The sequence below is a fragment of the Haloarcula nitratireducens genome, assembly GCF_019599505.1.
The window spans coordinates 224,665-279,005 of record NZ_RKLT01000004.1 but is presented as its reverse complement, the minus strand read 5'-3'; the positions used below and the strand labels follow the sequence as shown (position 1 = coordinate 279,005).

The window sequence follows — 54,341 nt, the reverse complement described above, 5'->3', positions numbered from 1 at the left end:
GTCGGAGAGCGGGAGTGTCATATAGGCGTCGTCCCGCGAGATGTCTGCGATGACGAGCGTTTCAGTCTGACCTTCCTCGACGGAAGCCATGACTTCTGCGTCTTCGGCGACCTCCGCTGGGGCGACCGTGTCCGGCTCCATGCATGATAATATGTAACACCCACATATAAACGTAGCGGAATCACCGTCCGAAGCGGGAGTACGTACTACAATTCTGAACAATAGGATTGTCAGCAAATGAGATTGTTTTCCGTTCGAAGCGCGAACGTATGGCCCCGAAGTCGCTCGCTTTGAGACGGAAGAAGTCTCAGACTGCAGGAGTATGCCATACTTAGCCGACTACTTTGATACTCGATATGAACATACCAGCCGAGAGAGGAATCCCCCTCGTACCCTACCGCGTCGGCGCGCTCGCCTCCGCTCATCAGTTCCGAGCCCCGACGGTCGGCGGCGACATCGAAAAACGGCTTCGACGCCCGATAACTCCCGGACGAGACTAACGGATGTTAAGGACTTAGTAGATGCGGAGAGGAAGGTACGGCAGTATGAACGTTGCAGACGCGATGACGCCGCGCTCGGAAGTCGTCACGGTCGAGATTCCGGGCACCCGTGACGACGTGCTGGAGTATCTCCAAGAGCGGGCGTTCTCGTCCGTCCCCGTCATCAAAGAGACAGACGACGGCGAGGAGTTCCGCGGACTCGTCTCTCGCGAGACGCTCATCAACAACCCCGACGAGGACCAGCTCGCGATCCTGGTCGAGGAGACGCCGACGATCACGGCCGACGCGAGTATCGAGGAGGCCGCGCGGCTGATGGTCACCGAAGCGGCGCGTCGAGTCCCCGTCGTCGACGGCGAGTTAGAGGGCATCGTCACGATCACCGACGTCGTCCACGCCATCGCCAACGGCGACGTCGACGGAGACGCCGAAGTCGGCGGACTCGCCCGGAGCGACATCAACTGCATCTACGTCGAGACGCCCCTGACCGTCGCCGAACGGGAGCTCTCCCACGCGGAGGTCCCCTACGGCGTCGTCTTAGACGACGGCGGCGAGATGGCCGGAGTGCTGACCGAAGTCGACATCATCGACGTGGCCCGCGTCGTCGAGGGCGAAGACGACACCGGGGACTCCATCGCCAATCAGGACGACGAGTGGGCCTGGGAGGGAATCAAGGCCGTCGGCGGTCGCTACATGCCGACCCGCAACGTCGAGTTGCCGACCGAACCCGTTCGGGAGTTCATGACCGCCGACGTGATCACCGTGAGCAAGCGCCGGACCGCGCGGGAGACCGCTCAGCAGATGATCGAACACGACATCGAACAGATTCCGCTGATGGCCGGTAACGAACTCGTCGGCATCGTCCGCGACGTCGACCTCCTGGAGGCGCTATGAGCGAGGGCGAACGACTGACCGAACTGGCAAAGCGGCGCGGCTTTTACTTCCCATCGGCGGGCGCGTACGGCGGCGCTTCGGGCTTCTGGACTTACGGCCCGCAGGGCGCGGCGCTCAAATCGAACGTCGAGGACGCGTGGCGCGACCGCTTCGTCGTCCGCGAGGGCCACCAGGAGATCTCCGCGCCGGACGTGATGCCCGAAGCCGTCTTCGAGGCGTCGGGTCATCTCGACGGGTTCGACGACATGATCATCGAGTGTCCCGGCTGTGGTGCGACCCACCGCGCCGACCATCTCGTCGAGGACGAGACCGACATCGAGGAGGCCGAGTCCCTGCCGAACGAGGAGGTCATGGAGATCATTTCCGACCACGGCATCGAGTGCCCCTCCTGTGGCGAGTCCCTCGGCGGCGTCTCGGTCGACAACTTCAACCTGATGTTCGAGACGAACATCGGCCCCGGCAGTTCCTCGCCGGGCTACCTCCGCCCGGAGACCGCACAGGGCATCTTCGTCGAGTTCCCGCAGCTCTCGGAGTACGCCCGTAACCAGTTGCCCTTCGGCGTCGCCCAGATCGGGAAGGCCTACCGCAACGAGATCTCGCCGCGGAAGTCCCTCGTGCGCGTGCGCGAGTTCACGCAAGCCGAACTCGAACACTTCGTCGACCCCGAGGAGGACGAACCGCCGCTCGAAGACGTCGAGGACGTGACGCTGCCGCTCTACTCCGGCGAGAGCCAGCAGGCCGACGACGGCGGCGTCGAGGGGCTGACCGTCGGCGAGGCCGTCGAGGAAGGGGTCATCGCCAGCGACTGGGTGGCCTACTACCTCGGCGTCGCCCGCGACTGGTACGAACGCATCGGCGTGGACATGGACCGCTTCCGGTTCCGCCAGCACCTCCCCGGCGAACTCGCCCACTACGCGTCGGACTGCTGGGACGCCGAGACCGAGATCGACGGCGACTGGATCGAGGTCACCGGCTTCGCCTACCGGGGCGACTACGACCTGCGGAAACACGCCGACCACTCCGGCGAGGACTTCACCGTCTTCAAGCAGTACGACGAACCCGTCACCGTCGAGCGGCCGACCGTCGACCCCGACATGAGCTACCTCGGTCCCGAGTTCGGCGGCGACGCACAAACCGTCGCGGACGCGCTCGAAGCGCTGGCCGAGCGCGATCCGGATGCCTTCGAGGGCGAGGAAGTGACCGTCGAGGCCGACGGCCAGTCGTATACCGTCCCGGTCGAGGAGACGAACTTCAGCGTCGAGGAGGTGACCGAGAACGGCGAGCACGTCCGCCCGCACGTCGTCGAACCCTCCTTCGGCGTCGGTCGTCTCATCTACACCGTCCTCGCACACGCCTACACCGAGGACGAGGTCGACGGCGAGGAGCGCACCTACCTCGACCTCCCGCCCGAACAGGCCCCGACCACCGTCGGCGTCTTCCCGCTGATGGACAAGGACGGCATGGCCGAGTACGCGGGCGACATCGCGGACGCGCTCCGAGAGGCCGGCCACTCGGTCACCTACGACGACTCGGGCGCGATCGGCCGGCGCTACCGCCGGCAGGACGAGGTCGGCACGCCCTACTGCGTCACCGTCGACTACGAGAGCTTAGAGGAAGACACCGTCACCCTCCGCGAACGCGACTCCACCGAGCAGACGCGGGTCTCCATCGACGGCCTCGCCGAGACGCTCGACCGCCTCGCCGACGGGGAGACGACCTTCGACGCCCTGTAAGATGGCCGACGAGGTCGCCCGGCGGCTCGTCCACGTCACCGGCGCGACGGTGCCGCTCGCGCACGTTCTCGCCCCCGACGTCGTCACCTGGCGGGTCGTCCAGGCGTTCCTCGCGCTCGCCCTCGCTATCGTCGTCGTCCTGGAGTTCCTCCGCCTCTCCGTCGGCCTGGACTGGGCCATCTACGACCGCCTGACGCGGCCCTACGAGCAGGAGAACCCGGCGGGCTACGCGCTGTACATCGTCGGGATGGCGCTCGTCGCGGGGTCGGTCGGCGTCCTCGGCATGCCCGTCGCCGTCGCCGTCTCGGCGATGTTGATGCTGGCCATCGGCGACCCCATCAGCGGTCTCCTCGGTTCCAACGACGCCAGCACCGTCAAGCAAGTCTGGGTGTTACTGGCGATGTTCGGCGTCTGCACGCTTCTGGCCTCGCCGTTCGTCTCGCCCGCGGCGGCGGTTCTGGGCGGCTTGGCCGCGACGTTCGCCGACGGCGTCAAACCCACCGTCGCCGGCTACGTCGTCGACGACAACTTCTCGATCCCCGTCCTCGCCGCCGCGGCGATGTGGGCCGGTGTCGCGTACCTCGGTAGCTTCTGAGCGGCAGTGCTCTCCGCCCGTCCCGCCAAACGTCCCGCTCGTTTCACTTTCACCGCGCTACCTGAATCCTTAACCGGCATCGGGACGAACGCCACCCCAATGGCGACCGCCGACGCCGACGCAGACGCCGGTGGGGAGTACGTCGAGCACCCGCTGGTCACCGACGAGCTGCTGGAGAACCGTCGGTATCAGGTCGAACTCGCCGACGTGGCCGAACACGGCGACACGCTCGTCTGTCTGCCGACCGGCCTCGGCAAGACGACCGTCTCCCTGCTGGTGACCGCCCGACGCCTCGCCACCGTCGGCGGGAAATCCCTCCTGCTGGCCCCGACGAAACCGCTCGTCCAGCAACACGCCGAGTTCTACCGCGAGGCGCTTTCGATCCCCGACGACGATATCGTCGTCTTCACCGGCGAGGTGCGACCCGACGACCGCGCCGACCTCTTCACCGACGCCCGGATCGTCATCGCCACGCCGCAGGTCGTCGAGAACGACCTCGTCGGCAACCGCATCGACCTCGGGCCGGTCACCCACTGCACCTTCGACGAGTGCCACCGCGCCACCGGCGACTACGCCTACAACTACATCGCCGACCGCTACCACGCCGACGCCGGCAACCCGCTCGTCACCGGCATGAGCGCCTCGCCCGGCGACGACGAAGAGGCCATCTTAGACGTCTGTGAGAACCTCGGCCTCTCGGAGGTCGCGGTGATGACCGAGGACGACGCCGACGTGGCCGAGTACACCCACGACACGAGCGTCGAGTGGAAGCGCATCGAACTGCCGGAGGTGGTGATCGAGATACGGGACGCCATCAACGAGGTGGTCGCCGACCGCCTGGCGGAGCTGAAGGAACTCGGCATTACCAATAAATCTTCGCCGGACGTCTCCGAGCGGGAGATTCAGGGGATGCAGGCCGAGCTCCGGAAGCTGATGGACAACGACCAGAGCGAGGGGTATCAGGGGATGAGCTTCCTCGCGGAGATCCGGAAGCTCCGGACGGCGGTCACCTACGTCGAGACCCAGAGCGTCGAGTCCCTGCGCCGCTACTTCGAGCGCCTGAAGGAGGCCGCCCGGTCTTCCGGCGCGTCGAAGGCCGACCAGCGGCTCGTCAGCGAACCCAAGATCCGCGAGGCGATACGGAAGGCGCGCGACTACGACGACCTCCACCCGAAGTTCCGCCGCACCCGGATGTTGCTCGCGGAGACGCTCGGCATCGAGAACGGCGAGCGGGTCATCGTCTTCACCGAATCCCGCGACACAGCCGAGACCCTCGTGGACTTCCTCTCGGAGCACTTCCGGACCCAGAAGTTCGTCGGCCAGAGCGATACGGAGGGCAGCGAGGGGATGACCCAGACGGAGCAACAGGAGACGCTCGACCGCTTCCGGAGCGGGGAGTTCGAGGTGCTCGTCTCCACCTCCGTCGCCGAGGAGGGACTGGACGTCCCCGAGGTCGACCTCGTCCTCTTCTACGAACCGGTTCCCACCGCCATCCGCGCCATCCAGCGGAAGGGCCGGACCGGCCGGCAGGCCGAGGGCCGCGTCGTCGTCTTGCTCGCCGAGGACACCCGCGACGAGGCGTACTTCTGGAAGGCCAGGAACGACCAGAAGCGGATGAAACACGAGCTGGACGACCTCAAGAGCGCCGCGGGCGAACTCGAAGCCCGGCTCGATCAGACCGGGTTGGACGAGTACGAGGACGCCGGCGGGACCGGAGCGACTGACGGAGCGACCGACGGTTCCAGTGGAAGCGGTGAGGCGAGCGAGAGCGCCGAGTCGGCGGGTGCTCCAGCCGAAACGGGGGGGCAGCGCGATAGCGGGGGGAGCGGCGACGATGAGAGCGGAAGCGACGACGCGGCGGCTCCCGACGACGGGGGTGACGGCCAGACCGGCCTCGACGCCTTCGCCGGCGAGGACGTGGCCGCGACCGAAACCGACGCGAGCGAGGCGGAACTCGACGGCACCGTCGCGGCCGCCGACGGCGACGACGGGATCGAGATCGTCGCCGACCAGCGCGAGCTGGACTCGACGATCGCCCGCGACCTCTCGACGCGCGAGGGCATAGAGACGCGACTGGAAACGCTCGCCGTCGGCGACTACGTCCTCTCGGACCGCGTCGTCGTCGAGCGCAAGACGGTAGCGGACTTCCTCGATACCCTGACCGGCGGCGATCGCTCGATGTTCGAACAGGTCGGCAACGCCACCCGCCACTACGCCCGCCCCGTCGTCGTCATCGAGGGCGGGGACCTCTACGGGTCTCGGAACGTCCACCGGAAGGCCATCAACGGCGCGCTGGCGTCGCTGGCCGTGGACTTCGGCGCGAGCGTGATGCACACCGCGGACGAGGGAGAGACGGCCGACTTACTCGAAGTCATCGCCGGCCGCGAGCAGGACGACGGCGACCGCGAGGTGAGCGTCCACGGCGAGAAGCAATCGAAGACCCTGCCCGAACAACAGGAGTACGTCGTCGCCTCGGTCGCCGAGGTCGGCCCGGTCACCGCCCGCAGCCTCCTCGACCACTTCGGCAGCGTCGAAGCGGTGATGACCGCGACCCGCGATGATTTACTCGAGGTCGACGGCATCGGCGACGTGACCGCAGAGCGCATCCGCGACGTGGTCGGTGCCGACTACGAACCGTGAGCGCCGCGTCCGCGTCGATTTCACCCGCTCTCCCCGGACAGCAACGTTCATCCGGTTGTACATCAGAGTGGTTCCCGGGGGAGAGAACAGTGACGGAACCGGACGCGGATAGCGATCGGTATTTCGACTTCGAACTGCACAGCGTCGGTGCAGGCAGCGAGACGCTCCACTCGGCGGCGCTCGCCGCCGAACACGAGTGCTCCTCGCCGTCTTGCTCCGCAACCACTACTGTCCGCGCTGTCGGGAACTCGTCCGCGAACTCGCGGACCCGGCCGCCGACGTGGTCGCCGGCGACCGACGGGAGCCCGCACCGGACGAGTTCGAGACGTTCGCGGCGTTCCAACGGACGATTCCGCGTCTCCCGGGCGTCGCGCTCTTCGAGTGCGTAAACGACCGACTGAAAATCGTCTCCAGACACGGGGGCCGAATCCAGAGGACGTTCCCACGGTCGATTCCGTACTGCATAGTCTCGACGCGCGGCGTGACGACGACGCCGTCGGGGAAGCCGAGGAGATCCGCGCCGATACTTAACGTCTCGTCGCGTCGAGCGCCTCGGCCGCCTCGCGGGCCGCCGCGAGGTGGTCCTTCGCTTCTCTCGGGTTCTCGGTGGTCGCGGCGCGTTCCGCGAACCGCCTGACGGTCTCCGCGAGCAGCGTCTCCGCCTCGGCGAGGTCCGTCGCTACGTCGCCGCTCGACCCTCCGGAACGGGCGGTCGTTCGAGTGGAAACAGAGGGGGTCGGTCGGTCGTCGACGGATGGCCGACGGTGGCCCTCGTTCCGGCGTGTACCTGTTTCTCCGCGTTCTGCCCCGGGACGACCGGTTTCGTCGGTCGTCGTCGGCTGTTGACCCTCTCCTTCGACTGGAGTCCGATCCGGGTCGGCCGACGGGATTCCCCGCGGTTCGCCGCCCGCGCGGGCCGACTGCCCAGCGGCTGGCTCCTCGGCCGACTGCGGCGGTTCTTCGGCGGCGTCTCGGTCGTTCGCCCGCCGTTCGTCGGACGAGCGGGCCGCTTGCTGGTCGTCGGCCGTCCGTCCATCGTTCGTTTCGCCAGCGGTGGCTACGTCGTCGGACTCGCTCTCTCCGTCGCCCGCACCGAACTGGACGCGTGCGTCTTCGCTCGGATCGGCGACCTCGATGTGGTCGCCCGACTCCTCGTCGTCGGGCCGCGTTTCGGCGCTTTCCGCGTCCGTTGGTGTCGTGTCGCCTTCGGCGTCTTCGGCATCTTCGCCGTCCGCCGTTTCGCCCTGCCGTTGCTCCCGCGAGATCGGCTTCTGACAGGTGGGACAGAACTCCTGCCCGTCGTAGCGGAAGACCGGGTCACCGCAGTCCGAGCAGTGGGCGTTGGTCATCGTCGCGCCCTTCAGTAGGAGTTCGCTCATCTGTTCGGTCGCCTCGCGTTTCTCCTCCTCGGCCTCGAACTTCTCGCGTAACTTCTCGCGCTCGGCCTCTTTGTCGAAGTCGCTCATACCCGATGCAACGCCGCGGGGCTGAAAACCCTTTACGGGTAGAGACTGCCGAACGGGGGCTCCTTTCGGCTGGAGGGGCGCTGCGACGGGCCTCTCGTGGCGGGCTCGTCCATCGTCGTTCGTCCGGATGAAGGGGGTTTCGACACGTTTAACGTTCGCGCGGCAGGCGTTTCGAATGGTATGACAAAGGTAAGCGTAGTCGGCGCGGCCGGTACGGTCGGCGCTGCGGCAGGGTACAACATCGCGCTCCGCGACATCGCCGACGAGGTCGTCTTCGTCGACATCCCCGATAAGGAAGAGGACACCATCGGGCAGGCCGCCGACACCAACCACGGCATCGCCTACGACTCGAACACGACGGTCCGACAGGGCGGCTACGAGGACACCGCCGGCTCGGACGTCGTCGTCATCACGGCCGGTATCCCGCGCCAGCCGGGCCAGACCCGCATCGACCTCGCGGACGACAACGCGCCGATCATGGAGGACATCCAGTCCTCGCTGGACGAACACAGCGACGATTACGTTTCGCTGACCACGTCCAACCCCGTCGACCTCTTGAACCGCCACCTCTACGAGGCCGGCGACCGCTCGCGCGAGCAGGTCATCGGCTTCGGCGGTCGCCTCGACTCGGCGCGCTTCCGCTACGTGCTCTCGGAGCGCTTCGACTCGCCGGTCCAGAACGTCGAGGCGACCATCCTCGGCGAACACGGCGACGCGCAGGTGCCCGTCTTCTCGAAAGTCCGCGTCGACGGGGCCGACCCCGACTTCACCGGCGACGAGCGCGAGGAAATCCTGGGCGACCTCCAGGAGTCCGCGATGGACGTCATCGAGCGCAAGGGCGCGACCGAGTGGGGCCCGGCCCGCGGCGTCGCCCACATGGTCGAGGCCATCGTCCGCGACACTGGCGCAGTCCTGCCCGCGTCGGTCAAGCTACAGGGCGAGTTCGGTCACGAGGACACCGCCTTCGGCGTCCCCGTCCGACTCGGCAGTAACGGCGTCGAGGAGATCGTCGAGTGGGACCTCGACGACTACGAAGAGGAGCTGATGGCCGAAGCGGCCGAGAAGCTCTCCGACCAGTACGACGAAATCGAGTAACGTCGAGTGACGGCGGGCATCGCTCGTCCTTCCGCTGTCCGCTCTCTTTCGCTTCTTCTTAGGACTCTCGAATCGTCTCCGGAACCTGGATCGAGTAGCGCCCGTCTTCTTGCAGGGCGACGATGTACTCCTCGCGGTCGTAGAGCTCCATCAGATTGAGTTCGTACTGGCCGGGTTCGAGCACCTTGATCGACTCGAACTGGTCGTTGAGTTCCTCGCGCAGTTCCTGGAGGTCGGGCCGATCGGCCTCGTCGGGTTCCGCGGACTCGTCCTCGTCCGTCTCCACCGGTTGGAACCGGTGTTCCGTCTCGGAATCGCCCTGCGCCGCGGAGATCTCGTCGGGCGAGACCACGTCGCCGCGAGCGCTCGCCTGCGCGGCGTCTTCCGCGTCGGCCGCCTGTCCCCCGGCGGAGCCGCCGGTGTCCTCGGTCGCGCCGGCAGACGCCTCCGCGCTGGCGTCCGACTCGGTTTCTGCACCGATAGTCGGCTGCTCGTCTTCGCCCGACGGGCCGCCGACGAAATCTCGAACCGTCGCGGCGGTCTTCCCGACCGTGCGCGCGACCGTGCTGTCGCCGCCCGGTGGCTCCGGCGGTTCCGGCGGTTCCGCGTCGCTGTCGGGCGGCGTCCCGTCGACGCCGTCGGGGCGGAACTGGAACTTGTTGCCGCCGCAGTTCGGACAGCCCGAGAGCATCTCCTTCGAGCCGTCGTCGAACACGCGGCCACAGTTCGTACACTGGTGGGGCATTATTTCCGGGAGACGAGCGCGCTGATGAGGGTTTCGTCCTTGTGGAGCGTCTGGATCTGGTTGGCCGGCCCGATGACGGTCAGTTTCTTCGTCGACTCTTTGCCCATGATGCGGTCCAAGATGCTCGCGTCGGCGGTCTCGGATTTGGGGTAGGTCTCGATCTCGATACCGTTGAACTCGTCCGGGCTGATCTCGGTCATCGTCACCTCGATGAGTCGGGACTCCTCGTCCGGCGAGAGCCCCTCTTCGAGGATGACGATGTTGCCGTCGCGCACCCCGTCGAGAATCATCCGTATCTTCTCCATCGAGGCCATCCCGTCCATCCGTTCGCCGCTGATGAGGTCTATCTGGACGCCGTCGTCCTGTCCTTTGATTTCTGCCATACTAGTTCACCCGAAGTACTCCGCGATCTTGTCGTAGACCTCGTCCATGTTGTCCCCTTCCAGCGCCGAGAGCGGAATCGTCTCGTGCTGGGGGTAGGCGTTTCGAATCCGCTGGACCGACGAGTCCTCTAGGTCGATCTTGTTCGCGAGAATCAACACCGGGAGGTCCTGACTCTCGATGATACCGATGAGCATCGTGTTGACCTGCGTGAACGGGTCTGTCGAGGAGTCGAGCACGTAGATGACGCCGTCGACGTCCTCGCGAAGCCAGTGCATCGCCTCCGCGACCCCTTCCGTGGCTTCCCGAGAGCGACGAACGGCGTCGTCTTTCTCCATGTCGTGCTCGAGGAACTCGGTGTAGTCGACTTTCGTCGTGACACCGGGCGTGTCGACGATGTCGATGGTCACCTTCTTTCCGTCCCGCTCGATCTCGACGTTCTCCTTTCGCCGTGCGCGGCGCGTCTCGTGAGGGACGTGACTCTCCGGGCCGACGGCGTCGCCGGTCCAGTCACGCGCGATTCGATTCGCAAGCGTCGTCTTGCCCGCGTTCGGCGGGCCGTAGATACCGATCCGCTTCGGATCTTCTTCAGAGAACAGCGTCGATGCTGCCCGCGAAATGCTATCTTTGAGGTTTGTTAACAATCCCATCCTATCCTCCGGCCGCCCGGACGTGCCGAGATGGCGGCTTCTGCCCGTAGAAGATAGACGAATTCACTTAAGGCTACGTCAGACACATGAGTGAGTTCTGATATGATTGCGCGTAAATTCTCTGTGATGTCACCGGTCACCACTTTTCGGAGGGATCGGCTGGAGACCGTCGAGGTATCCGGAAGGGACGAAGATAGTTCCTTCTACCGATATCGACGCCTCTCGCGGCACAGCGGTCGTCCGATCGGTGTCGGAGGAGACAGGTAAGAGAGCGAGAGCGTAGCGGTCGAGAGCTTGTCAATATCGAGATGTGACGTGAGATAGCAGGCGCTGGGAGAACGAGAACGGGCTGATATTCCAGAGTCGGTCCGAAGCGGGTGGACGGGAACAACAGCAGGGGAGGGAACCCCCCCCACCCCTTCGTTTCAGGTGGAACCGCCGACAGGCCCGGTACCGAGACCGTGCGACAGCCCATTCGGCGGTGTTCGAGGAGGGATTGTCGCGACCTAGACTAGCGATGAGTGGCCTAACAGACACTAAAACGCTAGTCTAGCCGGACACCTCAACTACTAGCTATTTCTTCCTATCTAGTGCGGATTTGGTTTTTTAGACAACGTATTAAATCTTTCCTAGACTAGTTACTGGCTCCTGCTGGCTCACACCCCCACCCACCTTCTTGAGCCGCTCCACCCGAAACGAAGGGGTGGGGGGGTCAACCCGAAATCCGGGTCGGCTGTCTCTCTGTCACACGTCCCCGAAGCAGTAGCCGCTCCCTCCGACGGCGTTCGGGGTGATCACGATCGAGCAGCTACCAGGGATCGACCACCCCGTGGTTCGGTTGGAGTCGACTCACTACCCGCTCCTAAGGGAGCCAGCCGGTGGTACCACCGTCGTAACAGTTCGTTATCGGTCGTCTCCCGAAACCGAGATGTAGAGCGTTCCTTCCCGCCGACAGCAGCGTTTCAGGTCCGACCGAGAGCGGTATACGACCGAAATATTTAATACGCAATCAGCCACGGGTTCATGTGGTTCAACTGGACGCACCCGAGAGCGTCGAAACCCGCCAGCGATGGCAAAAACGCGCCTGTCGCGTCCGCTCTCCCTGTGCGTGCCCGTCTTTCCACTCGAAACGAAGGGGTAGCTCTCCGAGCATGACTGACTCAAGTGACGACCCGGACACGGAGCCTGAGACGCCGGAAGACGATTCGTACGACCTATCGACGGACGAACAGTCTGACGAGACGCGGTCGCGGACGCCGGACCTGGACGACGTCGTCCTCGACAACCTCGACACCGGCGACAGTGACGACTCCGACGAGGCCTCCCGCGGGCTGTTCGACGACTTACTGGAGGGCGAACCGATCTTCGAGAACAAAGAGGTGCTTCGCCCCTCCTACACGCCGCACAAACTACCCCATCGCGAGGAGCAGATCAACAACATGGCGACCATCCTCGTCACGGCGCTCCGCGGGGATACGCCCTCGAACATCCTCATCTACGGGAAGACGGGGACGGGCAAGACTGCCAGCGCCAAGTTCGTCAGCGAGGAACTGGAGACGACGTCACAGAAGTACGAAGTCCCCTGCGAGGTCGAGTACATCAACTGCGAGGTGACGGATACGCAGTACCGCGTCCTCGCGCAACTCGCTAACAAGTTCATCAACAAGAACGTCGAGGTGATCGACGACCAGATCGGGGAACTGGAAGACCTCGCTTCGCGCGCACGCGAAGACGACGCGGTACTCGGCGACGCCGCCTTCGGGAGCGTCGACGCGATCGAAGACGAGATCGACTCGTTGACCGCGGACAAGGCGGAGTTCGAGGAAGTGCCGATGACGGGATGGCCCACCGACCGGGTGTACTCCTCGTTTTTCGAGGCCGTCGATTACCACGAACGAGTGGTCGTCATCATGCTCGACGAGATCGACAAACTCGTCGAGAAGTCGGGCGACGACACGCTCTATAACCTCTCTCGGATGAACTCCGAGCTGGACAACTCCCGGGTCTCCATCATGGGGATCTCGAACGACCTGAAGTTCACCGACTTCCTGGACCCCCGCGTCAAGTCGAGTCTCGGCGAGGAGGAGATCGTCTTCCCGCCCTACGACGCGAACCAGCTGCGGGATATCTTGCAGGCGCGGGCCGACGTCGCGTTCAAGGGCGACGCCCTCTCCGAGGACGTCATCCCGCTGTGTGCGGCCTTCGCCGCGCAGGAACACGGCGACGCCCGGCGCGCGCTCGACCTCCTGCGTACCGCGGGCGAGCTCGCCGAGCGCGACCAGACCGACCACGTCGAGGAAGGCCACGTCCGGCAGGCCCAGGAGAAGATCGAACTCGACCGGGTCGTCGAGGTGGTCCGGACGCTCCCGACCCAGTCGAAGATCGTCCTCTTCGCCATCATCCTCTTGGAGAAGAACGGCGTTCGAAACATCAACACCGGTGAGGTGTTCAACATCTACAAGAACCTCTGTGAGGAGATCGACGCCGACGTCCTGACACAGCGCCGGGTCACCGATCTCATCTCGGAGTTGGACATGCTCGGCATCGTCAACGCCGTCGTCGTCTCGAAGGGCCGGTACGGCCGGACGAAGGAGATCTCGCTGTCGGTGCCGACCGAAGAGACCGAAGCGGTCCTGCTCTCGGACTCCCGGCTCGGCGACATCGACGACGTGCAACCGTTCGTACAGGCGCGATTCGACAACTGAAACGCTACGCGGCGGCAGTTCCGTTCTGCGGGCGTACCGGGTCGCTCGCCGAGGTGACCGGTTTCTCTCCGAGCGCTGCGGCCCGATTCCATCCGAGCCTGATCTCTCCTAACAGCGGGACGCGCCACTCGGCGGTCCCGACGACCCACGACGCCTCGACGGGTTCGCTGATGGGACTCATCCCGACCTGGTCGTAGCGGGCGTTGTTGTCGCCCTTGGTGATGAATCCGGCGTGGGGAGCGGGACAGTGAGTGAGCTCGGCGCAGTCGTCGGCCGCTCCGATGGCCGCGGGGTCGGCGCGGTCGTACCAGTTCTCGCCGCCCTCGACGTAGAACATCGCCCGGTGGATGATGGGCGTCGTTCTGGTATCACCATTGGGAGCGTAGACGATGACGTCGCCGGGCCGCTCGAAGCGGACGTAGCTCTCCCCTCGCTGGTAGGTCACGACGCCGTGCGTGGCGTTCGGTCCGGCGAACCGCTCCTCTTCCATGACGAAGACGAGGTCGCCCTTCTGGATGTGTGGATCCATGCTGGGACTCTCGATGGCGACCAGCGGCGGCCAGACGCCGCTGACCGAAAACAACAGGAGGCCGACCAGCAGGACGGCACCGGCGCTGCCGACGACGTCCTTCACGTAGACCAGTGCGCCGGGACCGCCGTCGTCACCGATCGCCGACAAACCCTCGTCGCTGGACATTCCTATGGGGGTACTGCCAGACGGGCAATCAACGTTCCGCTGTCGGAGCTACGTCGCGCGGTTCTGCGGCGGCGACTGCGCCGGCGGTGTCGGCTGCGTCTGGAGGCGGATCCAGCCTAATCCCGGGATCCGGAGTTCCGCCGTGCCGACGACCCACTCGGCGCGGACGACGCCGCTGGTGGTCGTCGCCTGATCGTACGCGTCGTTGTTGTCGCCTTTCGTGATGAAGCCGGCGTGGGGGGCGGGACAGTTCCGCAGTTCGGCGCAGTCGTCGGCCCCGCCGACGGCGTCGGGGTCGGCGCGGTCGTACCAGTTCTCGCCGTCCTCGACGTAGAACATCGCCCGATGGATGACGGCCGTCCGACGCTCGCTCCCGTCGGGTGCGAAGATGATGACGTCGCCGGGCCGTTCGAAGCGGACGTACCCCTCGGCGCTGCGAGCGGTGACGACGCCGTGCGTGGCGTTCGGTCCGGCGAACCGCTCTTCGTCCATCAGAAACACCATATCCCCGGTATCGATGTGCGGTTCCATGCTCCCGCTCTCGATGGCGACCAGCGGCGGCCAGATGCCGCTGACCGCGAACAGGAGCGCGCCGACGAGCAACACCGCGCCGACGCTCGACCCGATGTCCCGGACGTACACTCCGACCGGGACGCTGTCGTCGCTCGCATCGGCAGTTTCAGTCTCGCCCGCCCCGGACTCACCGGGAGGGCGCGACGTCTCGTCCACTGAATCGTCGGGGACCATCCGTACCCCGGATTGTCAGCACCCGTGCATCAATGTTGTGACGCCCGCCGAGTGGGCCAGCCGTCTCGCGGTCATTCGTTCTTTCGCGGTCGCCCGTCGTCTCGTGTTCGCCCGCCGTTTCGGGTCCGCTATATTTTTGCCCGCAGACGCGGAGTACCAGGACGTGCCGCTCTCGACGCCGGCCCGCATCGTCAGCGAACTCGCCAGTCGCGGCTACAACGCCGAACGCGAGGCCGTCACCCGACTGGCCGACGCGCCGGACTCCGAAGCCGCCCTCGAACGCGCACTGGAAACGGTGCCCGACGACGCCCTGAAGCTCACCGTCGCGCACGTCGATTCGGTCCTCGACCGCGAGGAATCGCGCGCCGACGCCACTACGCGGCCCGGCGACTCGCCGCAGCCGAGCGCGACGCCGACCGACGGGGGAGACCCCCCCGTTTCTACTGGAACCGACGCTCCACGATCGCCGGACAGTCGCGACCCGACTCCACCCGAAACGGGGGGGTCACGGGACGTCGACCTCTCGAAGCGAGCGATCGAAGTCGCCAACGACATGACCGGCAACTCGACGGGCACCGGCGAGTATCAGGACTTCGTCACGGTGTTTCGCGACCGCTACGAGAAACTCGCCGGCAACCTTCGGGGACGGGTGAACCACCGGCCGACGGACGCCATCCAGAACATGGCGGGCGGGAGCGAAGCCGCGCTCATCGGGATGGTCTCGGACATCCGCTCGACCGCCAGCGGGCACTGGTTGGTCGAACTCGAAGACACCAACGGGACCTTCCCCTGTCTCGTGATGAAAGATCGCCCCATCGCAGATCTGGTCCAGCAGCTCCTCTTGGACGAGGTCATCGCCGTCGACGGGACGCTCGCCGACGACGCGGGCATCCTCTTCGTCGATTCGCTGCACTTCCCCGACGTTCCCCGGACTCACAAACCCTCGACGGCCGACCGACACGTGCAGGCGGCGCTCATCTCCGACGTCCACGTCGGCAGTCAGGAGTTCATGGCCGACGCGTGGCACCGCTTCACCGACTGGTTGCACACGCCCGAGGCCGAACACGTCGAGTACCTCCTCATCGCCGGCGACATGGTCGAAGGCGTCGGCGTCTATCCCGAACAGGACGAGGAACTCGACATCGTCGACATCTACGAGCAGTACGAGGCGTTCTCGGAGTATCTCAAGGAAGTGCCCGGCGACATGGAGATCCGGATGATTCCGGGCAACCACGACGCGGTGCGACTGGCCGAACCCCAACCCGGCTTCGACGAGGAGCTGCGGGAGATCATGACGGCCCACGACGCGCAGGTCCACTCGAACCCGGCGCTGGTGACGGTGGAGGGGGTCACTATCCTCATGTACCACGGCGTCTCGCTGGACGAGGTCATCGCCGAACTCCCCGACGAGGAGGCCAACTACGACGAGCCGCACAAGGCGATGTACCAGCTCCTGAAGAAACGCCACGTCGCCCCGCAGTACGGCGGTCACACCCGCCTCGCGCCGGAGGACCGCGACTACCTCGTCATGGAGGAGGTCCCCGACGTGTTCCACACGGGCCACGTCCACAAGCTCGGCTGGGGGAAGTACCACAACGTCCTCGCGCTGAACTCGGGGTGCTGGCAGGCCCAGACGGAGTTCCAGAAGTCCGTCAACATCGACCCCGACGCCGGTTTCGCCCCCATCCTGGATCTTGATACGCTCGATATGACGGTCCGGAAGTTCACCTGACCACCTTTTTCACCCGGAGGTTCGCGCTCGCCAGCGGCGAGCGCTCAACCCCGGGCCAAAAACGTGGGCGAAAAAGGCCGAACTCGCGGCGACGCCGCGAGTTCGGGAAAACCGCTCGCCGTCGGCGAGCGGTATGCTCTGTCGTCAGCCTGCCCTTCCCCGGGTCGCTCGGGCGCGACAGCCGTCGCACCCCTCGCTCTCGGCCCGTTGCCGAACTGGCTTACCAGATACTCTCCACTTTGCCCCCTATTTCCACTCCAGCGACGTCGAGGAGTGACCGCCTCGCGCGTCGGCGATCGGCGAGAACCCTTTTCCACCTCCCGAGACAGGTTCGTCCATGTCGAGACGAAGTCGGTCCGATAGCGATCACGTCGAAACGCGTCGTCGAGTGCTCGCGCTCGCCGGGACAGGTATCGCGGCGTCGCTGGCCGGGTGCGACGGCGGTTCCGAGACGGCGACGCCAACGCCGACGCGCGAAGAGGTGTCCGTCACGCTGACCCTCGAAAACCGGGACGACGTCGCCCGGTCCTACGAGGTCGTCGTCAATCAGGGGTCCAGCGTGACCGACAGCTTCTCCGGAACGTTGCCCGCCGGCGAGTCCGTGAAGATGGTCGCGACGCTCCGGCGGAGCGACGAGCAGTACGATTTCAGTATCGACAGCGACGGCGGCCAGCGGGGTCGGACGTGGGACCCGGCGGAGTGTGCCGACTTCGTCGTCGACGCGACCATCGAGAACGGCGAACCCGCGTTCGACGTGCGGTGTCGGACTGAGAGCGAATCGTCGTCCGCTTCGCCCGCCTGAGGGCCGGGTGAGCGACCCGCGGCTCCGCTACTCTATTCCCCCGGGCGCTCCTCGTACCGCCATGGAGATCGTCGAGAACACGCTCGACACCCCGATAGACGACTTCCTCGCGCGTCCGTTGTTTTGCTTTCTCGCCCAATCGTCGGCGGCCGGGCCGCGGGTCTCGCCGCTGTGGTTCCGCTGGGAGGACGAGCAGGTGTGGCTCGTCGCGATGGAAGACGGGCGCTCGTACCCCGACCGGGTCCGGGAGTTCCCCGACTGCGCGCTCGCAGTCGTCGATTTCGACCCGAAATCGGGGGCCGTCGAACACGTCGGGATGCGCGGGACGGCGACGCTCGAACCCTACGACGCCGACCGAGCGGGGCGGTTGCTCCGGGAGTACCTCGGCCCCGATCGAGACGAATGGGACGAGCGGTTTCGCGGGCTCGACGGCGACGGCTACGGTCTCGTCCGCTTCGACCCCGAGACGGTGGTCGCGCGCGACCAGTCCTACGCCGGGTCGCTGCGCACCTGAGTGCTGGCCCGTCCGTTCGAGACGACGGCAGATATTCGCCGGTATCCCGGATTCCGGGGGCGTGTCGCCGCTGCCAGCGAGACTTAAGGGGGCCTACTGTGACAAGGCAGACGTATGAGCGACGACGACCGCCAGTTCGAGACCGATGCGCTCCACGTCGGACAGGAAACGCCGGACGCCGAGGCCCGCGCGCGCGCCCCGCCGATCTACCAGACCACCTCCTACGTCTTCGAGGACGCCGAGGACGCCGCCGCGCAGTTCGCCTTAGAGAAGCCCGGACACATCTACTCGCGGCTGATGAACCCCACCGTCGGGATGTTACAGGAACGACTGGCCGCGCTCGAAGGCGGGGTCGGGGCCGTCGCCACCGCCTCGGGGATGGCGTCGCTGAACCTCGCGACGTTCCTGCTTGCCGACGTCGGCGACAACGTCGTCACCGCCTCCTCGCTGTACGGCGGCACCTACACCTACTACACCCACACCGCGCCGCGAAACGGCGTCGAGACGCGCTTCGTCGACACGCTGGACTACGACGCCTACGAGGAGGCCATCGACGACGACACGGCCTACGTCCACTGCGAGACGATCGGCAACCCGGCGCTCGTCACCCCCGACTTCGAGCGGCTGGCCGACATCGCCCACGACCACGGCGTCCCCTTCTTCGTGGACAACACCTTCGCCACGCCGTACCTCTGTAACCCCATCGAGCACGGCGCGGACCTCGTCTGGAACTCCACGACGAAGTGGATCCACGGCCACGGCACCACCGTCGGCGGCGTCCTCGTCGACGGCGGGTCGTTCCCGTGGGACGAGTACGAGGAGAAGTACCCCGAGATCGCCGGCGACAACCCCGCCTATCACGGCGTCAACTTCGAAGAGCGCTTCGGCGACGCGGCGTTCACCTACGCCGCCATCGCCCGCGGGCTGCGCGACCTGGGCTGTCAGCAGTCGCCCTTCGACGCCTGGCAGACCATGCAGGGCCTCGAAACGCTGCCGGCGCGCATGGACCGCCACTGCGACAACGCGATGACCGTCGCGGAGTTCCTGGAGGACCACCCCGAGGTATCGTGGGTCACCTACCCCGGCCTCGAGAGCCACGAGACCCACGACGCCGCGAGCGAGTACCTCGACGGCGGCTACGGCGGCATGATAACGTTCGGTCTCGAAGAGGGCTACGACGCCGCACGGACCACCGTCGAATCGACCGAAATCGCCTCCCTCCTGGCGAACGTCGGCGACGCGAAGACGCTCGTCATCCACCCCGCGTCGACGACCCACCAGCAGCTTACCGACGAGGAGAAGGCCGCCGCGGGCGTCACCGACGACATGGTGCGCCTCTCGGTGGGGACCGAGGCGGTCGAGGACATCGTCGCGGACCTCGATCAGGCCATCGGGCGGGCGACGCGGTAGCGCCGTCGACCGCCGCGACGCGACCCTGCGGTTCGACGTTCGACGACCACCGGTCGGTCCGGCGCTCCGCGACCGACCGACGCCGGCCGAACGGACGCTGTTCCCAGCCTGTGGGAACGCTCGTCGCTGTTCAAGGGGTATCGGGTCCAACTCTCATCTGTAGAGGGAACCAATCATGTCCACCAACACCCGACGCCTCGACGCGGAACTGTTCGGCCGCGAGACCGACTTCGAGTACTCCGAGCACTGGATCGGCTACGCCATCCTCGCGCTCCGAGTGACGATGGGGTGGGTCCTCCTGCAGGGCGGTCTCACGAAACTCGTCACGTATCTCGACGGAAACCCAGAGAACAACTGGACGGCGGCGGGATACCTCGCCAACGCCATCCCGGAGGGTAACCCCTTCATGGGGATGTTCGCCGCGATGGCCGGCAACCCCGTCATCGACTGGCTGAACATGCTCGGCCTGACGCTCGCCGGACTGGCGCTGATCCTCGGTGCAGCCGTCCGCTTCGCCGCGTTCTGGGGCGCAGTGATGATGCTGTTCTACTGGCTCGCGGCGTTACAGGGCGGCCTGCTCGCCGGCTTGCCGGTCGCTCACGGCTGGGTCGTCGACGACCACATCGTCTACGCGGCGCTCCTGTTCGGCCTGGGTGCCATCGGCGCGGGCCGCATCCTCGGGCTGGACGCCTACCTGGAGAAACTCGACGTCGTGAAGAACAACGCGTGGCTCCGCGCGCTCCTCGGGTGAGGGCCGTGCGGCCCCCTCGTTCGCTACCCGAGAGCCCGGTGTCCGGACAGCCGAAACAGAACCCCCGCTTCGAGGTGAGGGGAGACTGATGGACCCGGCACTCGCGACCGTCCTCGTGGTGATAACCAGCGCCGTCGTGTTAGTCCTCGGCGGCGTCGTCACTCATCTCGCCTACCGGGCGGCCCGCCGGAGCGGGTCGCCGGTGATGCGGCGATTCGCCGCCGGGTTTGGTCTCGTCACCCTCGGTCTCCTGCTGGGGGGCGGCGCACACCAGCTGCTCGGCTGGCGATTCCTCGACGGCGTCCTCCTCCAGCGAATCGTGACGGTACTCGGGTTCGGCCTGCTCGTCCACTCGCTGTACAGCCACGCCGATCCCGAACCCGCGTCGAGATCGTAAGCGCCGTGCGCTACAGAACCCCTCGTTCTTCGAAGAGATCGTACAGTTCTTCCATCGTCGAGACGGTCACGTCACACGAGGGCTCGACGGCCGGTTTCGGTTCGAAGCCGACGGCGAGGCCGGCGACTTCCAGCATCGGGAGGTCGTTCGCACCATCGCCGACGGCGATGGTCTCCCCGCGCTCTTCGCCGGTAATGGCCGTCGCCACTTCCAGCGCGTCGTCTTTCGTCCCCTCGATGAGCGGTCCCTCGACGTCGCCGGTCAGATGCCCGGCCTCGACGGGCAAGCGGTTGGCGACGATGGCGTCCACCTCGACGCCCTCCTTCGCGAGCGCGGCCTCGACGCCGCGTTCGAACCCGCCGGTGAGGATCGCGACGTAGTGACCGGCCTCGCGCAGCGCCGCGATGACCTCGCCCGCGCCGGGGCGCAGTTCCACCTCGTCGAAGGCCGCCTGAGCTTCCTCGTCGGGGAGGTCTTCGAGCAGCGCACAGCGCTGGCGCAGGCTCTCCGCGTACTCGATCTCGTCGTTCATCGCCCGCTCGGTGATGTCGGCCATGTCCTGGGCGGTGCCGTTTCGTTCGCCCAACAGCACCGTCATTTCCGAGTCCGAGAGCGTCCCGTCGAAGTCGAACGCGATTAGCATTGGACGGTGGTTTCGCGCGGAGGGTTTCAAACTATCCGGTTTCGTCGTGCGGGTCACCGCGTCGCTTCGAGGTTCCTCGCTGCCGCTCAGAACCTCGCTACGGCTTCGGCGGCGGCCCGTCGTACGCCTGCATGTCCTGATAGAAGTTCAACAGCGCGAACTTGAGTTTGTCCGGGGCGACGTCGACCATCTCGCTGCGCTCCTCGGGCGGGAACGTCCCGCGGACCGCGTAGTCGTGCATCTCCATCTCAGCTCCTTGGGTATAGCGCGTGTCCAAGAGGATGCGAGCGCCGAAGTCCTCGGGCGAGCGGACCACCCGACCGAGGGCCTGTCTGGTCTTGCGAACGGTCGGGATCTCGACGGCGTAGCGCCAGCCGGCCTCCTCGGCGTCCCCGTCGTCGTCTGCGAAGGCGGTCCCGTAAGCGTCTTGGACGGCCGCCATCCGGTCGTCGAGGTGCGGGTAGGGGACGCCGACCACGACGACGGTTCGGGCGTCGTCGCCGTCGTAGCTCACGCCCTCACCCAGCGTCCCCCACAGCGAGGTGAACAGCACGCCGCCGTCGTCGTCGGTGAAGGCCTCGCGGAGGTCACGCGCCTGTTTACCGGGTTCGTCCAGATAGCGCGTCCCGCTGACGGCGACCATGTCGTGGTAGCGCCTGGCCTCGCTGTAGGAGGGACAGAAGACGAGCGTATTTCCGGGGGTAAAGCGGATGACGTCCTCCAAGGTGCGCGCGATGGTCCGCTGGGTCTCGGGGTTATCGCGCTCGCTCGAAAAGAGCGCGGGACCGTCCACGGAGTACGTCCGGCGGCGCTCCTCGGGGAACTGCGCGCCGTAGGCCATCGTCACCGGGTCCGAGAGGCCGACCACGTCCTCGGTCACGTCGAAGGGCCGCAGCGTCGCGCTCATCAACACCGAGGCGTGCAAGTCCTCGAAGAGGTCGCGGGTCACTTCCTCGGGGATGCAGGTGTACAGCTCGGCGCGGCCGTAGACGTCGCCGCTGCTCTCGTCGCGGCGGACGCTCGCGACGGGGTACTGGCCGGCGTCGTCCGACTCGGCCAGCCACTCGGCGAGGAACGTCGCCGCCTGCAGCGCCTGACACTCCTTGCGGGTGTCGAGCTTCCCGTCTTTGAACTCCTCCTCGTAGCGGGCGTCTAAGTCCCGGCCGAGGTCGACCGCTTTGTCGACCTCCTCGTGGAAGCCGGGACCGGTGTACCCCTGCAGGAACGACAGCGTCAGGTCGTCTCTCCGGTCGTCGTTGGCGACGGTGACGTCCTCCCAGCGGTCGTCGACGGCCTCGCGGTCGCCGAAGCCGAAACTGTCCTCGTAGGTCTCGACCAGCGCGTCGCGGAACGTCTCGAGGACGTTCGCGGCGTTCGGGGCGCGCGAGTCCTCGACGCCGTCCAGTTCGTCCAGCGCCTGGTCCAGCGTGTTCTCGGTGAGCGTGCGCCGGGCGTGGTCGCGCGCGGCCGACTCGACGTTGTGGGCCTCGTCGAAGACGGCGACGACGTCCTCGGGGTCCCGGCCGAGCCACCGGAAGAACTGCTCGCGGATGGTCGGGTCCAGCAGGTGGTGGTAGTTACACACCACGAGGTCGACGCCGTCCATCCCCTCCTTGAGCAGTTCGTACCCGCACATCCCCTGCTGCTCGGCGTACTCGTAGACGTCGTCGGGCGTGCGCACGTCGTCGTAGAGCCACGCGTAGAACTCCTCGGTGTTCTCGGTGAGGTTCCGGTAGTAGTGCTCGCAGATAGAGCGCTCCTCGCGGAGTTCTTCCTGCTGTTCCTGCAGGTCGCGCAGCTCGTCGACGACGGCGTTGCGGGCGTCCATCGCCTCGCTGCTACCCGCCTGTCCCTCCTCCAGCAGTTCGCCCTCGCGCCGTTCGAGGTCGGCGATGTCCTCCTCGACGTCGACGAGTTCGCGGGTCGTGTCCCGCAGGGCCTGACACTCCTCGTAGTCCACGTCGATGTGACACATCGACCCCTTGCCGCGGAAGACGACCGCGCGGAGGCGCTCTTTCTGCGTGATCGCGCGGGCGTCCTCGACGAACTGGCGCATCTGCTGGTGGACGTTCGTCGTGATGACGACGGTCTTGTCCGTCTCGCGGGCGTGTTCGAGCGCCGGCACCAGCGACGCCAGCGTCTTGCCGGTGCCACAGGCCCCCTCGAAGAGGACGTCCCGGCCCTCGTCTAAGGCGTCGTAGATGGCCCCCATCGCCTCTCGCTGGTGGTCGTACGGCTCGTCGTACGGGAAAAAGCGAAGGTAGCCGTCGTCGGTCGTCGCCACGGAGTTCGGTTAGTCGCTCTCGGGCAAAAGGGTTCGGCCCCGGCAGCCACTTGTCGCGTCGCTCCCAGTGTGCGAGTATGTGGCGTCCGCTCCTCGTCGTCGCCGTCGTCGCCCTCGCGGGCTGTTCGGGCCTGCTGGCGAGCGGTGAGTCGAGCGTCGAGGAGGGCGATTTGACGCCCGCGCCGGTCCCCGAACCGACCGCCACGTCGGTCGAATTACCCAGAGAAAACGGGAGCGTCGACCTCGAGAGGGTCATCGATCGACACGAGGCGGCGCTGGCCGAGCGGAGTTTCCACCGGCACGTCGAACGCGAAGGGCCGCAGAACACGCGGGACATCTGGATAGACCGCGACGGCGGCGTCGTCCGCATCCGGCAGACGTTCGGCCCGCTGACCGACGACGCCATCGTCGCCGACGGCGTCGTCTACCGGAGCGTCCGCGACGACCCCGAGCGGGACTACGTGACCGACGAGAGCGACGGCCGGCTCCCCTACGTCTTCTCGGCGTCTGGCGCACCGCGGCTCAGACAGGTACTCGACGCCGAGGACTACGACCGAATCGGAACCGTCAGACGCGACGGCCGACCGCTCGCCGTCGTCGCCTCGAACGACACGGACGTCCCGCTTTCCGGGGCCGACCCGAACCAGTCGGTGGCCGTGCGCTCGCGTCTCTACGTCGACGGACAGGGCGTCATCAGATACGTCGAACATCGGGAACGACGGAAGGACGGCACCGAGATCGAACTCCGGATGCGCGTCCGGACGGGAATCGACCGCGTGCCGATACCCTGGTGGGCCGAGGACGCGGGTATCTACGGCTGATCCGAGATCTCGGGCTCGATGTACACCTTTCGGATGTCCCCGTTGGTCGCCCGCAGCTCGTCCTCGACGGCGGTGATGGCGTCGTCGATCTCGGTCGTGTTGAGGCCCTCGACGAAGGCCACGTCGGCCGAGAGGATGACTTCGTTGGGGCCGAAGTAGATGGTCCGGAAGTCGATTATCTCGGCGACGCGCTCGTCGTCGAGGAGGACGTCACGCAGGCGCTGGTTCTCGTCTCTCGGGAGGCTCTCGCCCAGCAGGAGCCGTTTGTTCTCCCACGCCAGCGCCACGGCAAAGCCCATCAGCATGATGCCGATGAGCAGCGCCGACACCCGGTCGAAGAACGGGTTACCGGTCTGCTGTTCCAGGAAGAGGCCGACCAGCGCGATGACGATACCCGCCAGCGCGATGGTGTCCTCGGTCAGCGCCGTCAGCGTCGTCACGTCGCTGGTCTTGCGGAACGCCTCCTTGTAGCTCCCCCAGTCGTTCCGCTTCATCTGTCGTTGCATCTCCGCGCGGGCCTTCCAGAGCGCCCACGTTTCGAAGGCGAACGCGCCGAGCAGGACGGTGTAGTTCACCATGACCGGGTCCAGCCCCGCCGGGGGCTGGAAACTGATGAAGAGGAACTCGACGGCCTCCCCGGTGTGGCCGCCGCCGTGTCCGCCCCCGGTGAGTTCGCTGTAGCCGTGCTTGAGGCTCTCCCACCCGGCGATGCCGAACAGGAACACGGAGACCAGGAAGCTGTAGAAGAACTGCGCCTTCCCGTAACCGAACGGGTGCATCCGGTCGGCGGCTCGGCCGCTGTAGCGGATGCCGATGAGGAGGAACACCTGGTTGCCGGTGTCGGAGAGGCTGTGATACGTCTCGGCGAGCATCGCGGCGCTCCCGGTCAGCAGGAAGCCGAAGAACTTCAGGATCGCGATGGCTCCGTTGGCGACGAGGGCGGCGAGAACGACTGATTTACTGCCTGCCATTACCCGTACCTCGCGAGGCGGGCGGAAAGTGGTTCTGGATTTACGTCCGCGGGGCGAAGGGGAGGTATGCTCACCGTTATCTCCGACACGCACGGCACCGACGGCCATCGCTTGGAAGGCGAGACGCTCGCGGCCGTCCGCGAGGCCGACCGCGTCGTCCACGCCGGCGACTTCACGACCGAAGCGGTGCTCGACGCCGTCGAGTCGGAGGCGAGAGAACTGACCGCGGTGTACGGCAACAACGACACGCGAGCGGTCCGCGAGCGGCTCGCCGACGTCGCCACGTTCTCGTGGGCGGACCTGACGGTTCTCGTCGTCCACGGCCACGAACACACCGAGACGGCGCTTTCGATGCTCGCCCGACAGGAGAACGCCGACGTGGTGGTCGTCGGTCACTCCCATCGGCCCGAACTCGCCGAACTGGACGGCCGACTGCTCGTCAACCCGGGGAGTTACGCCGACCCGCGGCGGTACGAACCGGCACACGCCGAACTCGACGTCGAAGACGGGCGTCTCAGCGCGCGACTACGTTCACCCGACGGGACGATCGTCTCCTCGATAACGCGAAAGCGGTGAGGGGCCGGCGGCCGCGAGGGGCGCGCCGGCCGTATCGTCGTCGAAGCCGAATGCCAGTAGATGTCAGTGTGACCCGTGACGCGCCGAGCGGGCCGGCACGCGTGTGAACGTAAGGCACGCCAAATAAAGGACTTACCGGAGAGTGAAACGCGCGTTTGACGCTCCTACCGGCGCGCGTACCAGATCGCACCCAGCGCGAAGAGGACGAACGCGCCGCCGGCGAAGAAGGCGAGGCCGGGCGGTAAGCCGGCGACGGCGCCGGCACCGCCCTGTGAGGCGGCGTCGACCACGTACGGCGTCCCGCCGTCGGCGATGGTCCCGTTCTCGATGTAGAAGCTCGGGTCGGTCCCGCCGGTATCTCCGCTGCCACTCCTGACCGTGGGGCCGAAGAGCGTCCCGAGGCCCCGCCCGAACAGCTGCTGGACGAAAAGGGCCGCCAGGCCGACGACGGCGAGCCCGCCGAGCAGGTTCGAGATCGCGGCCCGGAGCCCGGAGGTTTCCTTTTCGTCGCCCGCGCAGATAACGAGCGGCTGGTTCGCGGGCGCGAAGACGTCCATCTCGCGGCCCTTCTCGGAGTAAGCCGTGTCGACGACTTCGACGGCACCGGCCTTCTCGAGCTTTTTCAGGTGGTACTGTGCGTTCTGGAGGGAGGTATCGACACGGTCTGCTAACTCCGCTGGCGGTGCCGGTTCGCGGTTGAGCGCCGCCAGGAGGTTACGAGCGGTCTCCGATGAGAGCGCCGACAAGACGTCGTCCGCGTCCTCGCTATCGACCCCGATGACCCGAGGTTCCGCGTCGGGCACTGCCGGGTCCCGAGAGGGCAGCAACGACATGGATTATCGTATGTTCCATGGTGTTATGAGTCTTCCCCAAGGTACGGTGACCACTTCACCTATCGCTCAAATACGCATTTTACTCTTCGAAATCGGCACTTTCAGCGGGTTTACCGCGAGTGGCGAAACCTCTTTGTCGGCGGGTCCGCAATCGGGGGGTATGGACCTGCTCACCTACGGTCTCCTCGCCGCAGTGCTCGCGTTCTTCTTTTTCATGTACCTAATGCTGCGACGGACTTTCCTCGGGTTCCGCGAGGGACTCGAACAGAGCAAGGAGAAGTGACCGACGGCGAAAGTGGTTTGGGGCCGTCGCCGGACCTTCCCCTATGGACCCGCGCATCCGCGAACACGCAGAAGTCATCGTCGACCATTCCGTCGATCTGAGCGAGGGCGACGACGTCGTCATCGACGCCCACCCGGTCGCCGAGGACCTCGTCGTCGCGCTGCACGAACTCGTCGCCGACCGCGGCGCGAACCCGCTCGTCGTGCAGGACCGACTCGGCGAGCGCTACCAGCGCGCGTTCCTCCGCAACCGCGAGGAGTTCGAGACTCCCGGCCACGTCGAGGCGCTCTACGACGCGATGGACGCCTACATCGCTATCCGGGGCAACGCGAACGTCACCGAGACCAGCGACGTCGACCCCGAGACGAACGCCGCTTACCAGCAGGCTCAGCAGCCCTTACTGGCCGAGCGCCTCTCGAAGACCTGGAACCTCACGCAGTACCCGGCGGCCGCGAACGCCCAGCTCGCGCAGATGTCCACCGAGGGCTACGAGAACTTCGTCTGGGACGCCGTCAACAAGGACTGGGACGAGGTCCGAGAACACCAATCCCAGATGGTCGACATCCTCGACCCCGCCGACGAGGTGCGCATCGTTTCGGGCGATACCACGGACGTGACCATGTCCGTCGCCGGCAATCCGACGCTCAACGACTACGGCGAGAAGAACCTCCCCGGCGGCGAGGTGTTCACCGCGCCCGTCGCCGACAGCGTCGAGGGCGAGGTGCTGTTCGACAAGCCGCTCTACCACCAGGGCCGCGAGGTCACGGACGTCTACCTCGACTTCGAGGGCGGGAGGGTCGTCGACCACAGCGCCGGGAAGAACGAGGAGGTGCTGACCGAGGTGCTGGAAACGGACGACGGCGCGAATCGGCTCGGCGAGCTCGGCATCGGGATGAACCGCGACATCGACCGGTTCACCTACAACATGCTGTTCGACGAGAAGATGGGCGACACCGTCCACATGGCCGTCGGCCGCGCCTACGAGGACACCGTCGGCGAGGAGAACGAACAGAACGACTCGGCCGTTCACGTCGACATGATCGTCGACATGAGCGAGGAGTCGCGTATCGAGGTCGACGGCGAAGTGGTCCAGCGCGACGGGACCTTCGAATTCGAAGAGGGATTCTGAAGAATTCTAACACGCTAGCAGACGCGTCTTTCTACAGGCGGAGCAGGCCGAGTGCCTCGGGGCTTGACCCCGAGGCGGTTCACGCCGACTTCTCTAGCCTCGCCACGTACTTCGGTCCGTCCTGTTCGACGCCTTCTACGGTCCAGACGGTGTCGCCGACCAGTTCCCGCATCGTCTCGGGGGCGGCGTGGAGGTAGTCGTGCCACTCGCCGACGTACTCCCGGTAGCGGGTGCGGATGCGGACGCGGCCCGGTAGGCGGCCCCGTTCGCGGTTCCGCTCGTGATAGTCCAGATGGACCTGGCGATCGGTCATCGTCGGGTCCATGCTGGCGGCGACGAGCGTGGCGTCGTCGGTGGTCACGGCGGCGAGGCCACCGAGGACGACGGGCGCTCGATCGGCGCTCCCGACCAGTCCGAAGTTGTTGCCGAGCATGACGGCGGAGTCGAATCGCTCGTCCATCTCCTCGACGTCGGCGACGTCGCACTTTCGAGCGTCCTCGACCCCGCGATCTCGGGCGACTCGGAGCGCGCCCGGCGAGAGGTCGATACCGGTCACGTCGTGGCCGCGTTCCTGTAACGCCAGCGCGTGGCGGCCGGGGCCACAGCCGACGTCGAGGACGCGGCCCTCGGCCCACTCGACGGCGTTGCGGTCGAGTGGTTCCCACTCGCCGGGTCGTTCGAAGTACAGTTCGGGGCCGCCGGGCAGTTCCAGCAGGCCGTCGTCTCGCTCGACGGCCTCGAAGGAGTGACCGCGTTCGTGATAATCGAGGCACATCGCGCCGAACGCGTCGGTCTCGGGGAGGTCAGGCATGGCGTAGCCGTCGGCAGGTCGATAGAAAAGTGTTGCTCAGGCGTGTAATATAATGGCAAAGTCCGGCCACTCGGGGCTCGAACGACGATAAGGCGCGCGTTCGCCCCCGCTGACGCCCGACAGCAAGCTTATCTCCGCCGCTGGGCTACCGCTACGTATGAGCGACCAACCCTCCCTCTTCGTCCGCGCCCTCTGGTTCCTGCTGGTGGGATGGTGGGCGACCGGCATCTGGCTCTCCGTCGCATGGCTGTTGACCGTTACGATCATCGGCATCCCGTTGGGCGTCTGGATGATAAACCAGGTACCGATGCTACTGTCGCTGAAGCGCCGGGACCCGCTCGTCGAGGAGCGAGGGAGCGGCGGTCAGTACCCGCTCGTCGTTCGCGCGGTGTGGTTCCTGCTGGTCGGCTGGTGGGCCAGCGGTATCTGGACGGGCGTCGCCTACGCGCTGACGCTGACCGTGGTCGGCATCCCGCTCGCGATCTGGATGTACAACCAACTGCCTTACGTCGTCTCGCTGTACCGCTACTGACCGGCGAAGCGTTCTCGGTGTTCGAGCACTATGTGAACGCATGGCACTCAGCCAGCTGGAGCTGGCGTTTCGCGTCGGCGCGGGGCTGTTCGTCATCGTCGCGCCGACGCTGCTGTTCCTCGCGCTGTGGCGCGGGCTGGAGTCGATGCGCGACGACGAACTCGTCGAACGGGCGAGACAGCGAGCGGAGAACACAGAGCGATCGAGCACGGAGTGGACCGTCGGTAGATCGCCCGTTTCGGTCGTCCCGAATAGCGGCCCGAACGACTCGGAGACGGCCGCCTGTCCGAGTTGCGGGACGGAGAACCGAACCGGCGTCACCTACTGTCGGGAGTGTCTCGGCAGAATTGACGACCCCTAATCGCGGCGGAGGTCCTCCTCGCCCGCCGAGACGATCAGCGTCGGCGAGGAGCGGTCGACGGTGCAGTCGGTCCCGCGTTCGATCGCGACCGTCGCGGGTCCGGTCTGATTGACGTCGACGGGGATACTCGCCCTGACACCGAACTCGCGGCTCGTCCCGCCAGCGATAGTGTCCGGGCGATCGTAGTCGGGGAATTCGTAGGAGAGCCACACGTCGTCGCGCGGCACCGCGTCGGTGCCGACCAGACAGCCATCGAGCGTCGGCAGCGAGAGCGCCCGGGTGAAGACGAACGAGTTGGTCGCGGTCATCGTCCCGACGGATCGGTCGACGTTGACGTATCCGCTATCGGGCGCTCTGACCGGCGGTGAGACGGTGACCGACTCCTCGGTCCGGAGGTCGTAGGTCACGTCGCCGCCCAGCGCGTCGACGCCGACCAGCACCGCGCTCACGAGGAGGAGGGCGACGACGACGCCGGTGGCCGTCCGCCGCGGCACGTCGACGGTCTGCTGGCGGAGGAGGTATCCGAGCGTCACGAACAGCGCCGCCGAGACGGCGAGCAGGAGGAACGTCCCCGTCTCGCTCGGGCCGTACCGGAGGACGACGTAGCCGACGAAGACGACGTAGGCCACCCCGGAGAGCGCGAACGCGACGACGTCTAGGACGTCTCGATCGACGGTGACGCCGGCGACGAAGAAGGCGACGAACGCGAGGAACAGCAGGACGGCCTTGACGGTTATCGAGAGGCCGAACACCACGTCGCGGACGAAGTAGAGGAACGCCGCCGCGGCGAAGAGGACCCCGAGGGCGTACAGCAGTTTCCCGCTGTCGATCTGTAGTTTCATGGAGAGCTTGTGCGGACAGAGACGCGAGCATCATATCAACCTTGGTACAGTCGTTCTCGGCTCGACGGCGGTGACTCGGTTGGACTCGTCTCGGGAGCCCGCCACGTCTAAACCGCGCTCGCTTCATATGAGGGTCATGAGCGAGACGGGACTGACCGAGACGGCCGACCCCGACGAGGCGTTCGGCGCGCTCGCGAACGCGACGCGGGTCGACATCCTCCGTGCGTTGTGGTACGCCGACGACCAGACGGCGACGTTCTCCGAGCTGCGCGACGCCGTCGAGATGGCCGATTCGGGCCAGTTCAACTACCACCTCGACAAGCTCACCGACCGCTTCGTCACGAAGGGCGAGGACGGCTACGAGCTCACGCTGGCCGGCCGCGCGGTCAACGGGGCCATCCACGCCGGCGCGTACACGATGGACGGCTCGATCGAGCCGATGGCGCTTTCGGACCCCTGCCCGGCCTGTGGCGGCGAGCGAACCTTCCACTACGAGGACGAACGCGTCCGCGTCGAGTGCGACTCCTGCGACATGACCGCCACCGCGCTGGTCCCGCCGGGGGTCTTCGCCGACTACGACCGCGAGCGGTTCCCGGCGGTCACCAGCCGGTACTTCCGCACTATCTACCAGCAACTCGGAAACGGCTTCTGCTGGCACTGCGAGGGGCAGATTCACCCCACCGTCGTCCCGCTGCCCGCGACGACGCTGCATCTGGAGACAGTCCCGGACGACGCCGCAGACCTCCCGCTGGTGCAGTACGACTGCCAGCGCTGCGGGGCCGAACTCATCGGCGACCTCGGGGCCGCCCTGCTCTCACACCCCGCCGTCGTCTCCTTCTATCACGACCGCGGCGTCGACGTCAACGAGCGGCCGTTCTGGGAGTTCAGCGCGTGGAACACCGACCACGCTCGCATCCGTCAGCGCGACCCGTTCCGCGCGAGCGTGACCTACCGAACCGGCGACGCCACGCTGACCCTCGTCGTCGACGAGTCCCTCGACGTGGTCGACCGCGACAGGCTCGACGCCGGGTGAAGGAAATTTCGGTAACTGGCGAGACAGAAGTATATTTCAGATTACACTTATCAGGGACGGACTTCTCTCTATACACGATGGTATCCCCTCGCTACGTCCCGCACGACGACGCACAGTACGCCAGAATCGGCGCGAACGACTCACTCACGCCCGTCGGTCTCGTCGGCTATCTCGCCGTGTTGGCCGGCGTTCTCGCTTTCTTGACCGAACCGGTTCTCGTCGGTGCAGTCGCGGCCACGCTTGCCGTCGCCGCGGCGCTCGTTTGGACCGTCCTACCGCGGCGCTCGGAGCGCTCGTTCGCGCGGAGCGAGTCGGTAGGCAGAGCGTCGAGCGCCGCCACCGACGACGCCGCCGAATCGAGTCGAACCGCGGCCTCCGCTCACCGTTGAGTCTGCCCGGTTCGCTTATCGACTCCCCGTCGATACTCGCCCTTCACTCGTCGCTGACGACGAGGCGGCCGGCTTCCGCCATGTACGGGTGGCCGTATCCGCAGTAGACCGTACACGCGAAGCCGAACGAACCGGTGGTTTCGACGACGAACCCCATCTCCGCGGGGACCGTCGAGTGGTGCCAGAGATACGTCGGTGGGGCGAGCGTCCCGGCGAATCCCGGGCTCCAGCAGCCGCCCTGTCGCCCGGGGCCCATCGGTCCCTGGCTCTGTCCGCTTCCGGGCCCGTAGGGACCGCCGTGGGGACCGTGGTGGCCGCCCCACGGTCCCTGTCCGGGGCCGGGGCCAGTTCCCTGTCCCTGGCCGCCTCGTCCCGGCCCGCCCTGTCCGCCGCCTCGTCCGCCGGGGCGGAGATACTCGTCCGAGACGATGGCGAGGCTGTGGTCCGGATACGCCGACTCGGCTGCCTCGTGGAGCGTCTCCAGCGACGCTCCCGACGGCTCCGGAACCGCCCGTTCGTTTCGCCGCGCTCGCTCTGCGGAACTCGGGATGCCGTCCCGAACCGCCCGCGGAAGGGCCGCCACGGCGTCGTCGCTCTCCACGTTGAACGCCGTGACTCTGAGTTCGTCGCCGGGCGACAGCGTCACCTGGTCCCGTTCGGTGCCCTCGGTGTCCAACACGAAGTACCCCCAGTGGTAAGAGCCGACGAAGGCCCGAACCGTCTGGCCATCATCCGTCTGCTGGTCGCCCTCGGTCTGTCTCCCGTCCCGCGTCGTTCCCTGCGCCGTCGGCTGCCGCGGTGTGGCTTCTTGCCCGGTGCGTGTCAGGCCCGTACATCCGGCGAGCGACGCGCCCGCGACCAGTGCGACCATCTCCCGACGCGTAACCGCTGGATACTGGTCTCCCATAGCTCGTCGGTCGAACGGCTGGCCGATTGCTATACTCCCCATACGCTCCTCGTTCGGTTACCTCGTCGGAATCCCCTACTGTCCGACCGTCTATCGGGTCGTCAGTGGCTGTTAGAAAGCGTCGGCCCGAACCGCGTCCGCTATCAGTCCCCGGCGGCCGCCTGCCCGCCACCGGCCAGCGGCGTCCGCTCGACGACCGTCCCGTCGTAGGTCGGGTACTGCTCGACGATCTCGCCGTCCTCGACGTCGCCGTCCTCGACCATCTCCTCTAAGAGCCACCACGCCACCTCGACGTGGTTCGATTTGACGGTGTAGAACTCCTCAGGGACGCCGAGCGCCTCCAGTTGCGCTTCGGTGGCCCACGTCTTCCCGTAGACGAGCGTGCCGTCCTCGGTCACGTCGTCGAACGGCCGGCGGACGTTGCGGGCCATCCGCTTGAGCCGGGAGCGGTGCTGTGCGGCGTCCTTGAAGACGCTCGTACAGAAGTAGACCTTCTCGTGGTCGCCCATCTTCTCTAAGATGTCGTGGCTCCCCTCGACGGCGCTCATGTGGTCGTCCTTGAGCTCGAAGCCCTCCTCCTGCATCCGTCGGTAGTTGCCGTCGGACATCTCGAACTCGTTGATGTTACAGAAGTCCGCGGCTCCCTCGTCTAGGAATTCGAGGAACTCCTCCTCGGCGCGGATACCGGGGATCTCGAAGGCCGGGGTGAGCCCCTCCTCGCGGGCGACGTAGAGGATGTCCTCCCACTCCGTGCCGTGGAGGTCGCCCCACTGCTCCAGCGGTGGGTGGAAGCGGATCTCGTCGAGTCCGGCCTCCGAGAGCCGTCGCATGTTCTCGCGGCCGCCGGGGATGCCGGTGTAGAGGTGCGTGTGGTGGTCCTCGCCGAACTCGTCTTTCAGGAGCTCGAGGTAGTGACAGGTCCGGTCGAGCACTTCCTGCGGTTCGCCACCCGTGATGGACGTGCCGAGCGCGCTCATGCGCTTGGCCTCCTCGACGACGTCCTCGTCGGATTCGACGGGACGCTCGTTGGCGTACATCTGGGTGACGTTCTTGCGGTTCTCTCCGAGGGGACAGTAGAAGCAGTCCCGCTGGTCGCAGTAGCCGTAGACGAACAGCACCATCTTACCGCCCTTGGCGCACTGTTCGCAGCCCTCGGAAATCATCGTGTATCGCTAGGACCACCCCCAGCGGGAAAAAGCGTGCGCATCTGCGTCGGTGTGGTGTTGGTCGGCACGGGCCGTCTAGATAGCCTCAGAATAGCCGGTCGAAGGCCCCGCCGAGGAGGCGGACGACGAGCAACGCACTGACGAGCAGTCCCACTGCGAGCAGGAAGTCGAAGGCGGTCCCCGTCCCTTCAAGCCCGTACTGCAGCAGGAGGTGCAACATCTGGGCTGTGGGTATACAGTTGCGGTACATAGCCTTTTGGGCGTCTCAGCGGCCGAGTCGTCGGAGCAACGACTGTCACACCCCAACGCCTTATCCCCGCTCCACGCCCACGTGTGGCCATGTCCGCTGCCGGCCGTCGCCGCGGCCTCGCCATCGTCTTCGCCGTCGTCTTTCTGGATCTGCTGGGATTCGGGATCATCATCCCTATCCTCCCCTTCTACACCCGGTCGTTCCCCGGCGGGACGGAGTTCGTCATCGGCCTGCTGGCGGCGTCGTACTCGGCGATGCAGTTCGCGTTCGCGCCGCTGTTGGGGTCCCTCTCCGACCGCGTCGGCCGTCGACCGGTCCTGATCCTCTCGCTCTGTGGCTCGGTGGTGGCGTGGACGGTGTTCGGCCTCGCCACCGCGCTGTGGCTGCTGTTCGCCTCGCGAATGCTCGCCGGGGCGATGGGCGGGAACATCTCGACGGCGCAGGCCTACGTCGCGGACGTGACGCCGCCGGAGCGTCGGGCCGCCGCACTGGGCTTCATCGGGGCGGCGTTCGGCCTCGGCTTCATCTTCGGCCCGGGCATCGGCGCGGTGCTGAGCTTCGACGCCACCGTCGCCGCCGTCGATTCGGTCGTCCCCGACGCCGTCCCAATCAACCGCTTCTCGCTGCCGAGCTTCGCCGCGGCTTTCGCCAGCCTCTGTGGCGTCGTCGTCGCCTCGCTGTTCTTGCCCGAGTCGCGTCCGCCGAGCGCGGACACCGACGCTGCGTCCCGAGAGCGCCCCTCCGCTATCGCCCAACTGCGCGCGGCCGTCGCTGCACCGGGCCTGCGGGAACTGCTATCGGCGTTCTTTCTGGTCTCGTTCGCCTTCTCGGGCGTCCAGATAATGTTCGTCCCGTACGTCGCGGACGTCTACGGCTACACCGCTGCACAGAGCGCGCTCCTGCTGACCTATATCGGCGTCCTCGCCGTCATCACGCAGGGCGTCCTCGTCGGCCGCCTGACCGCCCGGTACCGCCCGGTGACGCTCTCGCTGGCCGGGACTGCACTCCTCGTCGGCAGCGTCGGGGCGCTTCCCTTCTCGCGGACGCTGGGGCTCGTCTTGCCGGACCTCAGCTCGATAGCCCCGTTCCTGACGCCGGAACTGCTGGGACTGCTCGCGATCCTGACGGTCCTCCCCGTCGGCAACGGGATCCTCTCAGTGACGCTGACCGCGCTCGTCTCACAGCGGGCCAGCGCGGAGCTACAGGGCAGCGCGTTCGGCATCACGCAGGGCGCGGGCAGTCTCGCCCGAACCGTCGGGCCGCCGGTGATGGGCGGCCTCTACGCCGCGGTCGGCTACTGGTCGCCGTTCGTCGTCGGAAGTCTCCTCCTGCTCCCCGTCGCGGTGCTCGTCGCCCGGCTCGGGACCGTCGAGGAACCGCCCACGCCGCGACCGACGGACCCGGGACACGTCAGATAGCTGTTCGAGAGACGCTCCGCGACTGCGAACGAACTGCCGAGGGAACGCCGCCCGAGCGACACGTCGACCGAAATAGCTATGTTCCGGACGCCGGCACTGAAAAAAGAAGCCGCCGGCCTGTCAATCGAGTCGGTGTTCGTTCCGAAACGACGCTCGCTACGACAACGCGCTAACAGTATCTTCCCGATGACACGACGAAATGTGGCCCGCGAAATCTCGCGGTCCCGATGTACCAGTACCGACGATCTCGACCCGCAATCTGGCTATACTATCAGATTGTGTAACAAATAGTCTCAACTTGATGCGAAAAGCATTATGTCTCCGTGGCCTCGACAGAGTACAGGCGACACTATGACACGCCCAAGTCTCTCTCTGCTTGGGAACGCCCTTCTCGTGGTGGTCTTACTCGTCTCCACGGCCAGTATCCCGATCGCCGCGCAGACCGCCGGCGCGACCGACGTCCAGATTCGCGGCATCGAACACGCCGGGCCGGGGGTCGTCGCCACCGAGAGCGACGGGACCTACGTCACCGCGTGGCAACCCTCGAACGTCACCGTGACGATCGGGGGCGAGAGCGGGACCTACAGCGTCTGCACGCGGGTCCAGAGCGACCCGAACGCGGCCACTCGACTCGGCTGTCGACAGATAAACAGCGACGGCGGGCAATCGAGCGTCACGTTCAACGTCGAGCAGTGGCCGACCAACGAGACGGGGAGCCAACAGCTCGTCGTCGAAGTGTTCGGGGCCAACGGGACTAACTCGCTCGCACAGACGAGCCGCCCGCTCACCGTGTTTCCGCCGGAGGGCGACGCCGACGGTGACGGCCTCGCGAACCAGCGAGAACTCGAATACGGCGCGGACATTCGAACGAGCGACACCGACGGCGACGGACTGAGCGACGGAGCCGAAGTGAACAACTACGGAACCAGTCCGACGAACCCCAACAGCGACGGTGATACGCTGAGCGACGGCGTCGAAGTCAACGAGTTCGAGACCAACCCGACCGAATCCGACACCGACGGCGACGGACTCACCGACGGCAAAGAGGTAACGACGTACAACACCGATCCGACGGCCGCCGACACCGATAACGACGGTCTCGACGACGGTGAAGAGGTGAACCAGTACCAGACGGACCCCAACGTGGCCGACAGCGACGACGACGGTCTCGACGACGGCGAGGAAGTGAATCAGTACGAGACGGATCCGACCGACTCGGACACCGACGAGGACGGCCTCGACGACGGCGCGGAAGTGAACCAGTACGAGACGAACCCGACGAAAGCAGACACCGACGGCGACGGCCTCACCGACGGCGAAGAGGTGAACGAGTACGATACGGACCCGAACGACCCGGACACCGACGGCGACGGCGTCGGTGACGGAACCGAGGTCGAGCGCGGAACCAACCCGAACACGCGAGTCGAACGCTCCATCGGGTTACCGGGTGCCGACGTCCGCATCTCGACGCTGGCGATACTCGGAGCGATCCTCCTCGTCGGCCTCGTCGCCGGCGCGCTCTTAGCGAGACGACACAGCGATCTCTCCGGACTCGTTCCCGGGCTTTCGAAACGTGACCGTGACGACAGCGGCCCAGCCGAGTTCCCTACCCCCCGGAACGACGGCGGCGACGAACCGCCGGACGACGAAACGGGAGACGGACCCGAAGACGGTACCACGGCCGACGACACCCAAGAGCAAGAAGCGGAAGAGGAAGAATCGCCGCTCAGCGACGAAGAGCGCGTGCTCTACCTGCTGGACCAGCACAACGGCCAACTCCGACAGTCGGCGGTCGTCGACGGCACCGGCTGGTCGAAGTCGAAGGTGAGCCGCGTCCTCTCGCGGATGGCCGACGAGGGTACCATCGAGAAGATAAACATCGGGCGCGAGAACATCATCGCCCGACCCGAGAGCGTCCCCGACCACGCGCGGTCGCAGTCCGACGACCTGTGAACTACCCGACGACGACGACTTTTCGCCCGGTTCCCACCGTCCCGAAGACAGTTAAACGCCGCTCGTCTACCCGGAGACGATGCTGCTGGTGCTGTGTGTGGACTTAGACGACGACCTCGGCCGCAAGACCGACGTGGAGACGCCGGTCGTCGGTCGGGACGCCGTCCTCGACGCGGCCGTCGCGTTAGCCCAGGCTGACCCCGAAGATTCGGACGTGAACGTCCTCTTCGAGGGCGTCCACATCACCGACGAGATAACCGACGAACCCGTCGAAGTCGCCGCCGTCACCGGCGTCGACGGCAGCGACGTGGCCGCCAACCGCGCCGTCGGCGAGGAGGTCGACACCGTCCTCGCGTCGCTCTCGACGAGCGAGGACGTGCGCGCGCTCGTCGTCACCGACGGCGCACAGGACGAGTCCGTCATCCCCGTCATCCGCTCGCGGATCCGCATCGACGGGGTGCGACGCGTCGTCGTCCGGCAGGCACAGGACCTCGAATCGATGTACTACACCATCAAACAGGTGTTAGACGACCCCGAGACGCGCGGGACCATCCTCGTCCCCCTCGGGATCCTCTTGCTCATCTATCCGTTGACCATCGCCGTCGAGTCGCTCGGCCTGCCGGTCTCCTCGCTGGGAATCATCTCCGGACTGCTGGGTCTCTACGTCCTCGCCCGCGGACTGGGTGCCGAGCGGCTCCTCGACGAAGCGGCCGACCGCGCCACTTCCGGACTGTACGCCGGTCGGGTCACCATTATCACCTACGTCGTCGCCGCCGCGCTACTGGCCATCGGCGGCGTCAGCGGCGTCGCTATGCTCGAATCCCGGCCGACGCCGCTCTCGCCAGTCGAGGTCGTCGCCGCCTTGGTCTACGGCGCGATCCAGTGGTTCACCGTCGCCGGCATCACCTCCAGTCTCGGCCGCGTCACCGACGAGTACCTCCACGACGAGTTCGAGTGGCGCTACCTCAACGCCCCCTTCTACGTGCTCGCCATCGGCGGCGTCCTCCACGGCCTGAGCGCCTTCTTCCTCGGCACCCGGAGCCTCGAGTACCTCGCCGTCGTCCTCACCGGCGGCACCCTGCTGGGGCTGGCGAGCACCCTCGCCTTCGCCGTCGCCGAGGCCCGCCTCGATCCGCCCGAACGCCACAACCAAGGCCCCGGCGGTCCCTCCTCCGAATGATGTACGTCTCCCGCGCCGTCCGGAGCATCCGCGAGGACCCCATCGAGGGCGAACCGGTCACGCTCTCGCTGGCGACCGACGACGACGCCGACCTCGAGGCGGTGGAAGCGGCCGTCGAGGACGCCGGCGCCACGGTCGAACGCCGCCTCCAGTTCGACGACCTCGCCGTCTCGGTTCCGCAGGAGCGCGTCGCCGACGTCTGTCAGGTAGACGGCCTCACGACGGTCGAGACGACCGACGTGATCACCATCGCGACCGGCGAAGCGACCGACGAGGACGTGGAACTCGACCGCTAATCGCACGGCTTTTGAGACTCCTCGACAACTACCGGGTGAGGGCACGTAGCTCAGCCCGGATAGAGCGTCGGACTTCTAATCCGACGGTCGTGGGTTCGAATCCCACCGTGCCCGTGAAGCCGCCGAGCATTGCGAGGCGTGCTGAACCGTAGCACGCAGGGGGATTCGAACCCTGGAAGTCGCAGCGGCCGAACGCAGTGAGGCCGATCGTCTTCCTTCGGTGAGAATCCCACCGTGCCCGTCCACCTTTTTCTGCGTCGGGTTCGAGTCGCGCTCTCCGAGCGCGCTTGAACCACTCCTTGAAAAACGTGGGCGAAAAAGGCCGGAATCGCCGACGGCGATTCCGGTGAACCGCGCTCGCTTCGCTCGCGCGGATGCTGACTGCATCCCTGTCCCTGCCCTTTTGTCAATACGGTCGCTACCACGTCCCATGATAGACCTGCGGAGCGACACTGTCACACAGCCGAGCGACGCGATGCGGGAAGCGGCCCGCGACGCCGACGTGGGCGACGACGTCTACGGGGAGGACCCGACGGTGAACGAACTGGAAGCGCGAGTCGCCGAGGTGCTGGGGACCGAGGCGGCGCTGTTCGTGCCGTCGGGGACGATGGGCAACCAAGTGGCCGCGCGGACCCACACCGAGCGGGGAGAGGAGGTGCTCTGCGAGCGCGAGAGTCACGTCTACAAGTGGGAACTCGCGGGGCTGGCACAGCACGCGCAGGTCCAGCCGCGGACCATCGAGGGCGACGAGCGAGGCGTCGTCTCGCCCGAGCAGGTCCGCGAGGGGTACGTCGAGGCCGACGGTCACCGGGCGGGCACGGGCCTGCTGACGCTCGAAAACACGCACAACAGCAAGGGCGGGGCGGCCATCGCGCCCGAACGTATCGCCGAGACGGCCGCCGCGGCCCGCGAACGGGACGTTCCGGTCCACCTCGACGGGGCGCGACTGTTCAACGCGGCAGTGGCACACGACGCGCCCGCCGCCGAGTTCGTCGCGCCCGTGGACTCGGTGATGTGCTGTCTCTCGAAGGGGCTGGGCGCGCCGGTCGGCTCCGTCCTCGCCGGATCAGCGTCGTTCGTCGAGGGGGCCCGACGCAACCGGAAACTGCTGGGCGGCGGGATGCGACAGGCGGGCATCGTCGCCGGGCCGGGACTCGAAGCGCTCGAAAACCGCGAGCGACTGGCCGAGGACCATCGGCGGGCCGAGCGACTGGCAGCGGGACTCGATCGAATCGACGGTCTCTCGGTCGAGCCGCCGGAGACGAACATCGTCCTTGTGGGGACCGACCGGCCCGCCGAGGCGTTCCTCGACGACTGCCAGCGAGAGGGCGTCGGCGGCGTTCCCTTCGCCGACCACGTCGTTCGATTCTGTACGCACTGGGACGTCGACGACGACGCGATCGACGCGGCCGTCGACGCCGTCCGCCGAGCGGCGTAGCCCCCGTCCCCGTCCCGGTCACTGTCCCCGTTTCTCCGCTCACTTCCTGTGTCGCCACAGCGCCGCGGTGAGCAGACCGACCAACACCGCGAGCGAACTCGCGAAGAGCGCGAGCGGTGGCGCGTCCGTTCGCGCAGTGTCGCCTCGGCCGCCGCCGTCCGCGACGCTCGGGTCGTCGCCGACTCCTCCGGGTGCGGCCGAGACCCCGGCGCTCTCTACGTCTCCGGCACCGCTTTGGAGTCGCTCGCTCCCCGACTGGAGTTGCACGTCCTGGTCCGGATGCCGATAGGGATTCGTCTCCCGCTCGCGCTCTTCCTCCGTCGAGACGCCGTCGCCGTCGGGGTCGGCGGGGATCGGCGGCGCGGGACCGGTGACGGCCTCGCGGACGAACGCTTCGAGGTCCTCGCCCGCCACCATTGACACCGTCTCGGCGAACGACGCGAGCGTCACCGGCTCCGACGAGCGGACGAGTCGGTCGAGGACGTCGGCGAACGTTCGCTCTCCGCCGGTCGCCGACCGGATCCGCACGTCGAGCGCGGCGACGACCCGGCCCCCTTTGTCGTAGGGGACGTCGGGGCTCGCCCACGTCTCGGGTTCGGTGAGGTCGGCGTCCGCGAAGCGGTCGGTCGTCACTCGCTTTCGGTACCGGTCGTAGCTGATGCGGCCCTGTTCGAGCGTCGAGCGGGCGGCGTAGTAGTCGGCGGAGCCCTCTTCGAGCCACCGCATCTCGCGGCTCGTCCGGAAGTACTGGCGCGTGTGGCGGTACTCGTGGACCCAGACGTTTCTGGGCGTATCGACGCGCTCGTCGGCGCTGACGAGCATCACCGGCGCGCCGTTGGCCGGGACGTAGCCGCCCCGTGCGAGCTGGTTGGGAACGGCGATGACGAGCAGGTGCTCGTGTGCCGGCCCGACCGTCGTCGAGCGCTGCGCGGCCGCGATCGTATCGAGGACCGCCGCTCTAGCCGGTCGGAGCGTCGCCGCTTCGGGGACCACCAGTTGAATCGTCCCCGCGTTGGTCGCCCGGACGCTCGTCTCGTGGGGGCCGAGATAGACGGCCGACGGCCCGGCGACCCCCTCGTGACCCTTCGGGACGACCATCGTCTCGTTCCAGCCCGGGTTCGGGCCCCTCTGCCAGCGCCAGCGGGCCCGAAGCGAGACCTCTCGTCGGACGACCAGCGACCACTGCTCGCCGGCCGCGGTCCGCTGGCCGTAGGCCGTCTCCATCCCGACCGGTAGCAAGTAGGTCAGCGAGGCCGTCTCGCTCCGGCCGTCCCACTGCCAGCGGCTCCCCGTCGACCGGAGTCCGTCGGCGTCCAACACCGTCGCGTCCGCGGGCGCACGGACCGAGAGGGCGGTCACTCGGTCGGGGATCGTGAGGACGGCGGTGACCTGGACGCGCCCGGTCTGTTCGGGGAGGCTGTAGACGACGTAGCGGACGTTTATCGCGCCGCCGTCGCCGTCAGTCTGTACCGACGACGACGCCACGTTCGGAGCACCGTCGTCGGGTGTCGCGGCCAGCGCGGGCGTCGCATTCGCCGCTAACGCCAGGGACAGCAGGATAATCGGGGCGGCGACTCGGATACGGGACACGCTCTCGTTGTACCATAATCAACTATCCCTATAGATTAAAAAGGGTTCCCCGGAATCGATAGTCGGCGGCCGGTAGCGGTGCCGTAACCGCTGATAGGTCGCAAGCGTTTTGCCAGCGGCAATGCTACCCGATTCTATGGCCGACTGTCCGCTCGCAGACGAGTGCCCCAGCTTTACCGAACGAATCGAGGGGATGGGGTGTACCCATTACGGCGACAGAGGCGGTGCCGAGTGGTGCAACCACTACAATCAGCCGATTTCGGACCTGAAGAGCCAGCCCGTCAAGCCGGGAGAAGAGGTCATCGTCACCGTCGACGACATCCACGAGAGCGGTGCCGGCGTCGGCCGGACCGACGACGGCTTCATCGTCATGGTCGACGGCGTCCTGCCGCCGGCCAAATCGAAGGTCGAGATCACGAAGGTGCGCTCGAACCACGCGCGAGCGGACGAGCTCGAACGGCTCGAACTCGACGAGGAAGAGAGCGACGAGGCGGACGACGACACCGACGCCGATGTCGACTCAGAGGACGACGGGGAAGACGACGACGGGCGTCGCCTCGGTAGCCGCGACAACTTCTGGGGCAGCTAGGGCCGACGGCGGAGATTTTTGGGTCACTCGCCCGTCGGGTCGACTATGGACTTCGAACTCGACGGCAACGCCGCGCTGTGTACCGCAGCGACCAGCGGACTGGGTCTCGCGAGCGCCGAGCGACTGGCGAGCGAGGGGGCCGACGTCGCGGTCTGCGGGACGACGCGAGCCCACGTCGAACGGGCACGGGAGCGCCTCGACGCCGCCGGTGACGGCGACGTACTCGCCGTACGGGCCGACATCACCGACCCCGACGAAGTCGAGGCGTTCGTCGACGAGACTGTCGAGACCTTCGGCGGCCTCGATCACGTCGTCACGAGCGCGGGCGGTCCCGAACCCGGTCCGTTCCTCGATACGACCGAGCGCGAGTGGTACACCGCCTACGACGTGCTCGTGATGAGCGTCGTCTGGACCACTCGCTTCGCCTATCCGTATCTGCGCGGCTCCGAGGCCGGCACGATCGTCAACATCACGTCGCGGTCGGTCCGGGAGGTCATCGACGACCTCGTCCTCTCGAACGCGGTCCGCCGGGCGGTCGTCGGTCTGATGAAGACCCAGTCCCGCGAGTTCGCCCCGGAGGTGCGCGTCAACGCGGTCCTCCCCGGTGCCCACGAGACGCCGCGCATCGAGGAACTCGTCGAGGCCGCCGTCGAACGGGGCGAGTACGGTAGTTACGAGGAAGGCATCGAGTCGTGGTCCGACGCCCCGCTGGGGCGGGTCGGCCGACCGGAGGAACTCGGCGACGTCGTCGCCTTCCTCTCGTCGGCCCGGTCGTCGTACGTCACCGGGACGGCGCTTCCCGTCGACGGCGGGTCGATGCGGAGCTAGGCGCAGAGCCGATCGGCAGCGTCAGAGCCGCTCGTATCGGTCGGCGCTCGACCCGCCGCCGACGGCGAGTTGCCACACCAGTACCCCCAACGAGACCAGCGCGACGGCGGCCGTCGCGATGTAGGTGGTACTCCCGACTTCGTACAACTGGTCGGGGAACAGCGCGGCCAGCACCAACAGCCCCACCGCCGAGAAGCCCACGAGCAGCGGCACGACGGTGAGCCAGAACTGCCGCGCCATCCCGTCCATGCCCCCTCTCTCGACAGCGACCGTAATGACCCTTTCCCCGGGTGGTCGCGTCCTCTCGAACCGAGCGTCGCCGCTCGTCACCGTCTCCCACAACCCCCCTATTTCCACTGGAAAACCGGCCGACAGCGATACGATGGCGTCGCTCACCACGTCTCGATACTTCCGTCGCGGATGTCTTCGACGCAGCCCTGACAGTCCGGATGGTCGGCGTCGAAGCAGTCGGGTCGGGAAGCGGGGTCGAGCGAGACGGCTCGGTACTCGGCGTGGCGGCGACAGACGATGCGGGCGCGCCCGTCCTCGTCCGTCGGCAGGCCGGCCAGCGCGGCCCGCTTCCCGTCGCTGTAGGCGCGCTTGGCGTCCGAGAGCTGGTTCTCGACCGACCGGAGCGTCTGCTGGATGAACCGTCCCAGTCGCTCGCCGTCGCCCTGCTCGTCGTCGTCGGTCACGTCCGGTCGTTACGACTGCTACCCAATCAATCTTCTCGCGTATGCGGCGGCAGCGCCGACGCGTCGCGGGATCGCCACTCACTGGAGAGCCGACGCGGAAGGCCGTCATCTCGCGGTTTTCACTTTCACTCCGCCGAGCGAGAGTTTATACGTGAGGCCGACCAACCGTCGAATGTCTCCCATCGAAAACAAGGCGGAGACAGTGACAGCACATGACTGATTCAGATTTGCGTACCCACGCAGAGGAAGTACACGAGCAGTTCAGCGACCAGCTAGATCTCGACGTCGAGGACGTCGAGGAGCGACTCGACACGCTGGTCAACGAGTACAAAGTCCCGATGAGCGAAGCCCGTCGGAGCGTCGTCAACACGTACCTGGACGAGGCCGGGATGGACCGCGACCAGTTGGGCGGCGGGTCCGGCGGTAACGAACAGGTGCAGGTGTCGGACGTCGACTCGCCCGAGGAGTGGGTCGACATGCGCGTCACCGTCGTGGACCTGTGGGACCCGCGGGCCGACGCCGTCGCGCAGGTCGGCTTACTCGGCGACGAGACGGGCACCATCAAGTTCACTAAGTGGTCGAAGTCCGACCTTCCGGAGCTCGAGGAGGGGAAATCGTACTCCCTCCGCAACGTCGTCACCGACGAGTATCAGGGCCGCTTCTCCGTGAAGCTCAACCGGACGACGACCATCGAGGAACTCGACGAGGAGATCGACGTCGGCGACGACAGCGTCGAAGTCGAGGGCGCGCTGGTGGACATCCAGTCGGGGTCGGGGCTCATCAAGCGCTGTCCCGAGGAAGACTGCACGCGCGTCCTCCAGAACGGCCGCTGTAGCGAACACGGCGAGGTCGAAGGCGAGTTCGACCTCCGCATCAAGGGCGTCCTGGACGACGGCGAGGAGGTCACCGAGGTCATCTTCGACGAGGAGGCCACGGAGGAACTCACCGGCATCACCTTGGAGGAAGCCAAGGAGATGGCGATGGACGCGCTCGACACCACCGTCGTCGCAGACGAGATGCGCGACGACATCCTCGGACGCTACTACCGCGTCACCGGGCCGACGTTCGGCCGGTACGTCCTCGCGGACGAACAGGAGCGACTGACCGGGGCAGTGGATGCAGACGAAGTGCTGATCAAAGCGAGGTCGATCTAGATGGCGAGCACACCCACCCGCGAAGTCGCCCGCCGCGTCTTCGCCCGCGAGTTCAACGACGCGAGTTACACCTTCAAGGAATCCGACGACGACCGAGCGCCGGTGTACGTCCTCCTCCCGACGGGCGAGCGCGCGAACCGCGTGTTCCTCGTCGGCACGCTCACCGAGACGGAGGACGTCGGCGAGGACAGCGAGTACTGGCAGGGACGGGTCGTCGACCCGAACGGCGACACGTTCTTCATGTACGCCGGGCAGTACCAGCCCGACGCCGCCTCGATGCTCCGGGAACTGGAACCGCCGGCGTACGTCGCCGTGGTCGGCAAGCCCCGGACCTACGAGACCGACGAGGGCGACGTGAACGTCTCCGTTCGTCCCGAATCCATCTCCCAGGTCGACGAGGCGACGCGCGACCGCTGGGTCGTCGAGACGGCCGAGCGGACCCTCGACCGGGTTCGCCGCTTCACCGAGGCGGACCCCGAGGACGCCGCGACCGACGAGTACGTCTCGATGGCCTACGAGGAGTACGGCGAGGACGTCTCGGCGTACCGCGAGTCGGTGATCGGAGCCCTAGAGAGCATGCAGGACGAACAGGCCGAAGCGAGCGCCGACTGACCGGCGTCTCGGTTCTGGTCCGTCTGGTTTTCTTTTCGGCGGCTACGTCTCCAGCAGTTCGACCAGCGTGCCCTCGGGGTCTCGAAGGAAGCAGATACGCGTTCCGCTCTCCGTGGTCTGTGGCTCGGAAAGCGTCTCGACCTCGTCCGAGAGGTCCTCGTAGACCGAGTCCAGGTCCTCGACCTCGAGACCGAGATGGGTCGCGCCGGGTTGGTTGAGCTCCCCTTCGGAACGGGGCTCGCCTTCGGGCGCGTACTCGACGAGCTCTATCCGCGCGCCGTCGGCGTCCAGATGGGCGAAGTCGGCGCTGGCTCCCTCGATATCGACGCCGGTGGCGAAGGCGTCGCCGCCGACGGAGAACCGGGCGAGGACCTCTAGATCGAGGACGTCGCGGTAGAACGAAACGGCGCGCTCTAGGTCGCTCACGGTGACGGCGTAGTGATGGGCGGTCGCGTCCATACCGGAGGCGCGGCCGGTGCGGAGTAAACGCCTGCGGTTGCTCGGTGGTTTTCTTCCGGCGATGGGCGTTCCGTGCGAGCGTCTGACAAATCGTTAAATAGGGGGAGTGACGAATTACAGACAACTATGGGGAACAAGAACAAGACCATCTCCTTTCGCGTGAGCGAGGACAAGTTCGAGACGCTCCGCGAGATCGCCGAGGAGCGGGACATCTCCCTCTCCGCGGTGTTTCGGGACTACGTCGACACGCTCGTGGCCCACGACGGGCAGGTGAAGGTCGCGCCGGAACACGAACTCGAAGCCGCAGAGGAGAGCAACGCCGAGAGCTTCCCGCCGAAAGTCGAGGTGCCGAAGAGCTTCGTCCGCGAGCACGAACGCCTCGAACTGGAGGCCGAACACCTCCGCGAACAGCTCGAAGAGCACAAGCGCTACGTCACGAAGCTCCGCCAGCAACTCGACGAGATGGACCAGGACGAGGTCATCCATCTCGAAGACTTAGACGAGGGCGAGGACGAGGACGCCTCCTACCGCATCGGCAGCTTCGACGACCTCTGATCGACCGTCGACCGGCGGCGGCTTCCGACCCTGGACGACGGTCGGATCCCGACAATATTCATATGAACGGCTCGCCAACTCCAAGCCGAATGTCGACGAACACTAAGGGCGCGTCTGGACCGGGAGCGAGATGACCAGAGAACAACTGGGCCTGGTTCGCGAACCCGAGCACGGCGACCGCCGCCAGGAGTGGGGAACCCTCGACGAGAACGAACTCAGAATCGACCGCGACGACGCGGAGGCGGTCGCGGACGCACTGAGCGTCGATTTCGCCGGCTCGTTCAACCTCTTCTATCTCCTGCGAAAGCACTTCTGGACGGCCGAGGGGGCCGAGTTCCACGAGGTCGCCGAGTTCCTCGAAGACGCCTACAAGCGCACTCGAGCCATCAACGACGACCTCGCGATTCGAATCGTCGAACTCGGCGGGATCCCGCCGAACACGCCCCCGACGATTCAGGAGCGCGCCGCGGTCCACTTAGAGGCGGAGGGCCTCTACGACCTGCGCGCCTCGCTTGCCGGGGACCTCGACGGGTACGCGACGCTGGTCGCGAGCGTGCGCGAACACGTCGACCTCGCCGAGGGCGTCGGCGATTCCGGTACGGCGGAGCGCCTGCGCGACCACCTGACGACGCTCGAAGACGACGCCCACGAGATCGAACAGTTCCTTGAAGACGACACGCTCGTCCGGGAGGAGGCGCTCGACTGACCATGACGAGCACGCCACATCTCCGAGACCCCGGTGCGGAACACCGCCGTCAGGAGTGGGACACCGTCCGCGCGAACGAACTCCGGCTGAACCGGGCCGCTGCGGAAGAGCTGGTGACCGCGCTGAACGCCGAACTCTCCGGGTTCTACCTACTGTTCAACCAGGTCAGAAAGCACTACTGGACCGTCGAGGGGGCGGAGTTCGGCGACGTCGCCGAGTTCCTCCGGTCGGCCGCCGACAGGCTCGCGGAGATGACCGACGACGTCGCGCTCCGCGTCCACGCGCTCGGCGGCGTGCCGGTCTGTGGCCCGATGGGTATCCGACAGCACGCCTCGATCTACATCGAGGCGCCCCACCGCTACGACGTGCGCTCGTCGCTCTCCCGCGACCTCGACGGCTACGCGACGCTCGCGGTGCAGATGCGAGACCACGTCGAACTTGCGGATCGATTCGGCGACCAGGCGACGAACGAACTGCTGAGCGTCCACCTCAAGACGCTGGAGGAAGACGCCCAGACGCTCGCGCGATATCTCGCCGACGACACGCTCGTGCGGAGCGATGCCGTCGGCTCCGAGAGCTAGGGCCGCCCGCCCACTGTGCTACATTAGTCGGTTTCGTCGCTGCTGTACTTCCTCGGCCACGTCGTCTCGGCCGTCCACCTCGGCCAGCGTTTCGACGGCTTCCAGCGTCCGGACGGAGTCGTCCAAGAACGAGAGCACGTCGCCGGGATAGGCGTACAGCAGGTAGTCGTCGCTCATCACGTCGACGACCGCGTCGGGGCCGAGGCCCTGTTCGCGCAGTTCGAGCAGGTAGGCGACGAACTTCCGCTCGGGACAGCCACAGTGGGGGTTGGCCTGACAGTCACAGTCTAAGAAGTCCTCCGCGAAATCGAGGACGCGGTCCTGCGAGGCGTCGTCGAGCTTCGCCAGCCCCTCGCCCTGAAAGAGGATGTCCAGCGTCGCTCCCTTGAACGCCCCCTTCGGGAAACTCGTCTCTAACTGGGAGACGAGCTGCTGGTGATTCTTGACGTATATCTTGTCCGTGATGGCCACGCTTGCCGTCGCGTAGGCCGTGACGACCTAAAAGCGTCTCGGAGATGCGGGCCGAAGCGTCCGGGGACCGGGCGGAGACCGGGACGGTAGCGATTACATCCCGCCGGTGTCTTGGGCGACGACGAGGTCGAAGGGCGTGTCGGCCGGTTCGTCGTCCGGCGAGAGGTAGCCCGCGGCGAAGGCGGTGTAGGCCTGTCCGCCGGCGAGGGTCACGTCGAAGTCGGCGACGACGTCGCCGTCGTTACCCTCCGTGTCGCCCCGAATCTGGACGGTGTAATCGCCGGCGGGAACCTCGACCGTTCCGGACTCGGTGTAGGCGACGCCGTCGAACAGCGCGTCGCCGCTCGACGCGGCCGTGATGTCGACGGCCGGAGCGTCCGGCGAGACGTGGACCGCCCGGAGGCGAGCGGTGTCGCCGCTCGGACTGGATGTGTCGTCCGATAGCACGAGTGGCTGGAAGGGTTCGTCGGCCTCCTCGCCGATCTCGCCCGCCGCGACGACCGTGTAGGCCTGTCCGCTCTCGACCGTCACGTCGCCCTCGAAGACGGACGTCTCGGCGTCGCCGGCGGCAGTGATCTCGACGGTTCGACTGCCGGCCGGAACGTCGAGGTAGTCGCTGACCGCGCCGAAGGGCACGTCTTCGAGCACCGCCGAATCGTCGACGTAGACGTCGACGTTCGGGGCGTTGGGCGACATGTGCGCGACGCGGACGCTCGCCGGGTTGTCGCCAGCCGATTCGTCCATCGTGTCCTGCGCGACGACGAGGTCGAAGGGCGTGTCGGCCGGTTCGTCGTCCGGCGAGAGGTAGCCCGCCGCAAAGGCGGTGTAGACCTGCCCGCCCGCGAGGCTCACGTCGAACTCGGCGGCGACGTCGCCGTCGTTGCTCTCCGTGTCGCCGCGGACCTGTAGCGTGTAGTCGCCGGCGGGCACCTCGACGTATTCCGACTCGCCGTAGGCCACGCCGTCGTAGACGGCATCGCCGCTCGAGGCGAGAGTGACATCGACGGCCGGGGCGTCCGGCGAGGCGTGGACGAGTCGGACGCGAGCCGTCTCGCCGCCGGGATCGCTGTTGTCGTCTTCCAGAACGAGCGGTTCGAAGGGTTGGTCGGCCTCCTCGCCGATCTCGCCGATCGCGGCGACCGTGTAGGCCGTCTCCGCCTCGACCGGGACCGTCCCCGAGAAGACGGACGTCTCGGCGTCGCCGGCGGCGGTTATCTCGACCATCCGCTCGCCCGCGGGCACGTCGAGATAATCGCTCACCGCGCCGAAGGGCACGTCTTCGAGCACCGCCGAATCGTCGACGTAGACGTCGACGTTCGGGGCGTTTGGCGACATGTGGGCGACGCGGACCGACGCGTTCCCTGCCGGCGTGTCGGTGGCGGTCGAAGTTTCGGTCTCCGTCTCCGTGTCGGTAGTCGTCTCGGTATCGGTTCCGCCGCCACCGCTGCCGCCGTCGCCGCCGCACCCGGCGAGGCCGACAGTGATTCCGGTCCCGATCCCGAGCAGTACCCGCCGTCGGCTTGTCGTATCTGATGACATCCACTCCTGACTGCGAATGACGGATAGATAACAACTTTCGAGAGTCTCTCGAAACTCTCACCCAAATCACGCCAAAATGTCTCTAAAGACGGTTTACGGGGAAGTTCGATCGAATCCCCCGAAAGGGTTTTACCCTGTATTCTCGGAGGTATGAAACATGAACAACTCCGTCTCCAACCCGGCTGGCGGGGTCGGCCGGGACCTGCGAGTCGGACGCCGACCCGCCCGACCCGTCGGTGGGTTCTTGCCCGCTGGGAGTGACTATACAGAGGCATGGACACGGTCCTCTGGCAGACTCTCGCCGGTACACGTGGGGGACCGAACCGCGCCCGCGTCTTGCGTGCCTTGGACGAACGGCCCAGAAACGCCAACAAGCTAGCCGATGACCTCGACCTGGCGTACAACACGGCCCGCTACCACCTCGACGTGCTCGAAGAGAACGGCGTCATCACGAGCAGCGAGGCGGACTACGGAACCGTGTATCTCCCGAGCGAGCGGACGCGGAACCACTGGGAGACGGTCGAAGAGATACTCACACAGGTGGACGACTGACATGAGATTCACGAGACGCCGCCGGTGGCGACAGTCGGCGGGCAGGAGACGGGAGAACGCACGATGAGCCTCGTACTGGACGCAGCCCGCGTCGCTGCGGCGATCAACGTGCTGTTGCTGGCGGGACTGATCGGCATCTGGGTGCGGACCTACCGGGAGATCAAGGCCCCGATGACGCTCGGCACGATCCTGTTCGCCACCTTCCTACTGGCCGAGAACCTCGTCGCGCTGTACTTCTACTTCAACGCGCCGGCGCTGCCGACAGTTGCCGTCCAGGTGATGATGGTCCTCCAGGTTCTCGAAACGTTTGGTATCTCCGTGTTGACGTACTTCACGTGGAAGTAGCGTCGGCCTGTCGGAGACGGGGCCGTCGTGTCTCTCGTTCTCGCCGTATCGACATTCGTCGCCACCGAACGACACGGTTCACTGCTGAAGCGGTGTGCGACGCGTTGTCTCCCCGCTGTGAACCCAGGATTCGTAACGTATTTCTGTACCAGCGAAGTAGCTAAAAACGCCTCAGTAGGCGCGTCCGGGCTGGGGTAGTGGCATCCTTTAGCCTTGTGGTGGCTAAGAGGCGGGTTCGATTCCCGCGCCCGGACTTTTTACAACATAATTAGTGAGAAATGAATTCATGGATGAGTTCAAGAATCCCTAATTGGACTCTTCGTCGGTAATCTGTGATTTGAGAAAATCCGATTCTATCTTGCCAAATTCAGCTTTTCGGTGGCAACTGATGCACAGTGAAACCACGTTTTCCAGATAGTGCGCATCCTCTCGCGTGTGGTTGTCTGAGCCGATAAACCACTTCACAGGGGTGATATGGTGTACGTCTGGATTTCTCCCCATCTCTTCGCTTGTTCGCCCACAGACGACGCATTGATACCCGTCTCGTTCAAGTGCTCGCTGACGAACTGTTCTCCATCCTCGGCCGTAGTCCCCGTTTCCACCACCCTCCCAGTTTGGATGTCCTTCACCTGTGAACGTCTCTGACAGCCATGAACTGTGACAGGCTTTGCTGCAAAGAACCGTTTCGCCTATCTGGCTCGGATACCGTTCAACTCGCTCTCCGCAGACTGCACACTGGCAGATTCGCTTTCCGCCGTTCCATCGAGGATTAGCTGTTTCTGTTAATCGCGTAACAGTCTCTTTGTTATCGTCTGCGTAGCATGGAGAGCAGTACTTCCCACTGCGTCTGGATGGGTAGTACTCGAAGATCTCACCACAACTAGCACATTCTGCTTGAGATTTTGCTCCTCGAGAACTATCTGCACGCCGACAGTCGTCTGAACAGTATTTTCGCTGGCTTCTTTTTTCGAACTGCTCCCCGCAGTTTTCGCATTCTGCCGTCACAAGCGAGACTCCGTGGCTGTGCACATGGTGAATCTTCACCCCCCGTTTCGATTTAAACGCACGCCCACATTCCGGGCAGGAATGGCCGCCCATCACGACCCCCTCGTTTCGGGTGTAAACCGTCCACACACCTGTTCCTTAGGCCGTACAGCCGCTATTCGTCGTGGTCGTATTCGTGCCATATTCGAAGACGGGCACTACGTGCGCCCGCACCCGTCGCGGGCGCACTGAAAAATCGCCACGTTCCGAATCTGTAGACCGATTCTATGGGCATTTCGGGTGGAATTTCTGTCACTCTCTTGTCGAGCGCTCCGGTGCAGTTGTCACGCATCCCAAACTGCTTCACTGCCGTCGGTGTAGGAAAGAGCAGATGCGTGTTAGTCTGGCCCGGCTCAAACGCCCGCTCCTGTACGTGATGGGGCCGCTGTACGTCGTTGCTGGGATACTGCACTTCGTCGTCCCGGAGTTGTACGTCCAGATCATGCCACCGGTGTTCCCCGCACCGCTCGCGCTGGTCTATCTGTCCGGGCTCGCCGAAATCGTCGTCGGAATTGGAGTCCTGATTCCACGGACTCGACGGTACGCAGCGTGGGCGACGATAGCGTTACTCGTCGCGATTTTCCCCGCGAACGTCTACATGGCGATCAGCGGCGTCGTCGTTGCGGGAATGCCCGGTGGGGGCGCCCCCTCCACACTCGTCCGCTGGGCACGGTTGCCGCTACAGGGCGTCTTGATACTGTGGGCGTACTGGTATACCGACGGCGACTGAGGAGTGGAACGGTACCTCGCCACGCGCCGTTTTCGTCGCCATCGGCTACGCTCGCTAGAGAACAGGTTGGTCGCGCGTCTCGTTCAATCACACCTTCTCTCGGAGTTGATGACGTGCCAGTCCAATTGGAGATTTGCCCCGCTAGAGAGGAAGATATCGACACGATCACGCTTAGACTGCTTGATTCTTAGAGAGATACGCAAGTCGCTCAGATTCCGCTGTTCCTGTATACTCTGAGTAGAGTGGCTCAAACGGCGGTAAATCGGTGATAGTGGATATCTCTCCAGAGCATACCTCTATCGACGAATAGGCAGATTCGAGACAGTTCGTCTCGAACAGGCGTCCAAGGTTAGCACCGTCTACCGGTCTGCCTAACCTTGGGACATCTCTGTTACCTGGGATAACTCTCGGTCGAGTGACGGAGTCTCTGAGAAGCCGCGCGTGAGCGGCCGTTCGACGGGTGTGGCTTCCCGTCTCCCAGTCACGGCTCGTTTCGCCGGTCTCAATCACGTTTCGCTATCATCCACCCACTACTAGCGGTGGATCACCCCAAGGTTGGAGCAACGCTTCGACATCGAGGAGCTCTCTTCTTCGACCGTCCAGAAGGATCGAGGGTTCAGAGGGACTCACGCGATAGGGGTTCGCTACCGGGTAGACGAGTCCGTCTAAGTTCCGTTCTCGACGCCTCTGTACGCTACTTAATCTCCATGGAGACACTGCATTTTATTGTATCAGCCGTGCTCGTTTCCGCTATTGACTACCGCTGGACCGCTTCACCGGGCGTCTGAGAACGCGACCGAGATAGTCTCGACGCTCGTCACCGGGATCTGGCTGGCCGCCCTCTTCACCGGACAGGACTGGTGGTTGGGATTCATGCTGTTCGGGTACGTCGTGCTCGTCCCGCTCACCGCCCTCCTCTTCGGCGACCGCAACGAGATGGAGGAGTGGTGGGACGATCGGTGGGGTGAGTCAGCGGACACGACGCCCGAACGCGACACCGAGACCGATGACGCGCTTTCGACGCTTCGGGAGCGGTACGCTCGCGGCGAACTGACCGACGAGCAGTTCGAGCGAAAGCTGGAGAACCTGCTGGAAACCGATACGCTCGAAGATCTCGAAGACAGGGAGCGGGAGCTGCTCTCGGAGCGGGAATAACGGCGGTTTTCGAGTCGATTCGTAGTCGTCCAGTAGCGGGAAACGCACCGGATCGGGCGACCGGAGACCGACTCAGAGGGCGGGCGAGTGGTTCCGACCGACGACGGCACAGACGACGTTCAACGCGACGAGCGCGACGACCGAGCGCGGCGAGGACGCGACGAACCCC

At 66.0% G+C, this 54,341-nt stretch carries 61 protein-coding genes and 1 tRNA gene (2 of these 62 only partly in view); 37 read left to right on the top strand and 25 right to left on the bottom strand.

What is annotated here, in order from left to right; translation table 11 throughout:
- Nucleotides 1-141, bottom strand: the 5' portion of a protein-coding gene (locus EGH23_RS13780) for a DUF7556 family protein (protein WP_220580555.1). The gene continues 27 nt to the left of window position 1, outside the view; 141 of the gene's 168 nt are visible here — the first part of the coding sequence; its start codon is at nt 139-141; its stop codon lies beyond the left edge, outside the window.
- Nucleotides 142-545: 404 nt separating this feature from the next.
- Here EGH23_RS13780 and EGH23_RS13775 point away from each other — a divergent pair, with 404 nt between their 5' ends.
- The 4 genes from EGH23_RS13775 (at nt 546) to EGH23_RS13760 (ending at nt 6,359) form a co-directional block, all read left to right on the top strand.
- Entirely contained in the window at nt 546-1,391 is an 846-nt protein-coding gene (locus tag EGH23_RS13775; RefSeq protein WP_220580554.1) for a CBS domain-containing protein, read from the top strand.
- Nucleotides 1,388-3,124, top strand: a complete 1,737-nt coding sequence (gene glyS, locus EGH23_RS13770) for a glycine--tRNA ligase (RefSeq protein WP_220580553.1) — start codon at nt 1,388-1,390, stop codon at nt 3,122-3,124. Before EGH23_RS13775 ends, glyS begins: the two co-directional genes overlap by 4 nt.
- A 1-nt stretch (nt 3,125) precedes the next feature.
- Complete coding sequence (locus EGH23_RS13765; protein ID WP_220580552.1) at nt 3,126-3,719, top strand: diacylglycerol/polyprenol kinase family protein; 594 nt, start codon at nt 3,126-3,128, stop codon at nt 3,717-3,719.
- A 99-nt stretch (nt 3,720-3,818) separates the two neighbouring features.
- Nucleotides 3,819-6,359 (top strand): DEAD/DEAH box helicase, encoded by a 2,541-nt coding sequence (locus EGH23_RS13760; protein ID WP_220580551.1) that lies wholly within the window; start codon nt 3,819-3,821, stop codon nt 6,357-6,359.
- Between the two features lie 527 nt (nt 6,360-6,886).
- Here the strand turns inward: EGH23_RS13760 and EGH23_RS13755 are convergent.
- Nucleotides 6,887-7,825, bottom strand: a complete 939-nt coding sequence (locus EGH23_RS13755) for an Sjogren's syndrome/scleroderma autoantigen 1 family protein (protein ID WP_220580550.1) — start codon at nt 7,823-7,825, stop codon at nt 6,887-6,889.
- Nucleotides 7,826-8,005: 180 nt separating this feature from the next.
- Here EGH23_RS13755 and mdh point away from each other — a divergent pair, with 180 nt between their 5' ends.
- Nucleotides 8,006-8,920: a malate dehydrogenase gene (mdh, locus tag EGH23_RS13750; protein WP_220580549.1), complete on the top strand. Its 915-nt coding sequence runs from the start codon at nt 8,006-8,008 to the stop codon at nt 8,918-8,920.
- A 58-nt stretch (nt 8,921-8,978) separates the two neighbouring features.
- On the opposite strand, the gene EGH23_RS13745 is transcribed toward mdh, so the two are convergent.
- The 3 genes from EGH23_RS13745 to EGH23_RS13735 are packed head-to-tail and all read right to left on the bottom strand — an operon-like array spanning nt 8,979 to nt 10,696.
- Nucleotides 8,979-9,665: a Zn-ribbon domain-containing protein gene (locus tag EGH23_RS13745; RefSeq protein WP_220580548.1), complete on the bottom strand. Its 687-nt coding sequence runs from the start codon at nt 9,663-9,665 to the stop codon at nt 8,979-8,981.
- Complete coding sequence (locus EGH23_RS13740) at nt 9,665-10,048, bottom strand: DUF2073 domain-containing protein (RefSeq protein WP_135303492.1); 384 nt, start codon at nt 10,046-10,048, stop codon at nt 9,665-9,667. The genes EGH23_RS13745 and EGH23_RS13740 overlap by 1 nt, the downstream gene beginning before the upstream one ends.
- Before the next feature lie 6 nt (nt 10,049-10,054).
- Nucleotides 10,055-10,696, bottom strand: a complete 642-nt coding sequence (locus EGH23_RS13735; RefSeq protein ID WP_135303491.1) for an Era-like GTP-binding protein — start codon at nt 10,694-10,696, stop codon at nt 10,055-10,057.
- Nucleotides 10,697-11,847: 1,151 nt separating this feature from the next.
- Here EGH23_RS13735 and EGH23_RS13730 point away from each other — a divergent pair.
- Nucleotides 11,848-13,401 (top strand): Cdc6/Cdc18 family protein, encoded by a 1,554-nt coding sequence (locus tag EGH23_RS13730; protein WP_220580547.1) that lies wholly within the window; start codon nt 11,848-11,850, stop codon nt 13,399-13,401.
- Nucleotides 13,402-13,405: 4 nt separating this feature from the next.
- Here EGH23_RS13730 and EGH23_RS13725 read toward each other — a convergent pair whose 3' ends face one another.
- Nucleotides 13,406-14,098, bottom strand: coding sequence for a S26 family signal peptidase (locus EGH23_RS13725; RefSeq protein ID WP_236044821.1), 693 nt, complete (start codon nt 14,096-14,098; stop codon nt 13,406-13,408).
- A 48-nt stretch (nt 14,099-14,146) separates the two neighbouring features.
- Nucleotides 14,147-14,845: a S26 family signal peptidase gene (locus tag EGH23_RS13720; RefSeq protein WP_236044820.1), complete on the bottom strand. Its 699-nt coding sequence runs from the start codon at nt 14,843-14,845 to the stop codon at nt 14,147-14,149.
- Nucleotides 14,846-15,008: 163 nt separating this feature from the next.
- On the opposite strand from EGH23_RS13720, the gene EGH23_RS13715 reads away from it, so the two are divergent.
- The 6 genes from EGH23_RS13715 to EGH23_RS13690 all read left to right on the top strand — a co-directional run bounded on the left by EGH23_RS13715 (nt 15,009) and on the right by EGH23_RS13690 (nt 20,451).
- Complete coding sequence (locus EGH23_RS13715) at nt 15,009-16,577, top strand: DNA-directed DNA polymerase II small subunit (RefSeq protein ID WP_220580729.1); 1,569 nt, start codon at nt 15,009-15,011, stop codon at nt 16,575-16,577.
- 337 nt (nt 16,578-16,914) lie between these two features.
- On the top strand, nt 16,915-17,379 hold the full coding sequence (locus EGH23_RS13710) for a hypothetical protein (protein ID WP_220580546.1): 465 nt from the start codon (nt 16,915-16,917) through the stop codon (nt 17,377-17,379).
- Nucleotides 17,380-17,440: 61 nt separating this feature from the next.
- Entirely contained in the window at nt 17,441-17,893 is a 453-nt protein-coding gene (locus tag EGH23_RS13705; RefSeq protein ID WP_220580545.1) for a pyridoxamine 5'-phosphate oxidase family protein, read from the top strand.
- A 114-nt stretch (nt 17,894-18,007) separates the two neighbouring features.
- A complete protein-coding gene (locus EGH23_RS13700; RefSeq protein WP_220580544.1) occupies nt 18,008-19,303 on the top strand; it encodes an O-acetylhomoserine aminocarboxypropyltransferase/cysteine synthase family protein in 1,296 nt (431 codons plus the stop codon).
- A 175-nt stretch (nt 19,304-19,478) separates the two neighbouring features.
- Entirely contained in the window at nt 19,479-20,054 is a 576-nt protein-coding gene (locus tag EGH23_RS13695) for a DoxX family membrane protein (RefSeq protein WP_220580543.1), read from the top strand.
- Between the two features lie 88 nt (nt 20,055-20,142).
- Nucleotides 20,143-20,451 carry a DUF7521 family protein gene (locus EGH23_RS13690; protein ID WP_220580542.1) on the top strand — a complete coding sequence of 103 codons (309 nt, stop codon included), beginning with the start codon at nt 20,143-20,145 and terminating at the stop codon, nt 20,449-20,451.
- A 10-nt stretch (nt 20,452-20,461) separates the two neighbouring features.
- Here the strand turns inward: EGH23_RS13690 and serB are convergent, their stop codons facing one another.
- Both serB and EGH23_RS13680 read right to left on the bottom strand, forming a co-directional pair.
- Complete coding sequence (gene serB, locus EGH23_RS13685; RefSeq protein ID WP_220580541.1) at nt 20,462-21,094, bottom strand: phosphoserine phosphatase SerB; 633 nt, start codon at nt 21,092-21,094, stop codon at nt 20,462-20,464.
- 97 nt (nt 21,095-21,191) lie between these two features.
- Nucleotides 21,192-23,378 (bottom strand): ATP-dependent DNA helicase, encoded by a 2,187-nt coding sequence (locus EGH23_RS13680; RefSeq protein WP_220580540.1) that lies wholly within the window; start codon nt 23,376-23,378, stop codon nt 21,192-21,194.
- Between the two features lie 77 nt (nt 23,379-23,455).
- On the opposite strand from EGH23_RS13680, the gene EGH23_RS13675 reads away from it, so the two are divergent.
- Nucleotides 23,456-24,199: a hypothetical protein gene (locus EGH23_RS13675; protein WP_220580539.1), complete on the top strand. Its 744-nt coding sequence runs from the start codon at nt 23,456-23,458 to the stop codon at nt 24,197-24,199.
- On the opposite strand, the gene EGH23_RS13670 is transcribed toward EGH23_RS13675, so the two are convergent.
- Nucleotides 24,190-25,170 carry a cation diffusion facilitator family transporter gene (locus EGH23_RS13670; RefSeq protein ID WP_220580538.1) on the bottom strand — a complete coding sequence of 327 codons (981 nt, stop codon included), beginning with the start codon at nt 25,168-25,170 and terminating at the stop codon, nt 24,190-24,192. The two genes, EGH23_RS13675 and EGH23_RS13670, sit on opposite strands and share 10 nt — an antisense overlap.
- Before the next feature lie 66 nt (nt 25,171-25,236).
- Here EGH23_RS13670 and EGH23_RS13665 point away from each other — a divergent pair, with 66 nt between their 5' ends.
- Nucleotides 25,237-25,746, top strand: a complete 510-nt coding sequence (locus tag EGH23_RS13665; RefSeq protein WP_220580537.1) for a metallophosphoesterase — start codon at nt 25,237-25,239, stop codon at nt 25,744-25,746.
- A gap of 164 nt (nt 25,747-25,910) precedes the next feature.
- Here the strand turns inward: EGH23_RS13665 and EGH23_RS13660 are convergent, their stop codons facing one another.
- Nucleotides 25,911-26,579 carry an ArsR/SmtB family transcription factor gene (locus EGH23_RS13660; protein WP_220580536.1) on the bottom strand — a complete coding sequence of 223 codons (669 nt, stop codon included), beginning with the start codon at nt 26,577-26,579 and terminating at the stop codon, nt 25,911-25,913.
- Nucleotides 26,580-26,739: 160 nt separating this feature from the next.
- On the opposite strand from EGH23_RS13660, the gene EGH23_RS26845 reads away from it, so the two are divergent.
- A complete protein-coding gene (locus tag EGH23_RS26845) occupies nt 26,740-26,862 on the top strand; it encodes a DUF7859 family protein (RefSeq protein ID WP_268899444.1) in 123 nt (40 codons plus the stop codon).
- A gap of 43 nt (nt 26,863-26,905) precedes the next feature.
- A complete protein-coding gene (locus EGH23_RS13655; RefSeq protein WP_220580535.1) occupies nt 26,906-27,991 on the top strand; it encodes an aminopeptidase in 1,086 nt (361 codons plus the stop codon).
- Between the two features lie 79 nt (nt 27,992-28,070).
- Here EGH23_RS13655 and EGH23_RS13650 read toward each other — a convergent pair whose 3' ends face one another.
- On the bottom strand, nt 28,071-28,802 hold the full coding sequence (locus tag EGH23_RS13650; protein WP_236044818.1) for a class I SAM-dependent methyltransferase: 732 nt from the start codon (nt 28,800-28,802) through the stop codon (nt 28,071-28,073).
- Nucleotides 28,803-28,959: 157 nt separating this feature from the next.
- Here EGH23_RS13650 and EGH23_RS13645 point away from each other — a divergent pair, with 157 nt between their 5' ends.
- Together EGH23_RS13645 and EGH23_RS13640 are read left to right on the top strand one after the other, a co-directional pair.
- Nucleotides 28,960-29,334, top strand: coding sequence for a YccF domain-containing protein (locus EGH23_RS13645; RefSeq protein WP_220580534.1), 375 nt, complete (start codon nt 28,960-28,962; stop codon nt 29,332-29,334).
- A 40-nt stretch (nt 29,335-29,374) separates the two neighbouring features.
- Entirely contained in the window at nt 29,375-29,695 is a 321-nt protein-coding gene (locus tag EGH23_RS13640; protein WP_220580533.1) for a DUF7577 domain-containing protein, read from the top strand.
- On the opposite strand, the gene EGH23_RS13635 is transcribed toward EGH23_RS13640, so the two are convergent.
- Entirely contained in the window at nt 29,692-30,537 is an 846-nt protein-coding gene (locus EGH23_RS13635) for a DUF2157 domain-containing protein (protein ID WP_220580532.1), read from the bottom strand. The two genes, EGH23_RS13640 and EGH23_RS13635, sit on opposite strands and share 4 nt — an antisense overlap.
- Before the next feature lie 136 nt (nt 30,538-30,673).
- Here EGH23_RS13635 and EGH23_RS13630 point away from each other — a divergent pair, with 136 nt between their 5' ends.
- Together EGH23_RS13630 and EGH23_RS13625 are read left to right on the top strand one after the other, a co-directional pair.
- The gene (locus EGH23_RS13630) at nt 30,674-31,570 is read left to right on the top strand and encodes a winged helix-turn-helix domain-containing protein (protein ID WP_220580531.1); all 897 of its coding nucleotides are present in this window, start codon (nt 30,674-30,676) and stop codon (nt 31,568-31,570) included.
- A 77-nt stretch (nt 31,571-31,647) separates the two neighbouring features.
- Nucleotides 31,648-31,959, top strand: a complete 312-nt coding sequence (locus EGH23_RS13625) for a hypothetical protein (RefSeq protein ID WP_220580530.1) — start codon at nt 31,648-31,650, stop codon at nt 31,957-31,959.
- 43 nt (nt 31,960-32,002) lie between these two features.
- Here EGH23_RS13625 and EGH23_RS13620 read toward each other — a convergent pair whose 3' ends face one another.
- The 3 genes from EGH23_RS13620 to EGH23_RS26840 all read right to left on the bottom strand — a co-directional run bounded on the left by EGH23_RS13620 (nt 32,003) and on the right by EGH23_RS26840 (nt 34,252).
- Entirely contained in the window at nt 32,003-32,908 is a 906-nt protein-coding gene (locus EGH23_RS13620) for a cupredoxin domain-containing protein (protein WP_220580529.1), read from the bottom strand.
- Between the two features lie 101 nt (nt 32,909-33,009).
- The gene (locus EGH23_RS13615) at nt 33,010-34,029 is read right to left on the bottom strand and encodes a radical SAM protein (RefSeq protein WP_220580528.1); all 1,020 of its coding nucleotides are present in this window, start codon (nt 34,027-34,029) and stop codon (nt 33,010-33,012) included.
- Nucleotides 34,030-34,117: 88 nt separating this feature from the next.
- Nucleotides 34,118-34,252 carry a hypothetical protein gene (locus EGH23_RS26840; RefSeq protein ID WP_268899443.1) on the bottom strand — a complete coding sequence of 45 codons (135 nt, stop codon included), beginning with the start codon at nt 34,250-34,252 and terminating at the stop codon, nt 34,118-34,120.
- Between the two features lie 119 nt (nt 34,253-34,371).
- On the opposite strand from EGH23_RS26840, the gene EGH23_RS13610 reads away from it, so the two are divergent.
- The 6 genes from EGH23_RS13610 to EGH23_RS13585 all read left to right on the top strand — a co-directional run bounded on the left by EGH23_RS13610 (nt 34,372) and on the right by EGH23_RS13585 (nt 40,567).
- A complete protein-coding gene (locus tag EGH23_RS13610; protein WP_220580527.1) occupies nt 34,372-35,700 on the top strand; it encodes an MFS transporter in 1,329 nt (442 codons plus the stop codon).
- Between the two features lie 351 nt (nt 35,701-36,051).
- Nucleotides 36,052-37,653, top strand: coding sequence for a helix-turn-helix transcriptional regulator (locus EGH23_RS13605; protein WP_220580526.1), 1,602 nt, complete (start codon nt 36,052-36,054; stop codon nt 37,651-37,653).
- A gap of 79 nt (nt 37,654-37,732) precedes the next feature.
- Nucleotides 37,733-38,833 (top strand): DUF373 family protein, encoded by a 1,101-nt coding sequence (locus tag EGH23_RS13600; RefSeq protein ID WP_220580525.1) that lies wholly within the window; start codon nt 37,733-37,735, stop codon nt 38,831-38,833.
- Complete coding sequence (locus EGH23_RS13595) at nt 38,830-39,129, top strand: hypothetical protein (protein WP_236044817.1); 300 nt, start codon at nt 38,830-38,832, stop codon at nt 39,127-39,129. The genes EGH23_RS13600 and EGH23_RS13595 overlap by 4 nt, the downstream gene beginning before the upstream one ends.
- 39 nt (nt 39,130-39,168) lie before the next feature.
- Nucleotides 39,169-39,243, top strand: a tRNA-Arg gene (locus EGH23_RS13590).
- A 316-nt stretch (nt 39,244-39,559) separates the two neighbouring features.
- On the top strand, nt 39,560-40,567 hold the full coding sequence (locus tag EGH23_RS13585; protein WP_220580524.1) for a threonine aldolase family protein: 1,008 nt from the start codon (nt 39,560-39,562) through the stop codon (nt 40,565-40,567).
- 39 nt (nt 40,568-40,606) lie between these two features.
- Here the strand turns inward: EGH23_RS13585 and EGH23_RS13580 are convergent, their stop codons facing one another.
- Nucleotides 40,607-42,157 (bottom strand): M61 metallopeptidase family protein, encoded by a 1,551-nt coding sequence (locus EGH23_RS13580; protein WP_220580523.1) that lies wholly within the window; start codon nt 42,155-42,157, stop codon nt 40,607-40,609.
- Between the two features lie 136 nt (nt 42,158-42,293).
- Between EGH23_RS13580 and EGH23_RS13575 the strand changes: the two genes are divergently transcribed.
- On the top strand, nt 42,294-42,746 hold the full coding sequence (locus tag EGH23_RS13575; RefSeq protein WP_220580522.1) for a TRAM domain-containing protein: 453 nt from the start codon (nt 42,294-42,296) through the stop codon (nt 42,744-42,746).
- Nucleotides 42,747-42,791: 45 nt separating this feature from the next.
- Nucleotides 42,792-43,574: an SDR family oxidoreductase gene (locus EGH23_RS13570; protein WP_220580521.1), complete on the top strand. Its 783-nt coding sequence runs from the start codon at nt 42,792-42,794 to the stop codon at nt 43,572-43,574.
- A 21-nt stretch (nt 43,575-43,595) separates the two neighbouring features.
- On the opposite strand, the gene EGH23_RS13565 is transcribed toward EGH23_RS13570, so the two are convergent.
- Both EGH23_RS13565 and EGH23_RS13560 read right to left on the bottom strand, forming a co-directional pair.
- Nucleotides 43,596-43,823 (bottom strand): hypothetical protein, encoded by a 228-nt coding sequence (locus EGH23_RS13565; protein ID WP_220580520.1) that lies wholly within the window; start codon nt 43,821-43,823, stop codon nt 43,596-43,598.
- A gap of 143 nt (nt 43,824-43,966) precedes the next feature.
- Nucleotides 43,967-44,269, bottom strand: coding sequence for a DUF7091 family protein (locus EGH23_RS13560; RefSeq protein ID WP_220580519.1), 303 nt, complete (start codon nt 44,267-44,269; stop codon nt 43,967-43,969).
- 212 nt (nt 44,270-44,481) lie between these two features.
- Between EGH23_RS13560 and EGH23_RS13555 the strand changes: the two genes are divergently transcribed.
- Both EGH23_RS13555 and EGH23_RS13550 read left to right on the top strand, forming a co-directional pair.
- Nucleotides 44,482-45,423, top strand: a complete 942-nt coding sequence (locus EGH23_RS13555; RefSeq protein WP_220580518.1) for a replication factor A — start codon at nt 44,482-44,484, stop codon at nt 45,421-45,423.
- Entirely contained in the window at nt 45,424-46,035 is a 612-nt protein-coding gene (locus tag EGH23_RS13550) for an RPA family protein (protein ID WP_220580517.1), read from the top strand. It abuts the gene before it with no gap.
- Nucleotides 46,036-46,077: 42 nt separating this feature from the next.
- On the opposite strand, the gene EGH23_RS13545 is transcribed toward EGH23_RS13550, so the two are convergent.
- Nucleotides 46,078-46,494: a VOC family protein gene (locus EGH23_RS13545; RefSeq protein ID WP_220580516.1), complete on the bottom strand. Its 417-nt coding sequence runs from the start codon at nt 46,492-46,494 to the stop codon at nt 46,078-46,080.
- A gap of 126 nt (nt 46,495-46,620) precedes the next feature.
- Between EGH23_RS13545 and EGH23_RS13540 the strand changes: the two genes are divergently transcribed.
- The 3 genes from EGH23_RS13540 (at nt 46,621) to dpsA (EGH23_RS13530) (ending at nt 48,336) form a co-directional block, all read left to right on the top strand.
- Nucleotides 46,621-47,049, top strand: a complete 429-nt coding sequence (locus tag EGH23_RS13540) for a DUF8146 domain-containing protein (protein ID WP_220580515.1) — start codon at nt 46,621-46,623, stop codon at nt 47,047-47,049.
- Nucleotides 47,050-47,179: 130 nt separating this feature from the next.
- Entirely contained in the window at nt 47,180-47,755 is a 576-nt protein-coding gene (gene dpsA / locus EGH23_RS13535; protein ID WP_220580514.1) for a DNA starvation/stationary phase protection protein DpsA, read from the top strand.
- A gap of 2 nt (nt 47,756-47,757) precedes the next feature.
- Nucleotides 47,758-48,336 (top strand): DNA starvation/stationary phase protection protein DpsA, encoded by a 579-nt coding sequence (gene dpsA / locus EGH23_RS13530; RefSeq protein WP_220580513.1) that lies wholly within the window; start codon nt 47,758-47,760, stop codon nt 48,334-48,336.
- An 18-nt stretch (nt 48,337-48,354) separates the two neighbouring features.
- On the opposite strand, the gene EGH23_RS13525 is transcribed toward dpsA (EGH23_RS13530), so the two are convergent.
- A complete protein-coding gene (locus tag EGH23_RS13525; protein WP_220580512.1) occupies nt 48,355-48,807 on the bottom strand; it encodes a DUF5814 domain-containing protein in 453 nt (150 codons plus the stop codon).
- A 93-nt stretch (nt 48,808-48,900) separates the two neighbouring features.
- A complete protein-coding gene (locus tag EGH23_RS13520; RefSeq protein WP_220580511.1) occupies nt 48,901-50,346 on the bottom strand; it encodes a DUF4397 domain-containing protein in 1,446 nt (481 codons plus the stop codon).
- Nucleotides 50,347-50,619: 273 nt separating this feature from the next.
- Between EGH23_RS13520 and EGH23_RS13515 the strand changes: the two genes are divergently transcribed.
- Nucleotides 50,620-50,898 carry an ArsR/SmtB family transcription factor gene (locus EGH23_RS13515; RefSeq protein ID WP_220580510.1) on the top strand — a complete coding sequence of 93 codons (279 nt, stop codon included), beginning with the start codon at nt 50,620-50,622 and terminating at the stop codon, nt 50,896-50,898.
- A 63-nt stretch (nt 50,899-50,961) separates the two neighbouring features.
- A complete protein-coding gene (locus tag EGH23_RS13510) occupies nt 50,962-51,243 on the top strand; it encodes a DUF8036 family membrane protein (RefSeq protein WP_220580509.1) in 282 nt (93 codons plus the stop codon).
- A 306-nt stretch (nt 51,244-51,549) separates the two neighbouring features.
- Here EGH23_RS13510 and EGH23_RS26355 read toward each other — a convergent pair whose 3' ends face one another.
- Together EGH23_RS26355 and EGH23_RS26350 are read right to left on the bottom strand one after the other, a co-directional pair.
- Nucleotides 51,550-51,744 carry an HNH endonuclease gene (locus EGH23_RS26355; RefSeq protein WP_236044816.1) on the bottom strand — a complete coding sequence of 65 codons (195 nt, stop codon included), beginning with the start codon at nt 51,742-51,744 and terminating at the stop codon, nt 51,550-51,552.
- On the bottom strand, nt 51,705-51,872 hold the full coding sequence (locus tag EGH23_RS26350; protein ID WP_236044854.1) for a hypothetical protein: 168 nt from the start codon (nt 51,870-51,872) through the stop codon (nt 51,705-51,707). The genes EGH23_RS26355 and EGH23_RS26350 overlap by 40 nt, the downstream gene beginning before the upstream one ends.
- Before the next feature lie 746 nt (nt 51,873-52,618).
- On the opposite strand from EGH23_RS26350, the gene EGH23_RS13500 reads away from it, so the two are divergent.
- Both EGH23_RS13500 and EGH23_RS13495 read left to right on the top strand, forming a co-directional pair.
- Nucleotides 52,619-53,017: a DoxX family protein gene (locus EGH23_RS13500; protein ID WP_236044815.1), complete on the top strand. Its 399-nt coding sequence runs from the start codon at nt 52,619-52,621 to the stop codon at nt 53,015-53,017.
- Nucleotides 53,018-53,770: 753 nt separating this feature from the next.
- Entirely contained in the window at nt 53,771-54,172 is a 402-nt protein-coding gene (locus EGH23_RS13495) for an SHOCT domain-containing protein (RefSeq protein WP_220580507.1), read from the top strand.
- A 72-nt stretch (nt 54,173-54,244) separates the two neighbouring features.
- Here EGH23_RS13495 and EGH23_RS13490 read toward each other — a convergent pair whose 3' ends face one another.
- A protein-coding gene (locus tag EGH23_RS13490) for a DUF8028 family protein (protein WP_220580506.1) crosses the window boundary here: on the bottom strand, nt 54,245-54,341 show its 3' portion. 119 nt of this gene lie beyond the right edge of the window; only the last 97 of its 216 coding nucleotides appear in the window; the start codon falls outside the window, past its right edge — the gene reads right to left on this strand; it ends in the stop codon at nt 54,245-54,247.

Coding starts and splice junctions, on each gene's coding strand:
- EGH23_RS13775 (WP_220580554.1), top strand. CDS start 546: ATGAACGTTGCAGACGCGATGACGCCGCGCTCGGAAGTCGTCACGGTC.
- glyS (WP_220580553.1), top strand. CDS start 1,388: ATGAGCGAGGGCGAACGACTGACCGAACTGGCAAAGCGGCGCGGCTTT.
- EGH23_RS13765 (WP_220580552.1), top strand. CDS start 3,126: ATGGCCGACGAGGTCGCCCGGCGGCTCGTCCACGTCACCGGCGCGACG.
- EGH23_RS13760 (WP_220580551.1), top strand. CDS start 3,819: ATGGCGACCGCCGACGCCGACGCAGACGCCGGTGGGGAGTACGTCGAG.
- EGH23_RS13755 (WP_220580550.1), bottom strand. CDS start 7,825: ATGAGCGACTTCGACAAAGAGGCCGAGCGCGAGAAGTTACGCGAGAAG.
- mdh (WP_220580549.1), top strand. CDS start 8,006: ATGACAAAGGTAAGCGTAGTCGGCGCGGCCGGTACGGTCGGCGCTGCG.
- EGH23_RS13745 (WP_220580548.1), bottom strand. CDS start 9,665: ATGCCCCACCAGTGTACGAACTGTGGCCGCGTGTTCGACGACGGCTCG.
- EGH23_RS13740 (WP_135303492.1), bottom strand. CDS start 10,048: ATGGCAGAAATCAAAGGACAGGACGACGGCGTCCAGATAGACCTCATC.
- EGH23_RS13735 (WP_135303491.1), bottom strand. CDS start 10,696: ATGGGATTGTTAACAAACCTCAAAGATAGCATTTCGCGGGCAGCATCG.
- EGH23_RS13730 (WP_220580547.1), top strand. CDS start 11,848: ATGACTGACTCAAGTGACGACCCGGACACGGAGCCTGAGACGCCGGAA.
- EGH23_RS13725 (WP_236044821.1), bottom strand. CDS start 14,098: ATGTCCAGCGACGAGGGTTTGTCGGCGATCGGTGACGACGGCGGTCCC.
- EGH23_RS13720 (WP_236044820.1), bottom strand. CDS start 14,845: ATGGTCCCCGACGATTCAGTGGACGAGACGTCGCGCCCTCCCGGTGAG.
- EGH23_RS13710 (WP_220580546.1), top strand. CDS start 16,915: ATGTCGAGACGAAGTCGGTCCGATAGCGATCACGTCGAAACGCGTCGT.
- EGH23_RS13705 (WP_220580545.1), top strand. CDS start 17,441: ATGGAGATCGTCGAGAACACGCTCGACACCCCGATAGACGACTTCCTC.
- EGH23_RS13700 (WP_220580544.1), top strand. CDS start 18,008: ATGAGCGACGACGACCGCCAGTTCGAGACCGATGCGCTCCACGTCGGA.
- EGH23_RS13695 (WP_220580543.1), top strand. CDS start 19,479: ATGTCCACCAACACCCGACGCCTCGACGCGGAACTGTTCGGCCGCGAG.
- EGH23_RS13690 (WP_220580542.1), top strand. CDS start 20,143: ATGGACCCGGCACTCGCGACCGTCCTCGTGGTGATAACCAGCGCCGTC.
- serB (WP_220580541.1), bottom strand. CDS start 21,094: ATGCTAATCGCGTTCGACTTCGACGGGACGCTCTCGGACTCGGAAATG.
- EGH23_RS13675 (WP_220580539.1), top strand. CDS start 23,456: ATGTGGCGTCCGCTCCTCGTCGTCGCCGTCGTCGCCCTCGCGGGCTGT.
- EGH23_RS13670 (WP_220580538.1), bottom strand. CDS start 25,170: ATGGCAGGCAGTAAATCAGTCGTTCTCGCCGCCCTCGTCGCCAACGGA.
- EGH23_RS13665 (WP_220580537.1), top strand. CDS start 25,237: ATGCTCACCGTTATCTCCGACACGCACGGCACCGACGGCCATCGCTTG.
- EGH23_RS13660 (WP_220580536.1), bottom strand. CDS start 26,579: ATGTCGTTGCTGCCCTCTCGGGACCCGGCAGTGCCCGACGCGGAACCT.
- EGH23_RS26845 (WP_268899444.1), top strand. CDS start 26,740: ATGGACCTGCTCACCTACGGTCTCCTCGCCGCAGTGCTCGCGTTCTTC.
- EGH23_RS13655 (WP_220580535.1), top strand. CDS start 26,906: ATGGACCCGCGCATCCGCGAACACGCAGAAGTCATCGTCGACCATTCC.
- EGH23_RS13650 (WP_236044818.1), bottom strand. CDS start 28,802: ATGCCTGACCTCCCCGAGACCGACGCGTTCGGCGCGATGTGCCTCGAT.
- EGH23_RS13645 (WP_220580534.1), top strand. CDS start 28,960: ATGAGCGACCAACCCTCCCTCTTCGTCCGCGCCCTCTGGTTCCTGCTG.
- EGH23_RS13640 (WP_220580533.1), top strand. CDS start 29,375: ATGGCACTCAGCCAGCTGGAGCTGGCGTTTCGCGTCGGCGCGGGGCTG.
- EGH23_RS13635 (WP_220580532.1), bottom strand. CDS start 30,537: ATGAAACTACAGATCGACAGCGGGAAACTGCTGTACGCCCTCGGGGTC.
- EGH23_RS13630 (WP_220580531.1), top strand. CDS start 30,674: ATGAGCGAGACGGGACTGACCGAGACGGCCGACCCCGACGAGGCGTTC.
- EGH23_RS13625 (WP_220580530.1), top strand. CDS start 31,648: ATGGTATCCCCTCGCTACGTCCCGCACGACGACGCACAGTACGCCAGA.
- EGH23_RS13620 (WP_220580529.1), bottom strand. CDS start 32,908: ATGGGGAGTATAGCAATCGGCCAGCCGTTCGACCGACGAGCTATGGGA.
- EGH23_RS13615 (WP_220580528.1), bottom strand. CDS start 34,029: ATGATTTCCGAGGGCTGCGAACAGTGCGCCAAGGGCGGTAAGATGGTG.
- EGH23_RS26840 (WP_268899443.1), bottom strand. CDS start 34,252: ATGTTGCACCTCCTGCTGCAGTACGGGCTTGAAGGGACGGGGACCGCC.
- EGH23_RS13610 (WP_220580527.1), top strand. CDS start 34,372: ATGTCCGCTGCCGGCCGTCGCCGCGGCCTCGCCATCGTCTTCGCCGTC.
- EGH23_RS13605 (WP_220580526.1), top strand. CDS start 36,052: ATGACACGCCCAAGTCTCTCTCTGCTTGGGAACGCCCTTCTCGTGGTG.
- EGH23_RS13600 (WP_220580525.1), top strand. CDS start 37,733: ATGCTGCTGGTGCTGTGTGTGGACTTAGACGACGACCTCGGCCGCAAG.
- EGH23_RS13595 (WP_236044817.1), top strand. CDS start 38,830: ATGATGTACGTCTCCCGCGCCGTCCGGAGCATCCGCGAGGACCCCATC.
- EGH23_RS13585 (WP_220580524.1), top strand. CDS start 39,560: ATGATAGACCTGCGGAGCGACACTGTCACACAGCCGAGCGACGCGATG.
- EGH23_RS13575 (WP_220580522.1), top strand. CDS start 42,294: ATGGCCGACTGTCCGCTCGCAGACGAGTGCCCCAGCTTTACCGAACGA.
- EGH23_RS13570 (WP_220580521.1), top strand. CDS start 42,792: ATGGACTTCGAACTCGACGGCAACGCCGCGCTGTGTACCGCAGCGACC.
- EGH23_RS13565 (WP_220580520.1), bottom strand. CDS start 43,823: ATGGACGGGATGGCGCGGCAGTTCTGGCTCACCGTCGTGCCGCTGCTC.
- EGH23_RS13555 (WP_220580518.1), top strand. CDS start 44,482: ATGACTGATTCAGATTTGCGTACCCACGCAGAGGAAGTACACGAGCAG.
- EGH23_RS13550 (WP_220580517.1), top strand. CDS start 45,424: ATGGCGAGCACACCCACCCGCGAAGTCGCCCGCCGCGTCTTCGCCCGC.
- EGH23_RS13545 (WP_220580516.1), bottom strand. CDS start 46,494: ATGGACGCGACCGCCCATCACTACGCCGTCACCGTGAGCGACCTAGAG.
- EGH23_RS13540 (WP_220580515.1), top strand. CDS start 46,621: ATGGGGAACAAGAACAAGACCATCTCCTTTCGCGTGAGCGAGGACAAG.
- dpsA (WP_220580514.1), top strand. CDS start 47,180: ATGACCAGAGAACAACTGGGCCTGGTTCGCGAACCCGAGCACGGCGAC.
- dpsA (WP_220580513.1), top strand. CDS start 47,758: ATGACGAGCACGCCACATCTCCGAGACCCCGGTGCGGAACACCGCCGT.
- EGH23_RS13520 (WP_220580511.1), bottom strand. CDS start 50,346: ATGTCATCAGATACGACAAGCCGACGGCGGGTACTGCTCGGGATCGGG.
- EGH23_RS13515 (WP_220580510.1), top strand. CDS start 50,620: ATGGACACGGTCCTCTGGCAGACTCTCGCCGGTACACGTGGGGGACCG.
- EGH23_RS13510 (WP_220580509.1), top strand. CDS start 50,962: ATGAGCCTCGTACTGGACGCAGCCCGCGTCGCTGCGGCGATCAACGTG.
- EGH23_RS26355 (WP_236044816.1), bottom strand. CDS start 51,744: ATGGGGAGAAATCCAGACGTACACCATATCACCCCTGTGAAGTGGTTT.
- EGH23_RS13500 (WP_236044815.1), top strand. CDS start 52,619: ATGCGTGTTAGTCTGGCCCGGCTCAAACGCCCGCTCCTGTACGTGATG.